Origin of the sequence: Paenarthrobacter sp. NCHU4564 (assembly GCF_052156435.1) — a bacterium.
GTDB lineage: Bacteria > Actinomycetota > Actinomycetes > Actinomycetales > Micrococcaceae > Arthrobacter.
The window spans coordinates 1-55641 of sequence record NZ_JBQLIS010000003.1 but is presented as its reverse complement, the minus strand read 5'-3'; the positions used below and the strand labels follow the sequence as shown (position 1 = coordinate 55641).

General features: G+C 64.1%; 55 protein-coding genes (1 of these 55 only partly in view). 33 read left to right on the top strand and 22 right to left on the bottom strand.

The genetic code is table 11. The features are described 5' to 3' along the window. Window positions 1-42, bottom strand: partial view of a nuclear transport factor 2 family protein gene (locus ACSVIE_RS04255; RefSeq protein ID WP_442423105.1) — the 5' portion only. Its footprint begins 336 nt before the window's first position; 42 of the gene's 378 nt are visible here — the first part of the coding sequence; its start codon is at window positions 40-42; its stop codon lies off the left edge, out of view. A 40-nt stretch (window positions 43-82) separates the two neighbouring features. After that, complete coding sequence (locus ACSVIE_RS04250; RefSeq protein ID WP_442423104.1) at window positions 83-703, bottom strand: hypothetical protein; 621 nt, start codon at window positions 701-703, stop codon at window positions 83-85. A gap of 262 nt (window positions 704-965) precedes the next feature. On the opposite strand from ACSVIE_RS04250, the gene ACSVIE_RS04245 reads away from it, so the two are divergent. Both ACSVIE_RS04245 and ACSVIE_RS04240 read left to right on the top strand, forming a co-directional pair. Then, window positions 966-2174: an aspartate transaminase gene (locus ACSVIE_RS04245; RefSeq protein ID WP_442423103.1), complete on the top strand. Its 1209-nt coding sequence runs from the start codon at window positions 966-968 to the stop codon at window positions 2172-2174. A 13-nt stretch (window positions 2175-2187) separates the two neighbouring features. Next, complete coding sequence (locus ACSVIE_RS04240; protein ID WP_442423102.1) at window positions 2188-2862, top strand: 4-carboxy-4-hydroxy-2-oxoadipate aldolase/oxaloacetate decarboxylase; 675 nt, start codon at window positions 2188-2190, stop codon at window positions 2860-2862. A 176-nt stretch (window positions 2863-3038) separates the two neighbouring features. Here ACSVIE_RS04240 and ACSVIE_RS04235 read toward each other — a convergent pair whose 3' ends face one another. Continuing rightward, complete coding sequence (locus ACSVIE_RS04235) at window positions 3039-3260, bottom strand: hypothetical protein (protein ID WP_442423101.1); 222 nt, start codon at window positions 3258-3260, stop codon at window positions 3039-3041. 126 nt (window positions 3261-3386) lie between these two features. After that, window positions 3387-4340: a LysR substrate-binding domain-containing protein gene (locus tag ACSVIE_RS04230; protein WP_442423100.1), complete on the bottom strand. Its 954-nt coding sequence runs from the start codon at window positions 4338-4340 to the stop codon at window positions 3387-3389. Window positions 4341-4619: 279 nt separating this feature from the next. Between ACSVIE_RS04230 and ACSVIE_RS04225 the strand changes: the two genes are divergently transcribed. The 5 genes from ACSVIE_RS04225 to ACSVIE_RS04205 all read left to right on the top strand — a co-directional run bounded on the left by ACSVIE_RS04225 (window position 4620) and on the right by ACSVIE_RS04205 (window position 9358). Beyond that, window positions 4620-5408 carry a LamB/YcsF family protein gene (locus ACSVIE_RS04225; protein WP_442423099.1) on the top strand — a complete coding sequence of 263 codons (789 nt, stop codon included), beginning with the start codon at window positions 4620-4622 and terminating at the stop codon, window positions 5406-5408. Between the two features lies 1 nt (window position 5409). Beyond that, window positions 5410-6138 (top strand): 5-oxoprolinase subunit B family protein, encoded by a 729-nt coding sequence (locus ACSVIE_RS04220; RefSeq protein ID WP_442423098.1) that lies wholly within the window; start codon window positions 5410-5412, stop codon window positions 6136-6138. After that, a complete protein-coding gene (locus ACSVIE_RS04215; RefSeq protein ID WP_426004707.1) occupies window positions 6135-7148 on the top strand; it encodes a biotin-dependent carboxyltransferase family protein in 1014 nt (337 codons plus the stop codon). The genes ACSVIE_RS04220 and ACSVIE_RS04215 overlap by 4 nt, the downstream gene beginning before the upstream one ends. Window positions 7149-7205: 57 nt before the next feature. Then, on the top strand, window positions 7206-8546 hold the full coding sequence (locus ACSVIE_RS04210; RefSeq protein ID WP_426004705.1) for an MFS transporter: 1341 nt from the start codon (window positions 7206-7208) through the stop codon (window positions 8544-8546). Between the two features lie 62 nt (window positions 8547-8608). After that, on the top strand, window positions 8609-9358 hold the full coding sequence (locus tag ACSVIE_RS04205; RefSeq protein ID WP_442423097.1) for an SDR family oxidoreductase: 750 nt from the start codon (window positions 8609-8611) through the stop codon (window positions 9356-9358). A gap of 153 nt (window positions 9359-9511) precedes the next feature. Here the strand turns inward: ACSVIE_RS04205 and ACSVIE_RS04200 are convergent, their stop codons facing one another. From ACSVIE_RS04200 to purB, 4 genes are all read right to left on the bottom strand, one after another. Further along, a complete protein-coding gene (locus ACSVIE_RS04200; protein ID WP_426004703.1) occupies window positions 9512-9946 on the bottom strand; it encodes an acyl-CoA thioesterase in 435 nt (144 codons plus the stop codon). Between the two features lie 33 nt (window positions 9947-9979). Next, a complete protein-coding gene (locus ACSVIE_RS04195; protein WP_442423096.1) occupies window positions 9980-10483 on the bottom strand; it encodes a GNAT family N-acetyltransferase in 504 nt (167 codons plus the stop codon). Window positions 10484-10637: 154 nt separating this feature from the next. Further along, window positions 10638-11294, bottom strand: coding sequence for a histidine phosphatase family protein (locus tag ACSVIE_RS04190; RefSeq protein WP_442423095.1), 657 nt, complete (start codon window positions 11292-11294; stop codon window positions 10638-10640). A gap of 530 nt (window positions 11295-11824) precedes the next feature. Beyond that, a complete protein-coding gene (gene purB, locus ACSVIE_RS04185; protein WP_442423094.1) occupies window positions 11825-13231 on the bottom strand; it encodes an adenylosuccinate lyase in 1407 nt (468 codons plus the stop codon). A 167-nt stretch (window positions 13232-13398) separates the two neighbouring features. On the opposite strand from purB, the gene ACSVIE_RS04180 reads away from it, so the two are divergent. Then, complete coding sequence (locus ACSVIE_RS04180) at window positions 13399-13716, top strand: hypothetical protein (protein ID WP_426004696.1); 318 nt, start codon at window positions 13399-13401, stop codon at window positions 13714-13716. Further along, window positions 13709-15049 carry a hypothetical protein gene (locus ACSVIE_RS04175; RefSeq protein WP_442423093.1) on the top strand — a complete coding sequence of 447 codons (1341 nt, stop codon included), beginning with the start codon at window positions 13709-13711 and terminating at the stop codon, window positions 15047-15049. Before ACSVIE_RS04180 ends, ACSVIE_RS04175 begins: the two co-directional genes overlap by 8 nt. A 140-nt stretch (window positions 15050-15189) precedes the next feature. Here ACSVIE_RS04175 and ACSVIE_RS04170 read toward each other — a convergent pair whose 3' ends face one another. Then, window positions 15190-15618: a phage holin family protein gene (locus tag ACSVIE_RS04170; RefSeq protein WP_426004692.1), complete on the bottom strand. Its 429-nt coding sequence runs from the start codon at window positions 15616-15618 to the stop codon at window positions 15190-15192. A gap of 72 nt (window positions 15619-15690) precedes the next feature. Between ACSVIE_RS04170 and ACSVIE_RS04165 the strand changes: the two genes are divergently transcribed. The 5 genes from ACSVIE_RS04165 to ACSVIE_RS04145 all read left to right on the top strand — a co-directional run bounded on the left by ACSVIE_RS04165 (window position 15691) and on the right by ACSVIE_RS04145 (window position 21496). Then, on the top strand, window positions 15691-16809 hold the full coding sequence (locus tag ACSVIE_RS04165) for a histidinol-phosphate transaminase (RefSeq protein WP_442423092.1): 1119 nt from the start codon (window positions 15691-15693) through the stop codon (window positions 16807-16809). A 150-nt stretch (window positions 16810-16959) separates the two neighbouring features. Continuing rightward, on the top strand, window positions 16960-18147 hold the full coding sequence (gene pdhA, locus ACSVIE_RS04160; RefSeq protein ID WP_442423091.1) for a pyruvate dehydrogenase (acetyl-transferring) E1 component subunit alpha: 1188 nt from the start codon (window positions 16960-16962) through the stop codon (window positions 18145-18147). Next, complete coding sequence (locus tag ACSVIE_RS04155) at window positions 18147-19127, top strand: alpha-ketoacid dehydrogenase subunit beta (RefSeq protein WP_426004687.1); 981 nt, start codon at window positions 18147-18149, stop codon at window positions 19125-19127. Before pdhA ends, ACSVIE_RS04155 begins: the two co-directional genes overlap by 1 nt. A 52-nt stretch (window positions 19128-19179) precedes the next feature. Beyond that, a complete protein-coding gene (locus tag ACSVIE_RS04150; RefSeq protein ID WP_426004686.1) occupies window positions 19180-20859 on the top strand; it encodes a 2-oxo acid dehydrogenase subunit E2 in 1680 nt (559 codons plus the stop codon). A 22-nt stretch (window positions 20860-20881) separates the two neighbouring features. After that, window positions 20882-21496 carry a phosphatase PAP2 family protein gene (locus tag ACSVIE_RS04145; protein ID WP_426007617.1) on the top strand — a complete coding sequence of 205 codons (615 nt, stop codon included), beginning with the start codon at window positions 20882-20884 and terminating at the stop codon, window positions 21494-21496. Between the two features lie 43 nt (window positions 21497-21539). Here the strand turns inward: ACSVIE_RS04145 and ACSVIE_RS04140 are convergent, their stop codons facing one another. The 3 genes from ACSVIE_RS04140 to ACSVIE_RS04130 form a co-directional block, all read right to left on the bottom strand. After that, the gene (locus tag ACSVIE_RS04140) at window positions 21540-21878 is read right to left on the bottom strand and encodes a hypothetical protein (RefSeq protein WP_426004685.1); all 339 of its coding nucleotides are present in this window, start codon (window positions 21876-21878) and stop codon (window positions 21540-21542) included. Between the two features lie 147 nt (window positions 21879-22025). Then, on the bottom strand, window positions 22026-22454 hold the full coding sequence (locus ACSVIE_RS04135; protein ID WP_426004684.1) for a universal stress protein: 429 nt from the start codon (window positions 22452-22454) through the stop codon (window positions 22026-22028). After that, the gene (locus ACSVIE_RS04130) at window positions 22451-23758 is read right to left on the bottom strand and encodes an aminotransferase-like domain-containing protein (protein WP_442423090.1); all 1308 of its coding nucleotides are present in this window, start codon (window positions 23756-23758) and stop codon (window positions 22451-22453) included. Before ACSVIE_RS04130 ends, ACSVIE_RS04135 begins: the two co-directional genes overlap by 4 nt. A gap of 96 nt (window positions 23759-23854) precedes the next feature. On the opposite strand from ACSVIE_RS04130, the gene ACSVIE_RS04125 reads away from it, so the two are divergent. The 3 genes from ACSVIE_RS04125 (at window position 23855) to ACSVIE_RS04115 (ending at window position 26460) form a co-directional block, all read left to right on the top strand. After that, window positions 23855-24703 carry an isocitrate lyase/PEP mutase family protein gene (locus tag ACSVIE_RS04125; protein WP_426004681.1) on the top strand — a complete coding sequence of 283 codons (849 nt, stop codon included), beginning with the start codon at window positions 23855-23857 and terminating at the stop codon, window positions 24701-24703. A gap of 145 nt (window positions 24704-24848) precedes the next feature. Continuing rightward, the gene (locus tag ACSVIE_RS04120; RefSeq protein ID WP_426004680.1) at window positions 24849-25940 is read left to right on the top strand and encodes a hypothetical protein; all 1092 of its coding nucleotides are present in this window, start codon (window positions 24849-24851) and stop codon (window positions 25938-25940) included. Continuing rightward, a complete protein-coding gene (locus ACSVIE_RS04115) occupies window positions 25921-26460 on the top strand; it encodes a hypothetical protein (RefSeq protein WP_426004678.1) in 540 nt (179 codons plus the stop codon). Before ACSVIE_RS04120 ends, ACSVIE_RS04115 begins: the two co-directional genes overlap by 20 nt. Window positions 26461-26477: 17 nt before the next feature. Here the strand turns inward: ACSVIE_RS04115 and ACSVIE_RS04110 are convergent, their stop codons facing one another. Together ACSVIE_RS04110 and ACSVIE_RS04105 are read right to left on the bottom strand one after the other, a co-directional pair. Continuing rightward, a complete protein-coding gene (locus ACSVIE_RS04110) occupies window positions 26478-27380 on the bottom strand; it encodes a GerMN domain-containing protein (protein WP_426004677.1) in 903 nt (300 codons plus the stop codon). A 179-nt stretch (window positions 27381-27559) separates the two neighbouring features. Beyond that, entirely contained in the window at window positions 27560-28123 is a 564-nt protein-coding gene (locus ACSVIE_RS04105) for an NAD(P)H-dependent oxidoreductase (protein WP_442423089.1), read from the bottom strand. A gap of 84 nt (window positions 28124-28207) precedes the next feature. Between ACSVIE_RS04105 and ACSVIE_RS04100 the strand changes: the two genes are divergently transcribed. From ACSVIE_RS04100 to ACSVIE_RS04075, 6 genes are all read left to right on the top strand, one after another. After that, complete coding sequence (locus ACSVIE_RS04100) at window positions 28208-28816, top strand: TetR/AcrR family transcriptional regulator (RefSeq protein ID WP_426004674.1); 609 nt, start codon at window positions 28208-28210, stop codon at window positions 28814-28816. Between the two features lie 303 nt (window positions 28817-29119). Then, the gene (locus tag ACSVIE_RS04095; RefSeq protein ID WP_426004673.1) at window positions 29120-30103 is read left to right on the top strand and encodes an ABC transporter permease; all 984 of its coding nucleotides are present in this window, start codon (window positions 29120-29122) and stop codon (window positions 30101-30103) included. Next, window positions 30103-31065: an ABC transporter permease gene (locus ACSVIE_RS04090; RefSeq protein WP_442423088.1), complete on the top strand. Its 963-nt coding sequence runs from the start codon at window positions 30103-30105 to the stop codon at window positions 31063-31065. Before ACSVIE_RS04095 ends, ACSVIE_RS04090 begins: the two co-directional genes overlap by 1 nt. Beyond that, window positions 31062-33245 carry a dipeptide ABC transporter ATP-binding protein gene (locus ACSVIE_RS04085; RefSeq protein ID WP_442423087.1) on the top strand — a complete coding sequence of 728 codons (2184 nt, stop codon included), beginning with the start codon at window positions 31062-31064 and terminating at the stop codon, window positions 33243-33245. Before ACSVIE_RS04090 ends, ACSVIE_RS04085 begins: the two co-directional genes overlap by 4 nt. A gap of 69 nt (window positions 33246-33314) precedes the next feature. Continuing rightward, window positions 33315-35042 carry an ABC transporter substrate-binding protein gene (locus ACSVIE_RS04080; protein WP_442423086.1) on the top strand — a complete coding sequence of 576 codons (1728 nt, stop codon included), beginning with the start codon at window positions 33315-33317 and terminating at the stop codon, window positions 35040-35042. Window positions 35043-35283: 241 nt separating this feature from the next. Continuing rightward, a complete protein-coding gene (locus ACSVIE_RS04075; protein WP_442423085.1) occupies window positions 35284-36342 on the top strand; it encodes a Gfo/Idh/MocA family protein in 1059 nt (352 codons plus the stop codon). On the opposite strand, the gene ACSVIE_RS04070 is transcribed toward ACSVIE_RS04075, so the two are convergent. Beyond that, window positions 36331-36846 carry a hypothetical protein gene (locus tag ACSVIE_RS04070; protein ID WP_442423084.1) on the bottom strand — a complete coding sequence of 172 codons (516 nt, stop codon included), beginning with the start codon at window positions 36844-36846 and terminating at the stop codon, window positions 36331-36333. The genes ACSVIE_RS04075 and ACSVIE_RS04070 overlap by 12 nt on opposite strands. A 44-nt stretch (window positions 36847-36890) precedes the next feature. Then, a complete protein-coding gene (locus ACSVIE_RS04065; protein ID WP_442423083.1) occupies window positions 36891-38171 on the bottom strand; it encodes a hypothetical protein in 1281 nt (426 codons plus the stop codon). 269 nt (window positions 38172-38440) lie between these two features. Here ACSVIE_RS04065 and ACSVIE_RS04060 point away from each other — a divergent pair, with 269 nt between their 5' ends. The 3 genes from ACSVIE_RS04060 to ACSVIE_RS04050 all read left to right on the top strand — a co-directional run bounded on the left by ACSVIE_RS04060 (window position 38441) and on the right by ACSVIE_RS04050 (window position 40632). Further along, window positions 38441-39145, top strand: coding sequence for a hypothetical protein (locus tag ACSVIE_RS04060; protein ID WP_442423082.1), 705 nt, complete (start codon window positions 38441-38443; stop codon window positions 39143-39145). A 144-nt stretch (window positions 39146-39289) separates the two neighbouring features. Then, window positions 39290-39832 (top strand): RNA polymerase sigma factor, encoded by a 543-nt coding sequence (locus ACSVIE_RS04055; protein WP_442423081.1) that lies wholly within the window; start codon window positions 39290-39292, stop codon window positions 39830-39832. Then, complete coding sequence (locus ACSVIE_RS04050) at window positions 39829-40632, top strand: hypothetical protein (protein ID WP_442423080.1); 804 nt, start codon at window positions 39829-39831, stop codon at window positions 40630-40632. Before ACSVIE_RS04055 ends, ACSVIE_RS04050 begins: the two co-directional genes overlap by 4 nt. A gap of 124 nt (window positions 40633-40756) precedes the next feature. On the opposite strand, the gene ald is transcribed toward ACSVIE_RS04050, so the two are convergent. After that, window positions 40757-41875, bottom strand: coding sequence for an alanine dehydrogenase (gene ald, locus ACSVIE_RS04045; RefSeq protein ID WP_426004659.1), 1119 nt, complete (start codon window positions 41873-41875; stop codon window positions 40757-40759). A 208-nt stretch (window positions 41876-42083) separates the two neighbouring features. Between ald and ACSVIE_RS04040 the strand changes: the two genes are divergently transcribed. Next, window positions 42084-43298, top strand: coding sequence for a PucR family transcriptional regulator (locus ACSVIE_RS04040; protein ID WP_426004658.1), 1215 nt, complete (start codon window positions 42084-42086; stop codon window positions 43296-43298). Here the strand turns inward: ACSVIE_RS04040 and ACSVIE_RS04035 are convergent. The 4 genes from ACSVIE_RS04035 to ACSVIE_RS04020 are packed head-to-tail and all read right to left on the bottom strand — an operon-like array spanning window position 43295 to window position 46829. Beyond that, on the bottom strand, window positions 43295-43699 hold the full coding sequence (locus ACSVIE_RS04035; protein WP_426004657.1) for a universal stress protein: 405 nt from the start codon (window positions 43697-43699) through the stop codon (window positions 43295-43297). The genes ACSVIE_RS04040 and ACSVIE_RS04035 overlap by 4 nt on opposite strands. Continuing rightward, window positions 43696-45249: a tripartite tricarboxylate transporter permease gene (locus ACSVIE_RS04030; protein WP_442423079.1), complete on the bottom strand. Its 1554-nt coding sequence runs from the start codon at window positions 45247-45249 to the stop codon at window positions 43696-43698. The genes ACSVIE_RS04035 and ACSVIE_RS04030 overlap by 4 nt, the downstream gene beginning before the upstream one ends. A gap of 9 nt (window positions 45250-45258) precedes the next feature. Continuing rightward, window positions 45259-45819 carry a tripartite tricarboxylate transporter TctB family protein gene (locus ACSVIE_RS04025; RefSeq protein WP_426004655.1) on the bottom strand — a complete coding sequence of 187 codons (561 nt, stop codon included), beginning with the start codon at window positions 45817-45819 and terminating at the stop codon, window positions 45259-45261. A gap of 5 nt (window positions 45820-45824) precedes the next feature. Continuing rightward, window positions 45825-46829 (bottom strand): tripartite tricarboxylate transporter substrate binding protein, encoded by a 1005-nt coding sequence (locus tag ACSVIE_RS04020; protein WP_442423078.1) that lies wholly within the window; start codon window positions 46827-46829, stop codon window positions 45825-45827. A 152-nt stretch (window positions 46830-46981) separates the two neighbouring features. Between ACSVIE_RS04020 and ACSVIE_RS04015 the strand changes: the two genes are divergently transcribed. The 6 genes from ACSVIE_RS04015 to ACSVIE_RS03990 all read left to right on the top strand — a co-directional run bounded on the left by ACSVIE_RS04015 (window position 46982) and on the right by ACSVIE_RS03990 (window position 54446). Then, the gene (locus tag ACSVIE_RS04015) at window positions 46982-47866 is read left to right on the top strand and encodes a LysR family transcriptional regulator (RefSeq protein ID WP_426004652.1); all 885 of its coding nucleotides are present in this window, start codon (window positions 46982-46984) and stop codon (window positions 47864-47866) included. A gap of 144 nt (window positions 47867-48010) precedes the next feature. Beyond that, window positions 48011-48925 carry a 5-dehydro-4-deoxyglucarate dehydratase gene (gene kdgD / locus ACSVIE_RS04010; protein ID WP_426004650.1) on the top strand — a complete coding sequence of 305 codons (915 nt, stop codon included), beginning with the start codon at window positions 48011-48013 and terminating at the stop codon, window positions 48923-48925. Window positions 48926-48955: 30 nt separating this feature from the next. Beyond that, window positions 48956-50569, top strand: coding sequence for an aldehyde dehydrogenase (NADP(+)) (locus ACSVIE_RS04005; protein ID WP_442423077.1), 1614 nt, complete (start codon window positions 48956-48958; stop codon window positions 50567-50569). Further along, window positions 50566-51894 carry an enolase C-terminal domain-like protein gene (locus ACSVIE_RS04000; protein ID WP_442423076.1) on the top strand — a complete coding sequence of 443 codons (1329 nt, stop codon included), beginning with the start codon at window positions 50566-50568 and terminating at the stop codon, window positions 51892-51894. Before ACSVIE_RS04005 ends, ACSVIE_RS04000 begins: the two co-directional genes overlap by 4 nt. A 79-nt stretch (window positions 51895-51973) precedes the next feature. Beyond that, window positions 51974-52894 carry an AEC family transporter gene (locus ACSVIE_RS03995; protein ID WP_426004647.1) on the top strand — a complete coding sequence of 307 codons (921 nt, stop codon included), beginning with the start codon at window positions 51974-51976 and terminating at the stop codon, window positions 52892-52894. A gap of 190 nt (window positions 52895-53084) precedes the next feature. Continuing rightward, complete coding sequence (locus ACSVIE_RS03990) at window positions 53085-54446, top strand: MFS transporter (RefSeq protein WP_426004645.1); 1362 nt, start codon at window positions 53085-53087, stop codon at window positions 54444-54446. Between the two features lie 192 nt (window positions 54447-54638). Here ACSVIE_RS03990 and ACSVIE_RS03985 read toward each other — a convergent pair. Then, window positions 54639-55641: hypothetical protein (locus ACSVIE_RS03985; RefSeq protein WP_442423075.1), on the bottom strand; the 1003-nt coding region annotated here is incomplete at its 5' end.

The window sequence follows — 55641 nt, the reverse complement described above, 5'->3', positions numbered from 1 at the left end:
CGCCCGCACGTACTGGTCCATCCACGAATTCACATCGCTCATCACTCTGTTCTACCGGTGAACCCGCCAGGGGACAACGGTGTCAGGCGGATCGGGTCAACCCCCGGATGGAGCGGCGGATGTGGTCCGGGGTCAGGCCGGTGAGGGACGCGAGTTCCAGATCGTCGCAGGTTTGTGCCCTCGCCGCCGCAACGATCAGTGCCTCCCGGCGTTCCGTTACCTGCCCGCGGTGCCTTTCGGCGGCCTTCAACTCCTCGCTTTTGGCCTTCAGCGCTTCCAGCAGGGCCTGGCGGGGGAGGCCACTGACCTGCAGGTCGTCATAAGCCAAAGCGATGGTCCGGATGGTGCGGAGGTTCTCGCCGGTCACGGCTGCGATGGTGGCCACGGTGAGCCCGTCTTCCACGGCTTGGGCGATCAAGTCATTCCTTGCAGCCGTCAAGGTCCTGATGGAGCTGGCTGCATGGGAGAGGAGTTGTCGGTGCACACCCAAGGCGTGGGCCAGTTTCGCGTGCTCGGCGTCCGCGGTCGAGGAAGAGCGCGCAGGAGCGCCGGCGCGGTAGGTGTAGCGCCCAGTGGCGGACCGGCCTTGGGCGGTAGCTGCTGGAGCCAAAGCTGGCATGAAATCCCTTTCGAACGCTCGACGGCGGTGGGCCGGGACAGCCGTCAACGTCGCCGCAGCGGCGCTGTAGTCAGCTGTTCCCACCACTCGAATCTAGGCAGCGTTCACCCGCCCTTGGAAATACCAATACCGCGTGAACCCATAAGCAAAGTGCATGGATCCGGCCTGATTCAGGCGCAGAGCCCCCTGTCTAAGCATGGAGCGCTGCGAAAGCAACCCGCGTCATAAGCGTCCCTTATGAATCCACGCACATTAGGTCTTATCCAGAGCCCTCCGCCAGTACCTAGTCTCGAACAAAGGGATCCGCGAATCCGCGCGTCCCGAGTTCCACATCCCTGGAGGAGACATGTCCGAGTTCCTGCCGGCGTCGAGGGTTACCCGCATCAAGGCCTCAGCCAGCGTCGCCGCGGCCGCCCGCGTGCGCGAACTGAAAGCCGAAGGCATTCCGATCATCGACCTGACTGTCGGCGAGCCGGACTTCGACACCCCGGACCACATCAAAGAAGCAGCTGTCGCCGCGATCAGAGACGGTGAGACCAAGTACACCTCGGTCACCGGAACTCCTGAACTGCAAAGTGCGATCCTCAACAAGGTCGAGCGGGACACCGGACACGGTTACGGAGCCAACCAGCTGACCATCGGCGGCGGCGCCAAGCAGGTCCTGTATGTGGCGCTCATGGCCTCGCTCAACGAAGGCGACGAAGTGATTGTCCCGGCGCCCTACTGGGTGTCCTACCCGGACATGGTCCTGGCTAACGACGGCACCCCGGTGATCGTCCCCTGCGGTGAGGAAACCGGCTTCAAGCTCACTCCCGAAGCCCTCAAGCAAGCCATCACCCCCAAAACCAAGTGGCTGATCCTCAACGCGCCGTCCAACCCGACCGGTGCCGTGTACTCCCGCGAGGAACTTCAGGCCCTCGGCGAGGTGCTGGAGGAAAACCCGCACGTCTTCGTCCTCACCGATGAGATTTACGACGAGGTGTACTTCGGCGAAGGCCGCGTCACCAGCTTGGTCACGGCCGCCCCGGCGTTGAAGGACCGGATCCTGCTGGTCAACGGTGTCTCCAAGGCCTACGCCATGACCGGTTGGCGCCTCGGATACGGCGTCGGACCGGCTCCGTTGATCGCAGCCATGAACAAGCTGCAGTCGCAGACCTCGTCCTGCCCGTCCTCAATCAGCCAGGCTGCCGCAGCTGCCGCACTGAACGGTGACCAGTCCTTCGTCCGCGACAGCGTGGAGGTGTACCGCAAGCGCCGCGATGCCGCCGTCGATGGTTTGAACACCATCGACGGCCTGTCCGTGGCCCCGGCCGAGGGCGCCTTCTACGCCTACGTGAACTGCTCCGGCGTGATCGGCAAGACCGCGCCGGACGGCCGGGTCATCAAAAACGACCAGGACTTCACGCTGTACCTGCTGGACGCCGCGCGCGTCGCTGTCATCCAGGGTTCGGCCTACGGCCTGGGCCCCTACTTCCGGATCTCCTTCGCCACCTCGCTGGAGACCATCAACGCCGGCGTGGACGCTGTCCGCGATGCCGTCAACGCACTCAACTAGAAGGAACCCGAAAATGATCCATGTCAAGACCAAATTTGAGCGCCCGGACGCCGACGTCGTCGCACGCCTCGCCAGGTTCTCCTCGGCCACGATCCACGAAGCACAAGGCCGCCGCGGCGCTCTGAGCTCCAAAATCAAGCCGATCGACCGCTCCATGTCCTTCTGTGGTCCGGCTGTCACCGTGGCTTGCGCTCCGCAGGACAACCTCATGCTCCAGGTCGCCATCCACTATGCACAGGCCGGCGACGTCGTCCTGGTCGGTGCGCAGGAAATGGCCGAGGCCGGAACGTTCGGCGACGTCCTGGGCAACGCCATGAAGGCCAAGGGCATCGCGGCCATGGTCACCGATTCCGGCGTCCGCGACACCCAGGACCTGATCGAACTCGGGCTGCCCGTCTTCTCCGGCAGCGTCAGCATCAAGGGCACGGTCAAGGAAACGCTCGGCCCGATCAACCATCCGATCGTTTTCGGCGACGAGATCATCTACCCGGGCGACATCCTGCGCGGCGACGCTGACGGCGTCGTAGTGGTCCGCCGCGAAGAAGCCGAGGAAGTCATCGCGCTCTCCCAGGCCCGCGACGACCACGAGCGCGAGCTCATCAAGCTCTACCACGACGGCGGCAACACCATCGAGCTGTGCGGCCTCACGGAGAAGCTCAAGCAGAAGGGCCTCCTTGTGGAGGACTAGTCTTTCCGCTGAGGGGCCGGCCACTGTTGTGGCCGGCCCTTTGGCGTGGGTCTCAGGGAGTCCGGGGCACAAGAAAGGCGCCGTGCCCGGGTCTTGGGGGCAGGGCGCCTTCAGCGCGGTGCAGCTGTGGTTGGCGTACGACGGCGGGTGGCTGGCGTCTGTGCCTGGCGTACTGGTCAGTCGAGGCCGGAATGGCCGGGCCGGGTGTCCACCAGGTGCCATTCGATGCTGTTCCCGGCGTGAGCCGGCATGAGGCTTCCTTCAAAGACGAACAACGGCTCGCCGATACCGCCAATGGGCCGCCAGAACCCATTCTTTGGGCAGTGAAATCCGGTTCGTGCTGTGACAGTTCCGCGGGTTGGATTCGAAACCCATCCGGAGGTGCTGATCTTTTTCACCGTTTTGTCCTTTGAACAGGCCCGCAGTCTTCCGTGGGCTGTATTTCGAATTTCTTCTTAATTCGATAATAGGAAACTAAAACGGCTTTGAATAAGACCAAAGCTGTCTGTCCGGATAAGACTTTGTTATGGATGTGCGGGCAGCTGCACGGGGTCTGTTCCGTACTTGGAGATCAGCTGCTGGTGGAGCATCTCCTTGACCACCAGAAGGACGGCGGAGGCTGCCTCGGACAGGGGCTCGTGGTCCGGTGTGCAGAGGGCGATCTTGCTTTGCAGGGCAGGCTCCACGATCCGCAGTACCTTGAATTCCTGGTCCGGGAAGAGGGCGTCCGCTGCCGACTTGGGCAGTACCGTCCCGCCAAGGTTCGCCCGGATCAGCCTGGTCAGGGAGGGGACAGATTCCACTTCACCCACGAGCTTGAGCGGAAGATCCTGGTCGTCCAAGCCCTTCTCGATCAGTTGCCGGAGCGTGTGGTTCTTCTCCGGGAGGAACAGGCCCGCGGTGCTCGCTTCGGCCAAGGTAATGGTGTCCCTGCCGGAGCTGAGGCGGGCCACCTCAGCTTCCGGGTGAACCACCAGGTGCAGATCTTCGACGATCATGGTGGTGAACTGCACGCCCCGGATTTTGCCGGGTTCATAGATCAACGCCATGTCCAGGCGCCCATTCTTGATGGCTTCGCTGAGGACGCCGCCGAAAATCTCGGTCAGATGGACCACGATGTCCGGGTAGCGCCTGCCCACTTCGCTGATGATCCTGGGGGTCAGGCTGGAAGCCATGCTGTAAGGGGCGATCGCGATGGATACCCGTCCTGACGGTGCAGCCCCGGAGGTTGCCACGTCCTGCCGGGCCTGTTCAACCAGGCGGAGGATCGACTGGGCGTGGCGGTACAGCGTGTGTCCGGCTGCGGTGGGTTCAACCCCCTGCTTGCTGCGGATCAGCAACCGCTGCTTGAGGTCGTTTTCCAGGGCGGACACCTGCTGGCTCAGGGCCGGCTGTGCAACGTGAAGGGCTGCAGCGGCCTTGGTGATGCTTCCTGAGTCGACGATTTGGACGAAGTAGGAGAGCTTTCGTGTGTCCATGGATCTACCTTTCTGGTTGTTCAAATATAGACGCACCCGCACGCGCTGGGAGCCGCGCCACAGCACCGGGTGGCGCAGGTCATAACGGAGAGCTATCACGGGATAGCGATTAGGTCTTTGTGCAAGGCAGTTGGCGGGTGCGAGACTTCTGGAAGAACCTTAGGCAAAGTTTTGAAGCATCAGGACAGCAGCCACTTTCCGGGAATTCCCATCATCAACCCTGATGGTCTGCGGCATTTTTCGGAATTTCATAAGAATTACCCACGGAAAGAGAACCACGTGAACCCGATGATTGATCTTGTAGCGGATCTCGGAGAGGGATTTGGCGCCTACACCATTGGTGACGATTCCGAACTCCTGGAGATCGTCTCAAGCGCCAATATCGCGTGCGGGTTCCACGCCGGTGACCCGGACATCATGGCAAACACTGTTGCTGAATGCGTCCGCCGCGGTGTGGGCATTGGAGCCCACCCAAGTTTCCCGGACCTCCGTGGCTTCGGACGCAGGGACATGGGTTTGAGCGCCGGCGAAGTCCAGAACGATGTCCTCTACCAGTTGGGCGCCTTGAACAGCTTCGCTGCCTTCCACGGCACCAAGGTCACGCACCTCGCACCCCATGGCCGGCTCGGTAACCTCGTGGCCGTTCGCGCCGACTACGCCAAGGCTGTGGCCGAGGCGGCAGCCCGCGTGGACAACGAACTCATCGTGGTGGCCCAGGAAGGCGAACTGGCTGCGGCCGCACGCACCGCAGGGCTGGACGTGGCCATCGTGGGGATTGTGGACCGCGCCTACCAGGAAGACGGCACGCTGGTTCCCCGCAGCCAGCCCGGCGCTGTCCTGCACGATCCTGCCGAGATCGTCGAGCGGACCCTTCGCATGGTGGTCGAGGGCAAGCTTCGCTGCGCCAACGGCGTGGACATTGTTATCGACGTTGACACGGTCCTCCTGCACGGAGACAACCCGGGCGCTGTCGAACTGGCCCGCCTGATCCGGTCCGAGCTGATCGCAGCCGGTGTCCGCATTGCACCCCTGGCCGAGGTCATGGACGCCAAGAGGAAGGCGGCCTGACATGACCGTCCTGACAGTGGCTCCCACCGAGATCTACGAATCGGGTGATTCGGCGCTCCGGGTGGTCGCAATCTCGGAAACCAGCGAAGACAACTGGCTGACCGTCCACCGCCTGGCCGGCTGGCTCGAAGAGTGCGGTGCCGAGGGCCTCCACGCCGCGGTTCCCACTTACGATTCCGTGCTCGTGGAGTTCGACCCCGTGATGGTTTCCGCGGGCCAGATGCGCGCGTTCGTGAAACTTGGCTTGGGCGAGCTCGGCCGTTCGGCTGGAAGCAGCTCAGCACCCCGTGAGTTCGACGTTCCCGTGGTCTACGGGGGCGAGTATGGGCCGGACCTGGAAAAGGTTGCCGCATTCCAGGGAATCTCCATGGAGGATGTGATCCGCCTCCACACGGAGAAGACCTACACCATCCGTTGCCTTGGCGCACCCGCGGGTTCCCCCATGATGGACGGTCCTGCATTTCCCAAGCCTGTACCGCGGTTGAAGGACCCCCGGCTGAGCGTACCGGCAGGTGCGGTATCCGTAGCTGGCCGCCAGGCTGTCATCGCTCCGGCCAAGGCTCCCGGTGGTTGGTGCGTCATTGGCCAGACTCCTCTGTCCGTCCTCAACATCCGCCGCGAACCGCTGGTCCCCTATCAGCCCGGAGATATCGTGCGCTTCCGGCAGATCGGCGCCGCCGACTTCCACACGTTGGCTGGACTGGAACTGGAAGCGCAGGCGCAGTCATGAACGGCCGGATCCTGATCCATCAGCCGGGAAACTCTGTCGTCACCGACCTGGGGCGCTTCCGGGGACCCCGGTTCGGGCTCCCCGTGAACGGCGCCCTGGACCAATACTCAGCCCGGGCAGCCAACATCCTTGCCGGAAACCTGGACAACGAACCCCTGATCGAAATCACTGCCCTGGACTTCCGCATGACGGCCACCCAGGACATCCTGATCGCGGTGACGGGCGCTCCCTTGACCCTCACGGTCGGTGGACGAACCGTCAGCCAATGGGAACCGGTATCGGTCCGGGCCGGCGAATCCGTTTCCCTCCGGGGCATCCACCGCGGACTGCGGGCCTACCTCGCCATCCACGGATCCGTGGAGGCGGATACGCTCCTGGACAGCGTTGCTCCGGACACCGTGGTCGGATTCGGACTGCAGCTCAAGGAAGGAACCACGCTCACCACCCGTCGCAGCGTGGGTCCCGTGCGGCAGCCGTACTTCGACCTTCCACTTTTCCGGCTGGGCCTCGAACGCCCCAGCATGGGTTCAGACCTGTCGGTCGACGTGACCGACGGACCGGACGTCGCTGAGTTTGGCGCATCCGGTGAATTGCTCTTCACCTCGGAGTACACCGTCAGCGGCCGCAGCAACCACATTGGCCTGCGGCTCGGCGGTGAACTTCCGGAAAGAACCTCAAGCAGTGAGGTCCTTTCCCGCGGAGTGCCAGTGGGCGCCGTCGAGGTTCCCTCCAGGGAAGAGTTGCTGGTACTGCACCGGGGACGCGGCGTCACCGCCGGGTATCCCGTGCTGGCAGTGGTCACCAGCACCGGACTGGATGTCCTGGCCCAGGCGCGGCCAGGGGACAAAGTCCGTTTTCGGAAAACCACAGTGGCAGAAGCAACTGCCGCCCACCGGCGCTCGCGGGCCCAACTTGAAACACTCCGCGAATCCGTCAACACCGTCTTCGGACTCCTCGGCATCGGATGCCGTCCCCAGTGGCAGGACCTACCAGTTGCGGCATGCAGCTAAAAAACCTGTCGTCATACCTAGTAGGCGTTGCTACGCTCATTTCAGTAAGGAAAAGTCATGACCGCAAGCACCAATGCTGCCCCGGAGCAGCATGAGCGGCTCACGAGCCGCCAAACCCGCAAGGTTGTCACCGCAGGTTGTGTTGGCATCTTCGTGGAGCTGTACGACAACGGCATCTTCGCCTTCATGGCGGGAACACTGGCCCTCGTCTTCCTGGCCCCCGGCAACCCGGACAACGCGCTCCTCTTTGTGTTCGCCGGTTACGCGGTCTCGTTCTTTGTCCGTCCCCTCGGCGCGATCGTCTGCGGTTACCTCGGCGATAAGATCGGCAGGCAAAAGCTACTGGTCTTCGTGATCATGCTGATCAGCGTCGCCACCGCCGGTATCGGCCTGCTTCCTCCGTATGCGGCCATTGGCATCGCCGCGCCGATCCTGCTGGTGCTCCTCCGCCTGGTCCAGGGCTTCTCCGTGGGCGGCGAAGCTGCCGGCGCCATGACCTTCCTGGCCGAACACGCCCCTGAGGGCAAGCGTGGTGTCATCACCTCTTTCGCGCAGATCGCGTCCTTCGCCGCACTCCTCACCGGTACCCTGGTTGCCTTCGCAATGTCGCCATGGCTCACCCAGGCTGCCATCGACGGCGGCGGTTTCGGTTCCTTCGCCTGGCGCATCCCGTTCCTCGTGGCCATCCCCATGGGCATCATCGGCTGGTACATCCGCAAAGCCATCAGCGACACCCCCAATTTCGAAAAGCTCAAGGAAGAGGGCGGACTCTCCAAGAACCCGCTCAAGGAAGCCCTCGCCAGCCCGGTCCACCGCCGCGCCATGCTGCTGGCCCTCTTCATCCCGCTGATGAACGGCTCCGGCTACTACGTCCTCTTCTCCTACATGCCCACGTTCCTCAAGGGCAAGCAGCTGAACTTCACCATCGGCGAGGCACTGCTGGTCACCGCCTGCAGCCTGGTGGTCATCTGCATCGCCATCCCATTCATGGGTGCACTCTCCGACCGCCTGGGCCGCAAGAAGGTGATCGCCGGATCAGCAATCGGAATGGCCGTTCTGGGCATCCCGTCGTACGCACTGATCGCTACCGGTGACATGGGTCTGGCCATCCTGGGTGCCTGCATCATGGCCGTGATCTTCGCCGGACACACCGCCGTCATCCACATCCTGCTCGTGGAACTGTTCCCCACCCGGGTCCGCTACTCCGCCTACGGCGTCGGCTACAACATCTCCTCGGCACTGTTTGGCGGCACCGCCCCGCTGCTCATGACCTGGCTCATCAGCAGCACCGGCAACATCTACATGCCGGCGTTCTACGCAGTCGTCACGGCCTTGGGCACCCTCATCGCCGTCAGCACCGTCAAGGACCGTGCCCACGAACCACTGCGCGACGCCTAGCAATAACCATCCGGCGGGCGCCGTCATCGATGGCGCCCGCCCCTCCCACTTTTGGAGAACCAATGTCCTTTTCTGACTACACCACAGCCCTGGTCACCGGAGCTTCCACCGGTATGGGAGCGGCCATCGCCGAACGCCTCGCCAAGCGCGGGTTGACCGTCCACGCCGTGGCCCGCAACGGCGAGCGCCTGGCCGAACTGGCCGACCGCACTGGAGCAGTCCCGCACGTGGTGGACCTGACCGACACGGCCGCACTGGCCGGCGTCGTGGGTGACCTCAAGGTGGACGTCCTGGTGAACTGTGCCGGTGTCTCGCGGCCAGGCAACATCCTGGACTCTTCGGAGCAGGACATCGACGAATTGGTGGACGTGAACCTCCGCGGCCTGCTGCAGCTGACGCGCCTGGTGATGCCCGGCATGGTGGAACGCGACCTCGGGCACGTCATTAACATCAGCTCGATCGCCGGCGTGTACAACTTCTACGGGCACACGGTTTACCACGCCACCAAGGCCGCCGTGCACCAGATCTCCCGCCAGTTGCGCAACGACACCGTGGGCAAGCGGATCCGCGTTACCGAAATCTGCCCCGGCCGCGTGGAGACTGAGATCTTCGGCCGTAACATGGGCGGCACGCCGGAAGCCATGGAAGAAGCGTGGAAGACCTACTACGAAGGCTACGAGTCCCTCACCACTGATGACATCGTCAACGCCCTCGATTACGCCATTGAAACCCCGCGCCACGTCAACGTGGGCATGCTCGAACTGATGCCGACCTTCCAGGTTCCCGGCGGACTGACGTTCGACCGGCGCTGACGCCCTTCCGGTTCAGCGCCCCACAGGTTCCGGCGGCACTCACTCCCGCTGCCGGAAAACATAGGCCGGCGGCCGCGGTTTCCGCGGCCGCCGGCACCCGTTTAAGCATGATTGCAGTGCTGCAGTTGCCGGAAACCCACGACGGCGGGTGGTTTAGTCGTCGTCGCGGGTTTTGGTCAGGTGGTGGGTGGGGATGCGGTCCCGGTCATACGTGATTTCTGTGTAGCCGTGGGGCTGCGGGCGCCCGTCGGGGCCCAGGTTCACGAACACGATCTCCTCAATCGTGAGGATGCTTTGGCGTGTGATCATGTTGCGGACTTCGGCCCGCATGGTGAGCGAGGTGCGCCCGAACTTCTTGGCGGTCAGGCCCATCTCGATCAAGTCGCCTTGCACAGCCGAGCTCACAAAGTTGATTTCGGAGATGTACTTGGTCACGGCGCGGCCATTGCCCAACTGCAGGATGGCGTAGATCGCGGCTTCCTCGTCAATCCACTTCAGCAGGCTGCCACCGAAGAGCGTGCCGTTGGCGTTGAGGTCTTCGGGCCGCACCCATTTGCGGGTGCGGAAGGTGATGTCTGCTTTTTCCATGATCCGAGATTATCGAACCGTCCCCCGTGCCGCCTAAGCCATGGCGGTATGCGAAGCACTGTGCGAGTCGATGCGCTTGGAGTAGCAGTACGAGCCGCTGGCGCCAACGTAAGGGCCAAAGTTGGGAATCTCGGAGAACCCGGCGCTGACGTAGAAACTCCGGCCGTCGGACTGGGCCGACCCGGCTTCTGCCGCAATCACGCTGAATCCCCGTGAATGAGCCTGCGCCTCGAGTGCAGCCAGGATGGAGCTGGCCACTCCCGACCCGCGGGCGTAGGGGACCACATAGAGGCGCTTGACCTCTGCGGTGTTCTCGTCGAGCATCCTCAGTCCACCGCACCCCAGAGGTTGTCCCGAGCACTTTTCGTAGGCCACGACGAACACTGCCGTGTCCGCTTCAGACGGCGGCGGACCGGGTTCGTGGTCGGTGGTGCCGAAACGCGAGTCCAGTTCCGCCTGCTGTGCGGCCCGAAGATCTGCGCCAACCGGGTTCGCCCAGGTGACCTGCCGGATATTGAGCCGTGGGTTGGTCTGCATCAATGCCTCGTTTCGCTTCCGTACCGCTGAGGTGTTTATGCCTCTTAAGCCTAGGAAACGGCGGTTACCGTGGTGTTTCCTGCTCGTAAGCGTCCGGAGAAATGCTGGCTACTGCCGTGTCTGCTGCATGTCTGCAGGGCTTGATGGCCCACACCTACAGGGCGTCGCCGGTCGGGTCCTCGGCCGTGCGGTCTGCAAGGGCCGGGCCACCCACGGGAACCTGGTCCCAGTGCACTACGTGCCAGCCGGAGGCAGGATCGCCTTCCAGGGCAACAACGCCCGTGTTGGGCAGCATGTGTGATTCCGCGAAACCGGTGCCGATGTCCGTTGCGCGCAGCCCGGCCCAGCACCGGATAGCGGCACCATGGCTCACTATTGCCGCAGTTGCATGTCCGGCGGCGGCTACCTTTTCCACCGAGGCATCGAACCGGGCAAAGAAGTCATGGCCGGTGAACCCGCCCGGCATCCGGGCTTCAAGGTCGCCTGCGGTCCAGGAGAACACGGTGTGCATGTAGCGGAGGTGTGATTCGTGGTCGGTCTTCTTCTCAAGAGTTCCGGCTTCGATCTCGTGGACACCATCCAGGATGACCGGTTCCAGCCCGGTGGCCTTTGCCAGCGGCAGGGCCGTGCGCTGTGTCCGCACCAGCGTGGACGCGTACAGAGCCTCGATGGTTTCTCCGGCCAACGCGCGGGGGAGGGCGTCAGCCTGGCGCTCACCGAGTTCCGTCAGTCCGGGGCCGGGGAATGCCGTATCCAGTTGGCCCGCGACGTTGCCCGGTGTTTGTCCATGCCTGATCAACAGGAGCCTCATAAACGCTCCGCTCCTTCTCTGGTAGCTGACGTGCCTCCAGGAACCGCGCCTGGCTTTAGGGCGGTTCCTTGGTTCTTTGGTTCCTTGGTCCAGCCTAGACGCAGCGACTGGGAATCTTCGCCAGAGCGCAGCCCTGGGCAGCAATGACGCGGTGGAGACGGGCGGGTGTTGGCTCCGGGGCGCGTGGCTGTGGCGCGGCTTGGTGGCGCGGCTGTGTGGCGCGGATGGCTAGCGCGGCTTGGTGGCGCGGCTGGGTAGCGCGGCTTGGTGGCGCGGCTGGATTGACAGACAACGACGGCGGGCCGTGTGGCGCGGCTGTGTGGCGCGGCTGGATTGATAGACAACGACGGCGGGCCGTGTGGCGGGGCTGTGTGGCGCGGCTGTGGCGCGGCTGTGTGGCGCGGCTGGATTGACAGACAACGACGGCGGACCGTGTGGCGAGGCTGTGGCGTGGCTCCGTGGTCAGACAACGACGGCGGGCTGGGTTTGCCCCGCCCGCCGCCGTGTGCGTTTGTGCTGCAGCTCTGAAATTACTGAAGGTGGTCTACGAGCTTTTCCGCAATGCCCGTGTACTTCCCGGGGGTGAGTGCCAGGAGGCGTGCTTCAGCTTCGGGGGACAGGCCCAGGCCTTGGACGAATTCCTGCATACGCGCGGCGTCTACGCGCTGTCCGCGGGTGAGGTCCTTCAGGCGTTCGTAGGGGTTCTCCATGCCTTCCACTCCGGCAATGGCCTCTGCCCGCATCACCATTTGGATGGCTTCACCCAGAACCTCCCAGTTGGTGTCCAGGTCGCCGGCCAGGACGTCCTCGGCAACGTCCAGAGCCTTCAGGCCCTTGGCGACGTTCGAGATGGCCAGCAGGGAGTGCCCGAAAGCCACGCCGATGTTGCGCTGCGATGAAGAGTCCGTGAGGTCGCGCTGCCAACGGGAAGTAACCAGAGTGGCGGCGAGCGTGTCCAGGAGGCCGTTGGAGATTTCGAGGTTGGCTTCGGCGTTCTCGAAGCGGATGGGGTTGACCTTGTGAGGCATGGTGGACGAACCGGTAGCGCCGGCCACAGGGATCTGCCGGAAGTAGCCAATCGAGATGTAGCTCCAGATGTCCGTGCAGACGTTGTGCAGGATGCGGTTGAAACGGGCGATGTCCGCGTAGAGCTCCGCCTGCCAGTCGTGGCTTTCGATCTGGGTGGTGAGCGGGTTCCAGGTAAGTCCGAGTCCCTCCACGAAGGACTTGGCCACGGACTCCCAATCCGCGCCGGGTACCGATGCCACGTGGGCGGCGTAGGTTCCGGTGGCGCCGTTGATCTTGCCGAGGTACTCGGTCTTGGCGATGCGGACCAGCTGGCGGTTCAGGCGGTGCGCGATGACCGCCAGTTCCTTGCCGAGCGTGGTGGGCGTAGCGGGCTGGCCGTGGGTGCGGGACAGCATGGGGACGGAACGGTTGGCCTCGGCCATCGCCTGGATCTGCTGGACCAATGCGGTGGCATTGGGAAGCCACACGTCCTCCACCGCGCCCTTGATGCCGACTGCGTAGGAAAGGTTGTTGATGTCCTCGGACGTGCAACCGAAGTGGACCATGGCCGTCAGGTTTTCGATGCCGATGGCCGGCAGTCGACGCCCGATGTAGTACTCCACGGCCTTGACGTCGTGGACGGTGACGGCCTCGATCTCGGCGAGCTCATTGACGGAAGCGGCGTCGAAGCCTGTGACGATGGCGCGCAGTTTGGCGACTTGGTCGTCGGTGAGGGGACCGGCGCCCGGAAGCACTGAGTGGCTGGTCAGGTGGATCAGCCACTCGACCTCGACATGAACACGATCGCGGTTAAGGGCAGCCTCGGACAAGTAGTCGACGAGGGGCGCGACGGCGGCACGGTAGCGGCCGTCGAGGGCGCCAAGGGCGAGAGGTTCAGAAGCGAGGGAAACGCGGGGGGATTCAGCCATGGTGCCTATTCTTTCATGTTCCAAGCGAGGCCCTGAGTCGGTGACAAGCCGTATGTGGAAACCCCTCCGCGTTTTCCACATAGGCGACGCGCTCGCTTCCACCCCGCTCCGCGGCTCCGTACCGTCGAACTCACCGATCCGAATAACAAACCACGGAGTACACAGACATGAGCGTCGGCTTGATGCCCGCAGCCAACCCGCCCACCTTCGACCCCCTTGAGTGCGCGTCCCGCAGCCACGAAGTCCAACGACTGGCCTGGCGCATCAAGCGCTGCGTGGATCAGACGGACCAAGTGCTTGCAACCCTGCGGCGGACGCAATTGGAAAGTTGGCAGTCCCCGGCCGGGCGCGCGTACCGGACCACCATTGCATTGCACGCTTCGGCGGTGATGCGCACCCGGGAGTCCTTGGACACGGCTGCAGGATTGATCCTCCGGCACTCGCACAATGTAGCTGTCTCGGGGCAAAAGGTGAGTAATGGCTGATTCGGCACCGGTGGGGGCCGGCTCCCCGCCCCTTCCCTCTCCGCCCCTTCCAGATGGTTCCTTGACGATCCGCGGAGGGCTCGGCGGGATTTCCTTCCAGTTCGAGGAACTGTTGCGTGGCGTAGCCCAGCTGGATGACCTGGTCCAGCAACTCAAAGGCGTAGAGGACGAAGCTCGTCGCGTCCAGGACGAACTGGCCGGGTCCCTTTATGAGTCTTATGCAACGGGGTGTGACGCTATCAATGCGGTAGCCGAAAGCGGAAAGGAAGCCGGCCGCGTCCGCAGGGAACTGGAAGCTGTAGCCGAGGGTGTAAGGCAGGGACACCGCGACTACGAGCGTGCCGAGGCCCGCAACGCAGCCCTGGGGGATTTCGGCCCGGAACAGTTCGGGCTGTCCGTGACGGCCCGGACCCTGAGCCGGGACATGACGGAGAACGTCATAGGAAGTGCTCTTCCGTCCGGCATGGGTGCCGGGGATATCTTGCGGAGTCTCGTGGGTTCGCCGTTCATGAAGGGAGTCCAACCGCGCCCAGTGCACGCTGAAAGCTTGGGCGAATCGGTGGAGCCGGTGGACCCGTCCATGGCTGCGAGCATGCGCCGGCTTCAATCCCTGCACGCCCGGGGTGACGGCGAAATCGAGGTCATTGAGTTCGATAACAATGGAACTGCAGCCTGGATGGTCCTCATTCCAGGCACGCAGCCCGATTCACCCAGCAGCAACCCGTTCGATATTGCCGGCATTGGAGAAGCTCTCGGTTACGACTCCGAGCAGGTAGTTCCCGCTGTTGCCCAGGCCCTGCGGCAGGCAGGGGCTGAAGCCGGTGATCCAGTGGTGGCAGTGGGCCATAGCCAGGGTGGAGCACATGCGATGAACCTCAGCCAGAACAAGGCCTTCCTCAGCGAGTTCGACCTCAAGTATGTACTGACTGCGGGAGCCCCGACAGGAGGCATCACACCGGGGCAAGGAATCAGCAGCATGCACCTGGAGCATGTCCAGGACTGGGTGCCAGGCAGCGATGGGCGTATCCCCGCGGATACCAAGGACAGGGTGACGGTCACGCTGACGAATCCTGTGCAGACACCCAAGGGGGAGGACCCGGGGTTGGGGCCAGGTCATGACCTTGAAAACTATGCTGAAGGCGCCGAATTGATCGCTGCCAGCCACGACCCATCGCTCGCGGCGTCCAGCGCTGCCTTCACTGCCGCTGTCGGATCCGGGGGTACCGCCAAGGTGACCCGCTTCAAGCTGGAGCGGGAACCATTGCGGGATCCCCGGGCGGCGCTGCGCGATCCGCACCTGCCGGATTCCAAGCCGGCCATCGGTGAACGATGAACCAGGTGAGTCCCTGCTCGGCAGCGGTCGTTCCCCCGGCGCGGGATTCCTTTCTTGCCCTCGGGAGTTTGCCTGTGTTGATATCGCGCGGGCTCGGCATCCACTCCACCCACGGACCCTACCCCCGGGCGAGCAGGTTATCAGCGTTTGCGGGCACCCGGGATCAGTCCGGCCACCAAGCTGATGATGCTGATGATGATCGAGGCAAGAATGGCAGTCCAGAAGAACGAGTCGATAGTCAGATGCACCGGGGTGAAACTGCTCAACCATGCCGTCAGGTACAGCATTCCGGCATTGATGACGATCGTGAAAAGACCCAGTGTCAGAATCGTCACGGGAAGGGACAGGAACTTCACCAATGGGCGGACGAAAGCGTTGACCACACCAAAAATCAAGCCGATGAAGAGGTATGCCAGCACAATGCCTGCGGTGTCAGCGCTTTCCGTCAGGCCGGCATTGGCAGCTACCTGCTCCGTGGCGGACGTTGTGATCTCCAGTCCATCCAGCAGCCAACTGGCAACCCACAGGGCCAGACCGTTGATGAGGACGCGAATGATGAATGAACCCATGGGCCAATGCTGTCATATGGACCTGTTAAACAGCCCGGGAACAACCCGATGCGGGCAAGTAGTCTTGAACCCATGACTACTACTGACAACGCACCGGAGGGCGTACTCCCTCGGCCGGTCGTGGACAGGCTCCCCAAGTATGCCGCCGGCAAACCTCCGGCAGCAATTGAGGGCCTCACCAGCTACAAACTGTCGTCGAATGAAAACCCCCTGCCGCCGATTCCTGCAGTGTTGCAGGCCATCGCCGACCAGTCGGACATCAACCGCTACCCCGACCCCCTGGCTACCAAGCTGCGCACTGCTCTGGCAGAATTCCTGGATGTTCCCGCTGACGATGTCGTCACCGGTGCCGGAAGCCTGGGCGCGCTTAACCAAATCCTCGCAACATTCGCCGGGCAGAATGACGACGGCAAGCAGGACGAGGTGATTTATGCCTGGCGTTCCTTCGAGGCCTATCCGATCTGCGTCGGACTTGCAGGGGCCGCGAGTGTGCAGGTCCCACTGCTCCCGGACGGGCGCCATGACCTGGAGGCCATGGCCGCTTCAGTGACGGCGCGTACCAAGGTCATCCTCCTGTGCACGCCGAACAACCCCACCGGCCCCATCCTCACTGCAGAGGAAACAGAACGTTTCATCCAGTCGGTGCCGCCCAATGTCGTGGTGGTGATCGACGAGGCCTACCAGGAATTCGTTCGTGACCAAGCTGCCGTGGACGGCATCAAGCTTTACCGCAAATACCCCAACGTGGTGGTGCTCAGGACCTTCTCCAAGGCCCACGGTTTGGCCGGACTCCGGGTCGGCTACAGTGTTTCGGGCCCGTTGCTCACCCAGCACCTTCGGGTAACCGCCACGCCTTTTGCTGTTTCCCAAATCGCGGAACGCGCCGCAATTACGTCTCTGGAGAATTTCGATCAAGTTGTCGAAAGGGTACAAAGCCTGGTTGACGAGCGGGACCGTGTGACTGCGGGCCTGCGAGGCCTCGGATGGTTCGTGCCGGAGGCGCAAGGGAACTTCGTCTGGTTGAATCTGGGCGAGAACAGTGGCGAATTCGCGGCCCTCGCGGCGGAACAGGCCTTGTCAGTCAGGGCCTTCGGGAATGAGGGTGTCCGGGTCAGCATCGGCGAGGTCGAAGCCAACACCCGGTTCCTCAAGTTATGTGCGGGTTATACAAAGGCACCCGCGGGTTCCTAGCGGTTAACAAATGCGCCTACGGTACTTACTACGGATAAAGTAAGGACCGAAAGCCAATGTATATGCCCATTCAGGAATGCATTCCTGAATGGGCATATATCCCAGCGACAGACATTGCACGGCATCCGCCGCGGCAAGCAAGGAGACGGAATGGGCTCGACACAACTGCCCCCTGGGGCCTATGACACTCTGGCGGCTACCTCAGCAGCGGTAGCTGCGTCCGGGGAATCCGTGGAGATGGTCCAGTTGCTCGGCCCCGACGGGACGCTGGGCAGCGACCCCGTGTTCTCCGACTACGCCAAGCGGATCGACCCTGAGAAGCTGCGGACCTTCTACGCTGACATGGCGCGGATCCGTCGCTTCGACCAGGAAGCCACTGCCCTGCAGCGGCAGGGTGAGCTGGCGCTCTGGGTACCCCTGACCGGCCAGGAAGCCGCACAGATTGGTTCCGGGCACGCGAGCCAGGCGCAGGACTACATCTTCCCCACCTACCGAGAGCACGGCGTCGCGTTGGTACGGAACGTGGACCTCGCGGAACTGCTGCGCCAGTTCCGGGGCATCTCCAACGGCGGATGGGATCCCCGCCAGAACAACTTCCACCTGTACACGCTGGTGCTTGCGGCCCAGACACTCCACGCGGTCGGGTACGCCATGGGGATCCAGCGTGACCAGAAAATGGCCCGGGACTCCACCGATCCCAAGGCGGCTGTCATCGCCTACTTCGGTGACGGCGCCAGTTCGGAGGGCGATGTCCATGAGTCCATGGTCTTCGCAGCCTCCTACGACGCCCCGGTGGTGTTCTTCTGCCAGAACAACCACTGGGCCATCTCTGTGCCCACTGAAGTACAGACGAAGGTGCCGCTGGCCAATCGTGCCAAAGGCTACGGTTTCCCCGGAATCCGGGTGGACGGCAACGATGTCATCGCCGTCCACGCCGTTACCGAGTGGGCGCTGGAGCATGCCCGCGAGGGTCGGGGCCCGGTCCTCATCGAGGCTTACACTTACCGGCTCGGGGCGCATACCACCGCCGACGACCCCACCAAGTACCGCGAATCGGCCGAGGAAGCCGCATGGCGTGCAAAGGACCCCCTGGATCGCCTTGAGAAGTACCTCCGGTCCGAGGGCCTCGCGGACGAGGCGTTCTTCGAGCAGGTCAAGGTGGACGGCGACGAGCTCGCGAAGTACGTCCGCGAAACCACGCATGGCCTCGAAGTGCCGGACATCCGGGACGCATTTGCCAATGTCTACGCCGAGCAGCACCCCCTGATCGCCGAAGAACTAGCGTGGTTCGAGGAATATTCCGCAGGATTTGAAGGCGAAGAGGAGGCATCCAACTGATGGCAACCATGACCATAGCCAAGGCCATCAACGAGGGCCTTCGCGCGTCACTGAAGAACAACCCCAAGTCGCTGCTCATGGGTGAGGACATCGGCCACCTTGGAGGTGTTTACCGGGTTACTGACGGCCTCATCAAGGAGTTCGGCGAAGACCGCGTGGTGGACAGCCCCCTGGCTGAGTCCGGCATTGTCGGTACCGCCATTGGCCTGGCCTTGCGGGGCTACTCGCCCGTCTGCGAGATCCAGTTCGACGGATTCGTGTTCCCGTCGTTCAACCAAATCACCACACAGCTCGCCAAGATCCATGCCCGCAGCCACGGCCAACTGACGGTACCCGTGGTCATCCGTATCCCGTACGGCGGCGGCATCGGTTCCGTGGAGCACCACTCGGAGTCGCCGGAAGCATTGTTCGCCCACACGGCCGGCCTCCGTATCATTTCGCCTTCCAATGCCCACGATGCCTACTGGATGATCCAGAAAGCCGTCGAGTGCACGGACCCGGTGATCTTCTTCGAACCCAAGCGCAGGTACTGGCTCAAGGGTGAGGTGGATGTGGAGAACGCGGGACTCTCCGAAGATCCTTTCAAGGCCCACGTGATCCGTCAGGGGACAGATGCAACCATCGTGGCCTACGGCCCGCTGGTTCCCGTCGCACTGGCTGCGGCCAACGCCGCCGCTGAAGACGGACGAAGCATCGAGGTCATTGACCTCCGTTCGATTTCGCCGCTGGACTTCGACACCGTGGAAGCCTCCGTCAAAAAGACCGGACGGCTGATCGTCGCCCATGAGGCTCCCACGTTCGGTGGTATCGGCGGCGAGATCGCTGCCCGTATCGGTGAGAGGGCCTTCCTGCACCTGGAAGCCCCGGTGATCCGCGTCGGTGGCTTCCATATGCCATACCCCGTGGCGAAGGTCGAGGAAGATTACTTGCCGGACATCGACAAGATCCTCGAAGCCCTCGACCGCTCCCTGGCCTACTAACCCGCCCTGATCCAGCCCGCTACTGCAGGGCGCACGGAAACCGAGGACCACTGTGACTGTAAAGAAATTCAACCTTCCGGACGTTGGCGAAGGCCTGACCGAAGCCGAGGTCGTGGCTTGGAAGGTCAAGCCCGGCGACACGGTCGCGATCAATGATGTCCTGTGCGAGATTGAGACGGCCAAGTCCCTCGTCGAGCTGCCTTCTCCGTTTGCGGGCACGGTAACCGAGTTGCTGGTTGAAGAAGGCATCACTGTGGAAGTGGGCACGCCCATCGTGGCGGTCTCCGATAACCAGCCAGGTGACTCCCCGGCGGTCGCCCCGGACAACACGGCCCAGCAGGCGCCAGCTGCCGACGCCGAGGAAAGCTTCACGCCGATCCACGGCACTTTGTCCGCTGACGACTCCGCGGCGCCGACCTACGGCAAGCTTCCCGCCGACTCAGGGGATGCCCTCGCCGGCGGACCCTTGGTGGGCTCCGGTCCAAAGGCCGACGCCGTGAAGCGCCGCCCGCGCAAACGTCCGGTTGCGTCGCCGGTCGCCCCGGTTCATGTCGACGAAAACGCTGAAGGGACAGTCCAGGACAACCAGGCTGTCCTCGAAGCCGAAGCAGCCCGGACGCCGGCGCCTCACCGACCGCACGGAACTCCCGCCGTCGTCCGTCCTGCGGCCCCGGCCGCTGCGACCCCCGCCGGTGCGACGGCCCCGGAAGGTGCGGCCACGGGGACAGCCCCGGCCAGGGTGACGGCCCCGGAAGGTGCCGCCACGGTAACCGCTCCCGTTCCCCCCGCCTCCAGGGGCGCTGCCATCAGCGGCACCATCAGCGGCCTGGTCAACAAGGTTTTGGCCAAGCCCCCGGTACGCAAGTTTGCCCGGGACCTGGGAATCGACCTGGCAGACGTCGTGGCTACCGGTGAACGTGGGGAAGTGACCCGCGAGGACCTGGTCAGCTACCAGGCGCAGCGCGACGCCGAACTGGACAAGGCAGACACCTTCTGGGGAGCTTCCAAGAAGCCGCAGGAGCAACGGATCGAGCGTGTGCCGGTCAAGGGCGTGCGGAAAGCGACGGCCAAAGCCATGGTCGATTCGGCGTTCACTGCACCGCACGTGAGCATCTTCGTGGACGTCGATGCCAGCCGCACCATGGAGTTCGTCAAGCGCCTCAAGGCCTCCCGTGATTTCGAAGGCATCAAGGTCTCCCCGCTGCTCATTCTGGCCAAAGCCGTGATTTGGGCGGCCGCCCGCAACCCCAGCGTTAACGCAACCTGGGTAGAGGACGCGGACGGCAAGGGTGGCGCAGAGATCCAGATCAAGCACTTCATGAACCTTGGGATAGCGGCCGCTACCCCGCGCGGGCTCATGGTTCCCAACATCAAGGACGCGCAGGACCTCTCGCTCAAAGAGCTTGCACTTGCCCTGAATGAGCTGGCTACCAAGGCCAGGGCCGGCAAAACCCAGCCGGCGGAGATGCAGGGCGGGAGCCTGACCATCACCAACATCGGTGCCCTGGGCATCGATACCGGGACGCCGATCATCAACCCCGGCGAGGTGGCCATCATTGCGTTTGGCACCATCAAGCAGAAGCCCTGGGTCCTTGACGGAGAGGTCATTCCGCGGTGGATCACCACGCTGGGCGGCTCTTTTGACCACCGGGTAGTGGACGGGGACCTGTCAGCCCGCTTCATGGCGGATGTCGCCGCGATTCTCGAAGAACCGGCGCTGTTGCTTGATTGATCCGCAGACGGCACCCCGGCCCCTGGCCGCACCACAGCTTCTCACCGGGCCGTGGCGCACCTTCGCCCGCGGGCTGACGGAGGTTTTTCAGCCTCCGGTGGTGGTGACGCTGCTGCTGCTGATCAGCCCCGCCATCGAGCCGGGTTTCCCGGGAACCGCCTGGTTTGGGGCGTTGGCTGCCTTCTTTACCTGCGTGCTGCCCTTGGGTTATGTGCTGGTGCTGGTCAAGCTGGGTCGGATTACTGACCACCATGTCAGCGACAGGCGCCAACGGACGCCGTTGCTCCTTTTGTCCCTGGTCTCTGTTCTGGCCGGACTGGCCGTGCTCCAGTGGCTGCATGGACCCGCCAGTGTATCGGTCATGATCATTGCCTTGATCGGCGGAATAGCGGTCCTGGCAGTCGTCAGCGCCTTTTGGAAGATGAGCGGCCACGGGTCTGCCATCTCCGCCGCTGCCGTCATTGTGGTCCTGATGTTCGGACCGGCGTGGAGTCCGGTGCTGCTGCTCATCCCGGCCGTTGGCTGGTCCCGCGTGGTGTTGCGGGCCCATACCCTGGGGCAGGTCATCGCGGGATCGCTGTTCGGTGGGGGCGTCATCGCCGGGCTGTGGTGGCTGCTGCGCGGCTGGATGGTGTGATCGTGCGGGCTACTGGAAAGCCAGGCTGCGGCTGCCAGCCCGCCTAGAAGGCCGGGTAGTTGACCAGCAGCGCCTGGAGTTCCGACGTGGACATGTGGTTGGCCATCTCCACGCTGATGCCCATGGCCACGGCAGCCACGGTGAGCATGCCCACCAAGGCTACGGAGAGGAAACGCCAGTCCTTGCGGAAGATGCTGCCCATGGTTTCGGGCATTTCCAGGCTGGGGGAGATCGTGTTGGGGGCGCTGTCCCAGGAGCCGTCATCCAGCAATGCGATCACACGGTCGTTGCCGCGATCCAAACGCATGGTGCTGATGTTGTTGCCGTGGCGGGCAAGCAGGATGTCGTGTCCGACGCGCTGGCGCGGCTGCAGAGTAAGCAAGAAAGATCCCCTGGAAGTTGAGGTGGGTGGAGGTGGCTCACGCCGTTGGGGGCATCTCAATTTTATAACGGTTCAGTTTCTCCACTTGCTCTGAAGACGCAAAAAGCCGGGTGAGTCTCCCCACCCGGCTGCGTGATTCAGCTCGCTTTACGGCTGATCGGTCTTGGCGATGTACACGTCGCAAGGAGCAGTATGGGCCACGGTATTGGCGACGCTGCCAAGGACCCTGCCCAGACCCTGCATGCGGCGGTTTCCCACCACAATGAGTTTCGCGTCCAGCATCTCCGCTTCCTTGACCAACGCCTCACCGGGCTTTCCGCGTGCGGCAGAGAAGGTGACGTTCAGGCGCTCGTCGGTCAGTTGTTCGGCGACAGCCTTTGCCACGGCCTCAGCCTCCGCGGCATCGGAGACGATCCATTTGTCCGTGCCGATTTCCACGACTTCGGTCCGGTTGCTGTCGAAGGCGCTGACCACGCGCAAGGTGGCGCCAAGTCCGATGGCCAGTTGCTGGGCTGCCCTCGCAGCCCTGAGTGCCGTTTCGCTGCCGTCTACTCCTACGATCACGACGTCGGTCATGATGCTGCTCCTTTGGTGGTGGCTTGGATGGCCTCTGCCAAAACAGGGGCCAGGCGGCGGACGCCTTCGGCAATCGTATCCGGAGGCACGGCGCTGAAGGCCAGCCTGAGCTTGTTGGACGGGCCGTCCGCGGGCGTGAACGCCGCCCCGGGGATGAAGACCACGCCGTCGTCGATGGCTTTGCCCAGCAACGGGTACGTATCCACCCCCTGCGGAAGGGTGACCCACACGAAGAAGCCCCCGTCGGGCCGGGTCCAGGTGACCCCGTCGGGCATGTATTCGTCGAGGGCCTTCAGCAACGCCCGGCACCGTTCTGCGTACAGTCCGCGGTAGGTTTCGATCTGGCCTTGCCAGTCGTAATCGCGGAGGTATGCCGAGATGAGCATCTGGTTCAGTGGCGGCGGACACAGCGTCACCGATTCGGAGGCCAGGTAGAACCGGCGCTGCAGATGTGCGGGAACCAGCGCCCAACCAATCCTCAGGCCCGGTGCGAAAATCTTGGAGAAGGAGCCAAGGTAGATGACGTCGTCAGGGTTGGCAGCGCGCATGGGGGCGATGGGATGGCCGTCGAACCTCAAGAGCCCGTAGGGATTGTCTTCGAGGACCAGAATATTCGCAGTGCGGCATATATCGACGATCTGCTGACGGCGTTCCTGCGCCAGCGTGATGCCTGACGGGTTGTTGAAATTGGGGATCGTGTAAAGGAACTTGATGCTTTTGCCTGCTGCCTGGAGCGCCGCGATCCTGGCCTCAAGGACCTCAGGTACCAGACCGTCGTCGTCCATATCGATTGGCTCCACCTCCACCTGGTAGGCCTCGAACGTGTTCAAGGCACCCACGTAAGTGGGGTTTTCCACCAGGACGACGTCCCCCGGGTTGCAGAAGACTTTGGTGGCGACATCCTGTGCTGACTGCGAACCGGCCGTGACCACGATGTTCTCCGGCGTCGCGTCGTTGATGCCTTCGGCGGCCATGATCCGGCAGATCTGCCGGCGCAACTCCTCGGTGCCCTGTCCGCCGCCGTACTGAAGCGCGGTCATGCCTTCTTCGGAGATGATCCGGGCGGCAGTCTGTCCCAGTTTCTCCAGAGGCAGGGACTGCAGGTAGGGATTTCCGCCGGCAAGGGACACGAGTCCGGGCTGCATGGAGATGTCAAAGACATCGCGTACCGCGGATTGTTTGATGTTCGCGGCCCGCGCTGAAAACAGTTCTTCATGCGGGTGCGCGGCTGTGGCGGCACGTTCGATGGCGTCGATGGCTTCAGCGGGCAGCGTGGTGCCGGCATCCAGTGTTTCGTGGGTCACAGTGACAGGATACCCCCGCTGGTTGCCAATAAGGCAACATCTGTTTCCAGACATTGGTGACTTTACGCCGATTGCGCCACGGGCTGGAATGTACCTATGACACCGCACAGAGCATTAGCAGCCAAAGCCGAACTGTTCACCAAGCTCCACGACGCGGGGCCCACGCCGCTGGTGCTCGTGAATGTTTGGGACGCGGCCTCCGCGCGAGTGGTCCAGGAGGCGGGGGCGACGGCGATCGCGACCTCAAGCTCGGCGGTTTCCTGGAGCCTGGGCTTCCGGGACGGAGACCATGTTCCCTGGGGTTTGGCCATGGCTGCGTTGGGCCGGATCGTCGGTGCCACCAAGCTCCCGGTTACCGCGGACATCGAGACCGGTTACGGCCGTACCGACGACGAACTGCGGGCTACGGTCCATGCGGTCCTGGACGCAGGGGCCGTGGGAATCAACATTGAGGACTCCGCCGAGGAGCCACTGACGGACGTGGCCGAACAATCACGCCGCATCGCCCTGATCCGGGCCGCGGCCGACGAACGCGGCGTCCCACTCTTCATCAATGCCAGGACGGACACATACCTCTCCGGCCACTACCCCGAAACAGCCTACGAGGAGACGCTGCTCCGCGCAGGGTCGTACCTCACCGCTGGTGCCAGCGGCATTTTCGTCCCCGGCGTCGTGGACCTGCACGTCCTCCACGAGCTGTGCAGCCACATCCAGGCTCCCGTGAACGCCCTGGCGGGAGTGGGGGCGCCGTCGCCCCTGGAACTGCACGACGCCGGAGTCCGCAGGGTCAGTATCGGTGGCAACACGGCGAAGGCTGCTTACGCCAAGGTCGCGAAGGTGGCCCACGAGATTCTGGGGGACGGCAACTGGTCCGGCCTTGCCGGAACACGCAGCCACGACGAGATGGACGCCTTGTTCGCGCACGGTCCCAAGTACTCGCTGTAACTGCCGCCACGCAAAGTACGACGGCGGCACCTGGCTTTATTGTCGGACCCCGCCGATAGCTTGGGATCAATCAGGCAGAAGGCCCGCAGGCCGGAGTCCCGCAGGCGCGGGAAGGCGACGGAACAGGGCAAGGAAGGGTGGCAGTATGGCCAGGCGCAGCGTCCAGTTCTGGCGCATCGACCAGCTCAACGGCTTCCCCCTCACCCGGCCGTTTCCTGCCCGCCGTGTGGCAGAGGTCCTGGCGAACGCCCGGCAGGCCGGAACGGACAGGCACTTCACCTGCGCTGACGGAACGGTCCTGCTGGCCCAGACTGCAGCCATGTCTCCGGCTCCGGTGCTTGTGCTGGACCGGGTCCGGTATTCCAACCTGCCCAGCGTCGGTGATGCCCTGGGCAGGCGGAAACCCTTGCCATTGGCGCCGGGGGACCACCTGCTGGAAACCACGTACTTCGCCTTCCTGAAGCGCAATGTCATGGCGGTGCTGACCAGCGGCAACGGCCCCAGGCCACCGCGGCTCGCTGAATACCTGGACGGAATGCTGGGACTGGACTTCGGCTTGCTTCCGGTGGTCAGGGAGGATGTGGAGGAGATCCTGGCCCGGCTCGAGGTGAGCCGCTTCGAGTTCGCCCTGCCCGCCGAGCGGCTGACGGGGAAGCTGATGGAGGGTGAGTGGGCCGATGTCCTCGACAGCGCATCACGCCTAATGACGGAAGGGACCTTCCGGCTTTCCCTCAGTGTGGGCCGCTCAGGCACCACGGAGGACAAGCAACGCATCCGGGAACGGATCCAGCGGCTGATCGACCTGTTCCGCAGGTCCGGCTCCGTGGAGCACTTCGATTACGTGGTTGCCGAGGGCAGGGACTCCGTCAATGGAGACCGTGAAATCGTTGATCTCCTCAAGGAGCGGTTTGTCTCGCACGTGGAGGTCGAGTCCGATGTCCTCAACGATCCCGCCAAGTCCACTGCCCAGGCCATCGCCATCCTCAATCGTCAGGCCAAGGACAACGAGGCCTTCTTGGCCAGGACGCTCCCGGAGGTCAGGGGCTCGGCGGAACCGGGGCTCGTCCCGGACCTGGTAGCCGGCGGAATGGCCGCTGCCCGGGAGCTGGCGGCGCGGGAGGAACAGGCGGCGCGGGAGGTGGCCGCGCGGGAGGAGCAGCCCGGAACGCCGGTCTCCGTCGGAGCTGATTCTGCGGGAACACAAGGTGGTGCGGGTCATGAGCTTGTACGAGGTTGATATCCAACGCAGCGGCCGCCGCCGAACACTCTGGCGGTGGTTCCTGTTGCATCCCAAAGCGGACTATGTCTGGGCGCTTCTGCTGGTCCTGGTGTGGTTGGGCCTGGCGGTGCTTGCACAGCGTCCTTTGATGCTGGAGAACGTCGGTACGGACGCCCGGCGCACCCTCTTCCAGACGCTCGCCACGCTGGCAGGTGCTACTGCGGGCCTGACCCTCACGAGCGTGTCCATGCTGATCAACGTTCTGGGCAAGAAAGCCGCTCCCGGACAGCAGGAACTTCCGCTGGAAAGGCTGACCGCCACGCATCGCCGGCAGATAGGCGAGGTCTTTCTGTTCGCCATTCCCGGGTTGGGGCTTCTTCTGGTTGCCGCCCTCACCACCGTGGTTCTGGAAGGTGACCACGCCACCGGCCTGTGGATTCCGGAAGCAGTGGTTTTCGTCATGGCTTTCGCGTCTGCTTTTGCTGTCCTTCGTATCGCCTGGGCATTGCGCCGTGTTCTGGCCATCGCCACTGCCTGATCACGGGGAGGCGGACCTCACCCCACACCAAGCACATCCGCCAGCGTCCGGCCGTTGATGTAGATCTCTGCCCTGGACGCGCCGCTCGCCGACACCACGGTGTGCGTCAGTTGGGCTTCGATCCGCGGAATGTCGCACACACCGCCGGGTTGCAGCGAGCCGCCAAGATTGACCACTACCGTTGACCCGCTGACGTAGCCGGAGAGGAAACGCAGCGACGATCCGGCCAGGGAGTCGTAGAGTCCGGCATCGCTGTCCACGGGCATGCCGGCGTCCAGCAGGCGGCTGAGGGCTACGGTCAGGGGGTCGCCGGGGATCGCCGCGCCGCGCACAGGCACGAGGCTGTCATTGCAACCGAACCGGACGCCCCGGGCGCCGCCGTCGTCCACCGCCACGTAGTAGACAGCCGGTCCCAGGTCGATCGCGTCGGGTGGCAGGGCCGCAGCCCTGGCGGCTGCTGCAGCATCGGACGGCGAAAGTGCTGTGGCGGTTGGCTTCGGTGAAGGCACGACGCCGGTACCTGGCGCCGGCGGGCTGGCCGCCCCGGGCGGGCTGGCCGACCCGGGCGGACTTGTGGGTTCGGACGAACCCGCGGAACCGGATGATCCGGCAGAACCTGAAGAGCCTGAACCCGTCGCAGGTGTATCAGTGGACGGGCTTCCGGGCGCCGGGGGCGCGGTGGTGGGAGATCCACCGGCAGCAGTGGGAGGCAACACCGGACCGTCATCAACGGAAGTGTCGCTGGATGGGGCTGCGCCCGACGCGCCGGGTGGCGTAGCCACTGCTGCGGAGGCCGGAGTGCCGGAAGCGGCCGGGCTCATCGAACCTTCGGGGGCCGTGCAGCCAGCCACCCACAAAGCCACCATGAGGCAGGCAGCCGCGATCGCCGTCGTACTTTCCGATCCCCGCCCGGCACGCATGACAGCCCCACGCTCCTGTCCGTCCACCCGTAGTTCAACGTTAGGCCGATGCCGGCGGCAGGAACATGCCGCTTCGGTGACGGTTAGGACAAGACTTGGTCACGCCGCGAGCGGACACGGCAGCGCCCCCGATCCGCAAGGGGCAAGCAAGCAGAACGGGGGCGCTGGGGGTGCAACGGCTAGGCTGCGGCTTCTTCCTGAACGGCCGTCAGGGGCTCGAAGATGCCCTTGATCTGCTCAACGACCTCTGCGTCGTCCTTCGGGTGCAGTTCAGCGAAGCGGACCATGGAACCGGGAACGGCCAGCTTGACGTCCTCCAGGACCTTGGCGCCGGCAATGCCAACGGCCTTGCGGGCTTCGTCCTGCGCCCAGACTCCGCCGTACTGGCCAAAGGCGGTTCCGACGACGGCGGTCGGCTTGCCTGCCAGGGCGCCGGCGCCGAAGGGGCGGGACAGCCAGTCGATGGCGTTCTTGAGGGAGGCGGGCACGGTGCCGTTGTGCTCGGGGGTGACCAGGAGGATGGTGTCTGCCTTGGAAGCGGCGTCGCGGAGGGCTGCGGCCTCGGCGGGGATCCGGCCCTCCACGTCGATGTCCTCGTTGTAGAACGGGATGTTGCCCAAGGACTCGTGGATCTGGACTTCGACGCCTTCAGGGGCGTTGAGCTGGATGGCTTCAGCCAGCTTCTTGTTGTGGGAATCGGCGCGGAGGCTGCCGACGAGGGTGAGGACGGTGCTGCTGGACATGATGTCTCCTTTGGAAGTTGGGGCCTTCACCGATACTAAACGGACTGCGGTCCGCTTTCTATTCCCGGGTCTAGAATATTTCTTGTGAGCTCGATCCCACTCCAGCCGGAAGTGCCCTTCGGGCCGCCGCACGAGCGCAGTGATGCTGCCCGGAACCGTGAGCGGCTGCTATGTGCTGCCCGGGAGCTGGTGGAGGAGTTCGGCGCAGAAGCACTCACCATGGATGCGCTGGCCTGCAAGGCCAAGGTGGGCAAGGGGACCGTGTTCCGGCGTTTCGGCAGCCGTGCGGGGCTGATGATGACACTGCTGAGCGACTCCGAATCCGAGTTCCAGCGTGGCTTCATGTTTGGGCCGCCGCCCCTGGGCCCCGGTGCGCCTCCAGCGGACCGGTTGGTGGCCTTCGGGGAAGGCCGGATCTACTTCGTCCTGGAGTACGGCGACCTGTGGAAGGCGGCGGGCGCTTCTACGCGGAACCGTTTTGAGGTGCCGGCCACGCTTCTGGCGCATCGACATATCGAGGTCCTGCTGCGCGAAGCCGGCATCGCGGATCCTTGGGTGATGGCGATGACGCTGATTTCCGCACTGGACCCCGAACGGATCGTGAACGACGTCCGGGTGCACGGCGTCTCACCCACCCGGCTTACTGATTCCTGGCGCGACCTCGTCAGCAGGCTGTTGGGCAGCGTCCGCTAGCTTGCCCGGTTGTTGCGGCGGTGACCTGCGCGCCTAAGTAGCTCCGGCGTCGTAAATATGACGCAGTCTGCACATAACAATCTGGCTGCAGGCGTGAAACTGGACTCGTTGAAGCAAAACGTGAAGCAGTTATTGTGGTAGTTTCCTCTTGAATGTGACCCATGCCATACCAGGCCGGTGATCACTGAAGGGGTTTGGGGGTACAAGTTCCCCTGCGCCAATTCGTTGCTGACACCGGCCACAGCCGGGAACCGCGGAAGGACGACCATTGAGCTTTGCCAAGATCGAGGGCAGCCGCCCGACATGCTGAAATACCTTGCAAAGCGATCGGGCATCTACCTGATCATGATCTTCCTGACCACCAGTGCGGGCTACTTCCTGGCCGTAACTTCCCTCAAGCCGGCATTGCTGGAGCAGGAAAAGATTCCCCGGCCAACACCTGAACAGGTGGCAGCGTCCTTCCGGGGACTCGGACTGGACCCTGAAAAGAATGCCTGGGAGCGGTACGTCGAATGGCTCGGCGGCATCATCACCCGCTGGGACTGGGGCCGCAGCCCCAACGGCGCGTACGTCAACGCCGAATTCGCCGACCGCGTGATGGTCTCAACGCGGCTGTTCATAGCCTCGATCATCCTGACCCTGATCATCGGCGTGGCCTTGGGCGTGTACTCAGCTGCGCGCCAGTACAAGTACCAGGACCGTGTCATCACGTCCTACAGCTACCTGGTCCACATCCTTCCCGCCCCCATCGCCTACTTCCTGGTTCAGTTGGGCGCCATCAGCATCAATGAGACGGTCGGCGAACGGATCTTCTTCGTCACCGGAATTTCGACGCCGGGAATCGACCCGGGCTGGCCGGCTTTCGTCGACCTTGTGGCCCACTACGCCGTGCCCACCTTCGCGATGACCATCTTCGGTTGGGCGGGCTACCAGATCGCCCAACGGCAATACCTCCTGGACAACGTGAACGCGGACTTCGTCCGCACAGCCCGCGCCAAGGGCCTGACGCGCAACCAGGCCATCCGGCGCCACGCACTCAGGGTCTCCTTCATCCCCGTTGCGCAGAGCATAGCCTTCACCATTCCAGCGATCTTCACGGGCGGCTTCTTCGCCGAAGCGATTTTCGCCTGGCCCGGCATCGGGCTGTGGAGCATCCAGGCAATCGGGCTCCAGGACGTCAACGTCGCCACAGCCACGCTGGCCTATGGTTCGGTGATCTTCGCCATCGGTGCCATCCTGGCCGACTTCGCCACCACGCTGGTTGATCCGCGAGTGAGGGTCCAGTAATGACCAACATCATCGATCCCATCGCCGAAATCGACGAGTCACGTGTCTCGGACCAGGACGTCGTGATCGGGAAGTCCCGCATCATCTTCCGGCGCTTCATGCGCAACAAGACCGCCGTCGCCGGACTCATCATCTTCCTGGCGCTGTTTCTCTTCTCCCTCTTCGGCGGCTTCCTGACGCCGTGGGACAAAGACACCATCGACCCCCTCAACATCGGCATGGGACCGTCCCCCGAGCATTTCTTTGGCACCACGCAGGCCGGGATCGACCTCTTCTCGCTGATCGTCGAGGGCACCCGCATTTCGATCTTCATCGGCCTGATCGTGGGTGGCATTTCGGTCCTCATCTCCGCCGTGTACGGCTGCACCATGGCGTTCTTCGGCGGCAAGGTGGATGCCACCATGCTGTTCATCCTCGAGGCCCTCATCATGATGCCGGCCATCCTGGTGGTGGCCGTGGCAACCAGCGGCGGCGGGGGACTCAAGGACCTGCCCAGCTGGCTTCTGCTGATCATCGTGCTGCTGTTCTTCAGCTGGATGGGCACGGCCCGCCTGGTGCGCTCGCTGTCCATGTCCCTCATGCAGCGCGACTACGTCAAAGCCGCAAAGTACATGGGCGTCCCGTCCCGCAGGATCGTGTGGCGGCACCTCGTACCGAACATCGGTTCCTTGCTGGTCCTCGACTTCACGCGCGGCATCACCGGCGCGGTCCTGGCCGAGGTGGCATTCTCCTTCATCGGTATAGGCATCAAGCTCCCCGACGTGAGCCTGGGTGTCCTGATCGGCCAGGCCACCGGCCAGGTGTCCTCGTTCCCGTGGATGTTCTGGGTTCCGCTGATTGTCATGTTCCTCCTGACCGGCTCACTGGCCATGATGAACGACGGCCTCCGTGACGCCTTCGACCCCAGCTCCAGTTCCATTGGCCGCGCAAAGTCAAAGACCGCAAAGAAGACCAGCAAATGAGCACCAACATCTCCCAGTCGGCCAGCTCCCCGGCACCAGCCGAGCGACTCCGCGACGCAGGGCTCTACGCCCCGGGCGACGCCGTCCTGAGCGTCCGCGACCTCAACGTCCGTTTCAACTCCGAAAACGGCGTGGTCCACGCTGTCCGCGGCGTCGATTTCGACCTCATGCCCGGAAAAACCCTGGGCATCGTCGGTGAATCCGGTTCCGGCAAGTCCGTCACGTCCATGGCCATCATGGGCCTGCTCCCGGAAACCGCAGACATCACCGGCTCGGTGCGCTTCAAAGGCAAGGAACTCCTGGGCCTCAGCGACAAAGCCATGTGCAAGCACCGCGGCAACGATATCGCGATGGTGTTCCAGGACCCGCTGTCCTCCCTGACCCCCGTGTACACCATCGGGAACCAGATCACGGAGGCGCTCACGGTGCACAACCCCACCATGAGCAAACAAGCCAAAGAAGCCCGCGCCGTCGAACTTTTGCGGATGGTTGGCATCCCGAGCCCGAAGGACCGGCTCAAAGCCTTCCCGCACGAATTTTCCGGCGGCATGCGCCAGCGCGTCATGATCGCCATTGCGATCGCCAACGATCCTCGGGTGCTGATCGCCGATGAACCCACGACGGCGTTGGACGTCACCATCCAGGCGCAGGTGCTGGAAGTCCTGCACACGGCGCAGGAGGAAACCGGTGCTGCGGTAGTCATGATTACGCACGACCTCGGCGTCGTGGCGGGCATGGCCGACGACATCATGGTCATGTACGCGGGCAAGCCTGTGGAAACCGGGACTGTGGAGGACATCTATTACAGCCCCCGCATGCCGTACACGCTGGGACTGTTGGGAGCGGTTCCCCGGGTGGATACGTCCACCAAGCAGTCGCTGGTTCCGATCGAGGGAACGCCGCCCAACCTCACCCTGCCTGTGACCGGCTGCTCCTTTGCGCCGCGGTGTCCGTTGGCCAGCCAGGAGTGCCTCGATGGTGAGCCCACACTCTGGCCGGTTACCGCTCCGGACGGCTCCGCCGTCGCCGGTCATCACGCCGCATGCATTAAGTCGGACAAACTGTCCGGCGACGCTGACGCGCACGAGATCTTCCACGCGCCGCCCCAGCCGGTGTCAAAGTTCGACGGCGTCACCCGCCTTGAGCGCCGGAAGGTCCTGGAACTCAAGGACGTCAAGAAGCACTTCCCGCTCCTCAAGGGGGCCCTCATCAAGCGGAGGATCGGCACGGTCAAGGCCGTGGACGGGCTGAGCTTCGACATCCGCGAGGGCGAGTGCCTGTCGATCGTAGGCGAGTCCGGTTGCGGCAAGACCACCACCCTGCTGGAAATCATGGAGTTCCACCCGGACCAGGTGGGTGAAGTGGTGATCGGCGGGGTCAGCAACAAAGCTGCCACGGACAACAAGACAAAGCTGGCCATGCGCAAGGAAATGCAGATGGTCTTCCAGGACCCAACGGGTGCCCTGGACCCGCGGTTCACGGTGTACGAGGTCCTTGCCGAGCCGCTGGAGAACCTGGGCATGCCCAAGGCGGCCATCCGGAAGCGCATCATGGAGCTTATGCGGCTGGTGGGCCTTCAGCCTGACCACGTCAACCGCTTCCCCAACCAGTTCTCCGGCGGCCAGCGGCAACGCATCGGCATCGCCCGGGCGCTTGCCGTCAACCCCAAGCTCGTAGTGCTGGACGAACCCGTTTCCGCCTTGGACGTCTCCGTCCAGGCAGGAGTCATCAACCTCCTGGACCAGCTCCGCGCCGAACTCGGGCTGAGCTACCTGATGGTGGCCCACGACCTCTCCGTGGTTCGTCACATTTCCGACCGTGTAGCGGTCATGTACCTGGGCAAGATCGTGGAAACCGGACATGTCGATGACGTGTTCGATAACCCCCGCCACCCCTACACCAGGGCGCTGCTGTCCGCGATCCCCGTGCCGGATCCCCGCCTTGAGCGGACGCGGGAACGCATCATCCTTCAGGGAGACCTTCCGAGCCCGTTGGATGCTCCCAAAGGCTGTAACTTCGCGACTCGTTGCCCTGTCTTCGCCGCGCTTCCCCCTGCCAAGCAGGAGAAGTGCCTTAATCTGGAGCCGCCCCTGGCTTCGGAAGCGGATCAGCGTCAGGAATTTGCATGCTTCTTCCCTGACGGAGAGATTGATGCCGACATGCTGGTGGTGCATGCCTGACGACACATGACTCAACTGAACCCTGTATTCAACTCGCAAAATCCTGTCGTAAAAAATGAAGGGTAAACCATGAAGAAGTACACGACGATTGGCGGCGTAGCAGTTGCAGCTGCACTGATGCTGACCGCTTGCGGCGGGGGAACGCCGTCGGGTCCTGCCTCCCAGAAGGCAGAAGAAAGTGGCGGCGACATCAGCAAGCTGATCAGCGTCAACGCCAAGGAAGCAAAAGACTTGGAGCAGGGCGGCACTGTCACCCTGGCTGTGGGCAGCATCGGCCCGGACTTCAATGGTTTCTCCAATGTGGGCAACAGCGCCGACACCTCGGCCCTGATGACCCCGGTTAACGTCGCCTCCATCAACAGTGGCGGAATCGGCGGCTGCTGGAAGCTCGACTTCGACGGCAAGGCCGAGCCGAACAAGGACTTCTGCGAAGAGGTCAAGAGCGAAGTCAAGGATGGCAAGCAGACCATCACCATCAAGGTGAACGACAAGGCGTCCTGGAACGACGGAACGCCGATCGACGTCAAGACGTTCGAGAACACCTGGAACATGCTCAAGGGCGAGGATACGTCCATCGATATCGTTTCCGCAGGTGCTTACGCGTTCGTTGATTCGGTCAAGGCCGGCGCCAATGACAAGGAAGTCATCGTCACCACCACCCAGCCGGTTTTCCCGCTGGAAGGCCTGTTCTTTGGCCTGATCCACCCCGCAGTGAACACCCCGGATATCTTCAACAAGGGCTTCGCGGGTGACATGCACCCCGAATGGATGGCTGGTCCGTTCAAGATCGACAACTACGACACCACCGCCAAGACGGTCACCATGGTTCCCAACGACAAGTGGTGGGGCCAGAAGCCGGTTCTGGAAAAGATCGTGTGGCGGCAGATGGAGCCCAGCGCAACGATCGCCGCGTTCAAGAACGGCGAAATTGATGCAGCCAACGGCCGCACCCTGGGCCGCTACAAGCAGCTCGAAGGCACCAAGGACGCCGACATCCGGCGTGGCCAGCGCCTGTTCGCCGGTGGCCTGAACCTGAACGCCAAGCGCCCGGCCCTGACCGACGTGGCCGTGCGCAAGGCGATCTTCACCGCCGTCGACCGCAAAGCCATCCGCGATGTCCGCTTCAACGGTCTGAACTGGTCCGAAGAGAGCTCGGGCTCAATGATGCTCATGCCGTTCTCCGAGTACTACCAGGACAACTACCCCGTCAAGGAATCGGGCGCCGAGGCAGCCAAGAAGGTCCTGACCGACGCCGGCTACACCGCCAATGACAAGGGCATCATGGCCAAGGACGGCGTTCCGGTTGCCTTCAAGATCACCAACTTCGGTGACGATCCCACCACGGCTGCCACCTCCCAGACCCTGCAGAAGCAGCTCCAGGCCGCCGGCATGGACGTGTCCATCGACCAGCGCGGTGACGCCGACTTCGGCAAGGTTGTTGGTACCCGCGACTTCGATGTGACCATTTCCGGCTACACCGTGGGTCCGGACGCCACGGACGCGGTCAAGCAGTACTACGACTCCGCAACCAACGAGAACGGCCTGGGCGACGCTGAGCTCGACGCCGAAATCAAGCGCCTGGCAACCATCGCCGATGACGCTGAGCGCAACAAGGCCGCCATGGAGGTCGAGAAGAAGCACATGGAGAAGTACTTCTCCATGGGTACCGTCCTGAACGGTCCGGAAATCCAGTTCGTCCGGACCGGCCTGGCCAACTACGGGCCGTCGCTGTTCAAGAGCCTGTCCAACGTTCCTGACTGGACCACCATCGGTTGGGAAAAGGGCGCCAAGAAGTAACGCCCGCAGCCTGATTCAAAGAAGGCCGGGACTCCCCGCGACCCATGGTTGATGCCAAGGTCCGCGGCAGGAGCCCCGGCCTTCCCCTTCCCGATCCTCTATCACCAAAACATCCCTTTCGCCCGATCCTCTCTCACCAAAACACCCCTTTCGCCCGATCCTCTATCGCTTTCCTCAGGGGAGTGAGAGAGCATCGGGGCAGAAGGGGCGTTAGGTGAGAGAGCATCGGTAGCCTAGGCACATGACTTCCTCGAGGATCCGTACTGCCGTTGCGGGCTTTGGTCTGTCCGGCAGCGTCTTCCATGCGCCGTTCATCGCCGCCAACCCTGCCTATGATCTGGCCATCATCGCCACGTCGGACCCCGACCGGCAGGCCAAGGCCGCGGCCACCTACCCCCAGGCAACGATCGTCAACACCCCGCAGGACATCCTGGCCCACGCGGACCAGCTTGACCTGGTGGTCCTTGGCACACCGCCCGCAACCCACTACCCGCTTGCGAAAGCGGCGCTGGAAGCCGGGCTCGACGTCGTCGTCGATAAGCCTTTCGTGGTCCACAGTGCGGACGGCGGGGAACTGATCGAACTCGCCGCGCGGCTTGGCCGCGTGCTCACCGTGTACCAAAACCGCCGCTGGGACGGTGACGCCCTCACCGTGAAGAAATTGCTCGACGCCGGGGCGCTGGGTACCGTGACCCGGTTCGAGTCCGGCATGGAACGGTGGGCGCCGGACATCGCCAAAGCATGGAAAGCCGGTGCCGCGGTGGACGACGGCGGTGGCGTCCTTTTCGATCTGGGCTCGCATGTGCTGGACCTTGCCCTCCGGTTCTTCGGGCCGGCGCAGGTCACGTACGCGGAGATCGCTGCCCGCCGACCCCAGGAACGCGCAGATGACGATGTCTTCATCGCCCTCAGCCATGACTCCGGCGTGGTGAGCCACGTGCGCCTGAACCTCACCAGCCATCTCCACGGACCCCGGTTCCGGGTGCTGGGCACCCACGGCGGCTTCGTGAAGTATGGCGTGGACCCGCAGGAGCCGTTTGTCCTGGGAGGTGGGCTGCCCACGGATCCGCAGTACGGCGTCGAGCCTTCCGAAAACCATGGCACTCTGGAAGCCGACGGGCGCCGCAGAACTGTTCCCACAGAACGCGGCGCCTACCCGGAGTTCTACCGTCTCCTCGCGGAAAAAATCAACGACGGCGGTACAGCCTCCGCGCTTCCGGCACCGGTGGATCCGGCGGACTCAGTGGCGGTGCTCCGGCTCATCGAGGAGGCAAGGGCCAAGGCTTCGTCAGCGGGCTGAGGGCCCGTGCCCCACCGCTGTTTGCGAGGGTGCGGCGCTAACCTCTGCGCTGGCCACCAACGAATAGATGGCCTTTTTGTGGTCGTCTTCCTGGAGGCGGCAGCTACCCGTGAGTTGAACGACGTCGGCGGCAACGCCTTGGTCCACCACTGTGACCGCTGTGAACTGCGTCAGGGATCCGGCCTCCGGATGTGTGTACCGGGCTTCCCGCACATGCCACTGACGGCCATTGATCACGGCTGGTTCAGTACCGAGCAGAACAGCATCCGGCAAGGTGGCCATGAAGGCATCCACCGAGGCAGCAATGTCCTGCAGCTGATAGCCGGGGGTGCGCCGGGACACGGAGATCACCACGTTCGCCGTGTACTCGCCGTCGATGACCGGGCCCTTCAGCGCACCGAGGGCGTCCGGGACCACATCCGGCGTCCACTCTGCAGGGGGAGTGAGGGAGATGGCGGGGTAGGCAGGGAACGTAGCGGACGGAAACACTTGCTGCGAGGTCATGGGGCCCTTTCGGCAGATTTTCGTGGAATGGGTGGCCGGTATGTCTACTTGGTGATGAAGTCCGCGAAGCCGCTCACGGATTCCATGAATCCTGAGGGGCTGATGGTGATTTCGGCGCCGGCGCCCAGGCCGATTTCAGCCGTGATCTTGGCCCCAACTCCGAGGGTGAAACCGTCCTCGTCCAAGGATGCAGTGAAGTTGTAGCCCTCACCCGCGCCGACAGCCGCAGTGGCTGACGTGGCGAGGCGCTGGCCCAGGACTTCAACATACTGGGATTGCGTCAGCTCGGCTCCGGCCCCCGCACTGGATGCTCCGCCCGTGACCTTGTCCGACTTGTCCACGCTCAGTTCGCCTTGTCCGGCACTGGCCCACGCGCCGCCGCGGAGCTCGGTGCCCTGGCCGGTGGTGAACAGGCCGCCGGCGAACTCGGTCTCTTGGGTGAGCGTGACCTTCTGGCCCGCGAAGGCCTCGCCGCCGGGGGAGAACAGGAAGCCGCTGCCCACGGCGTGTGCTTCTGCCTCGGCGCCGGTCATGAAACGGGCGGTGCTGGTGCTGTTGACCCAGCCATCGAAGAAGTCGCTCTTGGCTGTGGTGATGTTCTCGACGCCGACAAAGGCTTCGCCAGTGGCCTGAAACTCCGGCAAACCAAATCCGAAGGGGACGCTGGCATCTAGTCCGCCGTCGGCCCGTGCACCAATGAAGGTCTCGTTGGTGATGGACGAGCTGACCGGACCGTTTTCGCTGGTTGCGGTGAAGACTGCCCGACCCCCGGCTGACACCTCGCCCGTCGCCTCAACGTCTATGCCATGCGGACCCACGGAGCCGTTGACCTGCCCGGTGCCTTCCACGCCCACCGAGCCGTAACCCTCCACCGTGACCGGCCCGTAGGTCCGGGGGCCGGTGGTGAATCCGGGGAGCCCGCCGGAGCCGGACCCGCCGGAGCCGGACCCGCCCGCGCCGGAGCCGGACCCGCCCGCGCCGGAGCCGCCGGAACCGGACCCGCCCGCGCCGGAGCCGGAGCCGGACCCGCCCGCGCCGCCAGGACCCGCAGATCCCACCGATGCCTGCTCCTGCTGGTCAGCATTGAGCCGCAGAGTACGGGCATTCGTCTTCAGACACAGCGCGGCAGCCGCGAGGCGCGCGTGGAGGTCGCTGCGCCAGAGGCTGCGGAAGCGCTCGGCGTCGTTGCCCTTCCAATAGTGTCCGTTGTCGATCAGCGAGCCCAGCTGGCGCTGGAGCGTGGTGATCTTCTCCGCCTCGGAGTCCATCAGCTTGGACAACCGCCGCAGATCCGCGACGTCGGCGCCGACCAATCCCTGCCCCATGACGCATCCCCCTGCGCTAGTCGTGTCATGCCTGGCCGCAAGATGCTGCCTGGCTAAAAGTATGACCTGAGCTTAGCCGTCGGCGCGGCACAGCGGCGATGGGCAGAACTTCCCTTGTGGATGCAGGCGCGGAAAAAGTTTCAGCCCATGCGTAACCTCTGCACGGAAAGAAACGATGTAAGGGGAGTACGGGCCACGTCCGTACACTGATCATCCGGCAGCTGCACCTCGGTTGCCGGGGCAATCCCCAATGTTTGACGGAGGAATCCATGTCCTTGTTCACTGTCCTTGCCACCAGCAAAGTCGCCGCGGGCGTCCTGGCTGCCGGAGCTGTTGCGGCCGGCGGAACCGGCGTAGCCGCCTTCAACGGCGCCCTCCCCGCTGGACTTCAGCAGGCAGCCCACGATGCCGTTGGCGCCCCGGCTCCCGTGGCAGAGCAGGCAAACACTACAGCAGCCGAAGCCGTGGCGGCGGGCGGGGACAAGGCCGCTGACGCCGTCGACACCGCCCAGGCAAAAGCAGCCGACGCTGCCTCAGCGGGCCAGGCCAAGGCCGCAGACGCCGTCGGGACCGCCGCTGACGCCGTTGAAGACGCCACGTCCCCCGAGGCGTTCGGCCTGTGCACCGCGCTGCTGGGCGGCGGGCTCGCCGCGGACGCCAAAGTGCCCGGTTACGAGTCCCTGGTGATCGAAGCCGGCGGCGACGCCAACGTTGAAGCCCACTGCGCCGCCGTGGTCGAAGCCGGCAAGGCAGCAGGCCTGAAGGCCGACGGTGCAGCAGGAGCAAAGGTCGACGGCGGTGCCTCCGTCGCGGCGACGGTACCTGCTGTTCCGGCCACCCCGGCTGTCCCCGGTGCCCCTGACGCGCCGGCCGTGCCCGCGACCCCCGCTGTTCCGGCTGCTCCGGAACTGCCCACGCAGGTTCCCACCGACATTCCTTCGGCTCCCGGTGCGCCGCTGGATTCTGTCCGCTAAACCGCCAGCGGCTACGGTTAACAGCGGGGCTCCCCGAAATCGATCTGATGTCGATCACCGGGAGCCCCGCTACGTAACGGACGGCAGCGCAGTGGTTTACCCGCCCGGGACGTCGCTGCGCTGCGTGGATGGAGGCATCCGCGGGTGCTTGGGCCTTTAACTGACGAATATCTGCAGACGGACAATGATGATCCCGCTCTGCTCTTCACGGCTGCCTACAACAACTTCGCCGGGCAGGTGTGCGGGTACCTGCGTGCCCGCGGTGTGGACGATCCCGAGGCCATCACCCAGGACGTCTTCCTTGCCTTCCACCCCAAGCTCCAGGGCCTGCACGGAGGGCTCCAGGGAGCCCGCACCCTGCTGTTCACCATCGCCCATGCGCGCATGGTGGACCATTACCGCAGGAAGGAGCGGACGCCGGAGGCAGCCCCCTACCAGCCCGAGCTGGATGGCCGGCGGGCGCCATCGGCTGAAGAGCAGGCGGTAGGAGCCCTGGGCGTGACCGGGCTCCTGGAAGAATTGGCCACCGAGCATCGTGAGGTCCTCGCTTTGCGGGTGGTGGCAGACCTTTCCGTGGAAGAAACAGCGGCCATCATGGGCAGGTCCCAAGGTGCCGTGAAGCAGTTGCAACGCAGGGCGCTGGGTGCACTGAGGAAGCGTGTACTGAAAAGGAACGGCACATCATGAGCGAACAGACCAAGGCACGCGCAGTCGAACAGCTGCTGGCCGACGCCGGAATCGATGCTGCCCGTGACGGCTCCGGCGTCCGCGACGAACTGCTCCGCCTGCGCTCGCTGGCTGACACGGCGCCGTTGCCGTCGGAGGCCGTGCGCGCCTTGATGGCAGGGCAGGCGGGCGAGGCCGCCACTGCGTTGGTGCCTGTCGTTGAGGAAAACCCGACGGCGGTCCTTCCGTCCGTTGGCGGGTCCACCGCCCAGCCTCCGCGCCACGACGAACTCGCGGCCCGCCGTCGTAAGCGCCGGGCAGCCATTGCCGGATTGGCCCTGGCAGCCACGCTGGCAGGTGGTGCCTCGGCGGCGGCCGCGCAGGAAGGCGGGATCCCGGGGACGTTCCAGCATCTCGGCGCGGCCATCGGCTCCGTGGTGTCGCAGCTTGCCCCGGGGCCGGCGAAGGCTCCGCAGCCGGAGCGGCCGGCCGGGCCCGCTGAAGAACTCCCCACAAACGGCGCCCACCCGGCACCGACCGCCCCCAATCCAACGGACAGTGCCGGCGGAGCCACAGGAACCGGGCCTTCGACGGGCACGGACCACGGCAACTCCGCCAAGCACCAAGGCGGCGGAGTGTCCCAGGCACCCAAGGCCCCGGGGAACGCGGGCAATGTGCCCACTCCCGAACCCGGGATCACGCCGCCGTCCATCGGAACACCGGATCTTCCACCGAGCCTGGGTCCGTCCACCCTGCCGGTTCCTGTTCCCACGCAGGTGATCCCGGAGGTTCCCAAGGCCCCAGGCAACCCCGCGAAGTGACACTTAATGCCAATGTTTGCCGCGAACATTGGCATTAAGTGCCATCTCGTTGGGCAAGAGACAAACGACGGCGGGGTGCGGCCTCCGTGGAAGCCGCACCCCGCCGTCGTGCTCGCCTGGAAGCCTAGGCAGTGACCAGGCTGTGCCAGTCCTCAACCAGGGGCAGGTTGTGCGCCTCGGAGACGGAGTGGTGTGCCACCTGGCCGCCGGCGATGTTGAGGCCGGCTGCCAGTGCCGGATCGCGGTCGAAGGCGGCCTTGACGCCGAGGTTGGCCAGGGCGACGGCGTAGCGCAGGGTGACGTTGGTCAGGGCGTACGTGGAGGTGTTCGGAACAGCGCCGGGCATGTTGGCAACGCAGTAGAAGATCGAGTTGTGGACCTTGTACGTCGGTTCCTGGTGGGTGGTGGGGTGCGTGTCCTCGAAGCAGCCGCCCTGGTCCACGGCGATGTCCACCAGCACCGAGCCCGGCTTCATCCGGGACACGAGTTCGTTGGTGACCAGCTTCGGGGCCTTGGCGCCCGGGATCAGGACGGAACCGATCACGAGATCTGCGTCGACAACTGACTTCTCGATCTCGTAGGCGTTGGAGGCGACGGTCTTCAGGCGGCCCTGGTAAAGGGCATCGAGTTCGCGCAGCCGGTTGATGTTGATGTCCATGATGGTGACATCAGCACCGAGGCCCAGCGCCATGGCAGCGGCGTTGGTTCCCGCAACGCCGGCTCCGAGGACAACAACTTTGGCCGGGCGCACGCCCGGAACGCCGCCCAGCAGGATGCCCTTGCCGCCGGCGGGTGCCATGAGGGAGGACGCGCCGACCACCACGGAGAGCCGGCCCGCGACCTCGGACATGGGGGCGAGCAGCGGGAGGGCGCGGCCTTCCTGCACGGTTTCGTAGGCGATGGCCGTGACGCCGGAGTTGATGAGCTCGGTGGTGAGCTCGGGCTCGGCGGCCAGGTGCAGGTAGGTGAAGAGGATCAGGCCCTTGCGGAAGCGGTGGTATTCGGCCTTGATGGGTTCCTTGACCTTCATGACCATGTCGGCACGGGCCCAGACGTCGTCGGCTTCGTTGACAATTTCGGCGCCCGCGATCGAGTATTCCTCGTCGGTGATACCCGAGCCGAGGCCGGCACCGCGTTCAACGAGGACAGTGTGTCCGTGGGTGCGGAACTCGTGCACGCCGGCGGCCGTGATGGCTACGCGGAACTCGTTGTTCTTGATTTCCTTGGGGACACCGATGATCATCTGGGGCTCCATCGTTTGCGGCTTTTTTCGGCCGGATTTTGCTGCGGGCTGTGGTTCCAGAATAGATCCGGCTGTGAGGCAGGCGACACGATTACCTCAGCGCTTGAGGGGGAAGAACCGCGGAAAATCAGGGTTTTTGGAATATCTAGCTCGACATTTGTCGAGCCTTGGAACGTCAGGTGTCGCCTGATGTTGGTACGCTGTCCCCGTGCAGCAGGACGTCGAACAGATTGTTGAGAGGGTCGCTTCGAAACTCGGGCGGGGCCTGTCTTTGGAAGACCTCGACGGTGTCCTCCTGGCCTACAGCTCCAACCAGTCCCATGCGGACCGCGTGCGCGTGAATTTCCTCCTGAGCAAGAAGGTCCCCGGCGACGTCAGCGCGTGGCAGCTTTCGCATGGAATTTCGACGGCGGTCCGTCCCGTTGTGGTGCCCGCCAACGATGATCTGGGCATGCTTGGCCGGGTCTGCGTGCCGTTGCTGGTGCGCGGTTTCCGGGTGGGATACCTCTGGGTGCAACAGGATCTTGAGGAGCAGACCGCGACGGCGATCCTCGCCCAGTTGCCCGGCGTGCGGGACGAACTGGATCTGTTGGCAGGGGTGTTGCTGGATTCCAATACTGCCGAGTCGGAGTTCCGGAGGCGGCGGGAGCAGGAATTCATGGCTGCCTGCGGAGGCGAGTCGAATGCTGTGTCGGCTGTTGCCGGGTGGAAGGAAATCCAAGGCCGCGGACCATGGCAGGTGGTGACGGTGCTGGACGCCGGTGGTGCGGGATCCGCCGTCGATCCCATTGCCGCGACGCTGACGCACCGTTCCGCCGCACTGCAGTCCACCATTGGGGTGGACGCTGCCCTGTTCAGTGCCGGAACGGAAACCCATGCGGTGATGCTGTTCCGGGCTTCCGGCGGCCGGGCGGAGCATGCCCAGGTGCTGGTGCACTACCAGCTGGAACTGGCCAAGCGGGCCGGGCGGACCGTGGACCGCGTGATCCTGGGTATCAGCGAGCCCTTCCAGGTGATCCGCCAGTTGGCAGCGGCCTACCGGGAATCCAGGGTTGCCGCCCAGGCGGCTGCGGTGGACCCGCCGCTGGGAGAGTTGGTGGACGGACGCGCCGTGGGGATTTACCAGTTGTTCGACCGTCTGCAGGCCCCCGGGGGTTGGGACGACGCGGGGTCGGTCCACTTCAGGGCGCTGGAAGGCCACGACCGCAACGGCGAGCTGCTGCCGGTGCTGGAGTTGCTGTACGACAACGACGGATCGGTCCAGGATGTTGCCCGGAAGCTCCACCTGCACCGCAGCAGTATCTACAACCGGCTCGGCCGGATCCGCCAACTCATCGGAGCTGATCCGCTGAGCGGCGCGATCCGGCTCGAACTGCATGCGGCGCTGAAGGCCCGTCGTTGGGCGGGGAGGCCCAGGATTTAGAAAGCCGACGTTCCGGCCTTAACGGCCAGCACTGGGCGGTCGGCCTGCATGAGGATCCGTTGCGCGTGGCTGCCCATAATGAACTTGCCCACCTGGGTCCGGTGGCGGAGCCCGATGACGATCAGCGAAGCATCGATGTCCCGCGCGACGTCGAGGAATTCGTCGGCGAGGTCGTCCTTGTAGGGCGGCTGGATGACAGTGGCGTTCACGCCGGCTTCCGTTGCCCGCCGGAGCGCTTCTTCAAGGACGGAGGCTGGAGCGACCGACTTGTCCACTAGCGCGCCTTCCCGGGCGGAGTTCACAATCACCAGGTCCTGCCGGCGAAGTTGTGCCTCCGAGATCCCCGCGGCCAGGGCCGCTTCTCCTGCCGGGGTGGGAACGAAGCCGACGATGATTTTCATACCTTTTCCTTGATGTCGTTGGTGCCCTGGATAGTTGAACCGGAGTTGCGTGCCGCCTGGGAAGACCTGGACCGCCGGGCCAGGAGCGTGCGGAGCGCGGGCAGCAAGGCCACGAGCACGAAGACCAGAAGCAGGGTGGCCGAGATGGGCCGCGAGAAGAAGCCCATGGGATCGCCGCCGAACACCAGCAGTGAGCGGCGGAGGGAGCTTTCCAGGAGCGATCCCAGGACGAAGGCAAGCACCAGCGGGCCGGGCTCGAAGCCAAACTTCTTCATCAGGTAACCCACCACGCCGAAGACCACCACCAGCGTCACATCGAACATGCTGTTGTTGATGGTGTAGGCGCCCAGGAGGGTAATGAGTGCGGTGATCGGCGCCAGGATGGCGGCGCGTACGCGCAGGATCTTCACAAAGATTCCCACCAGCGGCAGGCTCATGATCAGCAGCAGGATGTTGCCGATGTACATCGAGTTCACCACGCCCCAGAACAGCTCCGGATCCTGGTCCACCAGCTGCGGGCCGGGGGTGACGCCCTGAATCAGCAACGCTCCGAACATGAGAGCCATGGTGGCGTTGGCAGGGATGCCGAGCGTGAGGAGCGGGATGAAGGAGGACGTGGCTGCGGCGTTGTTGGCTGTCTCGGGTCCGGCCACACCTTCCGGTGCGCCTTTGCCGAACCGCTCGGGCTGCTTGGCCCGCTTCTTTTCCATGGCATAGGACGCCATGGAGGCGATCGTGGCACCACCACCGGGCAAAATGCCCAGGAAGAATCCCAGGATGGAGCCGCGGCCGATTGCGCCCGACGCCTGCTTCAGGTCCTTCCGGGATGGCCAGACATTCGCGACGGCGGATGGTGCCTTCGCGGCGCGGTGGCGCTCCTCGAGGTTGTACAGGATTTCGCCGAGTCCGAAGATGCCCATGGCGATGGGGACGAAGTCGATGCCGTCTGCGAGTTCGAGGCTGCCAAAGGTGAATCGGTTCTCACCGGTGAAGACGTCCCGGCCTACGGTGGCCAGCAAAAGTCCAATGGCGGCGGCGATGAGCGCCTTGGCCTTTGCTCCGCTGCTGATGGTTGCCACCAGAAGGATGCCCAGGAGGGCCAATGCGGAGTATTCGGCGGGACCGAAGTCCAGTGCAAAGCTGGCCACCAGGGGTGCCAGGAAAGTCAGGCCGATGATGGCCGCCGTCCCGCCGGTGAACGAGCCAATGGCAGCGAGACCGAGGGCTGTTCCGGCTTTCCCTTGCTTGGCCAGTTGGTAACCGTCGAAGACCGTGACCACTGACGATGCTTCGCCGGGCAACCGGAGCAGCACGGAGGTGATGGTTCCACCGTACTGGGCACCGTAGAAGATTCCGGCCAGCATGATGATGGCCGTGACCGGTTCCACGCTGTAGGTCAGCGGGAGCAGGATCGCGATGGTCGCCGCCGGCCCCAATCCGGGCAGCACACCGATCAGCATGCCGATGAGGACACCGATCAGGCAGTAGAGCAGGTTCATGGGTTCCAGGACGACGCCGAAACCGTCGATCACGGGATTCAGGAAATCCACGGGTGTCTCCTAGAAAAGGTGGGGGATGGACGTATTGAGCGCCAGAACGAAGATGCCGTAGAAGGCGACGATCACCAAGGCGCTGACCAGCAGCGTGGACCGCCAGGTTTCACTGCCCAGGAACTTCATCCAGATGATGCAGAGCACCAGCCCGGGAATTTCGAATCCGATCAGGGGCATGAGCGCCACCATGGCGGCCAGGGAGACGAACCCGGTCACGGGTGCCAGGGAGAGCCGGGTGAATTTTTCCGCATCCAGGTTCCTCCGGCCGATGATCAGCTGGAAGAGGCCAAGGGCCACCATGACGCAGCTGATCATGAACGGCCACAGACCGGGTTCGGGTGCCGCCAGAGTCCCCAAGCCCATGGCCACGGACAGCGCAACGGCACCCGCTCCAACCCCGATCACCACCAGCGATGACGCCACGTTGGCCAGCGGGCCGGCGGCAGGGGGCTTTTCTTCCTCCCACTGGGCGGCCAGTTGTTCAGGGGTCAGTTCGTCGGGGCTCCCGACGGCGGCAGCTGCGTTTGCGCTGCTGCCTCCGCCGGGTGCCGGGTTGCCGGTGCTCACGGGAATCACTTGGTTCCGCTGAGGCTGATGTCGTACTTCTCTACCAGGGACTTGTATTTGGCTGCGTAGTCCTTCCATTCCTTGACTACTTCTTCGCCGGAGATCTCCTTGGGTGTGAGCATGTTTTTCTTATTGAACTCTTTGTAGGCGTCCGTCTTGAAGGTCTCCTGAAGCGCGGAGTAGAGCTTGTCCTTCACATCCTGCGGGGTCCCCTTGGGTGCGGCAAGTGCGCGGTACTGTGCCACGGGAACGTCGTAGCCGGCCTCCTTCGCGGACGGGACGTCCGGCAGGAAGGAGTTGCGCTCATTGGAGAACACCAGCAGCGGTGTCACTTTGCCGGCCTCGATTTGGGGCATGGCTTCGCCGAGCTGGATGGTGGCGAGTTCAACCTGGTTGCCCAGGACCGCCGTCAAGGCCGGTTTGCCGCTGTCGAAGGGGACATCGGTTCCCTGGACTCCGGCCTGCTTGAAGAGGACGGTTTGGGCGAGCTGGCTGCCGGTGCCCACGCCGGTGGTTCCAAAGGTGACGTTGCGCTTGGCGTCCGTGACGTCTTTGAAAGAGGAAAAGCCGGACTGCTTGCTGGCAACCAGCACGTAGTCGTCCTGGGAGAGTCCTGCGATGATGTCGAGATCGTCGATGTTCACGGCCTCGTCGGCGGATACTGCCAACGGGGTGATAGTGATGAGGGACGCCGTGAGGAGCACCAGGTTCTGGCCATCCGCGGGCTTGCCGGCCACTTCCTTGGTGGCCAAGGCGCCGTTGGCTCCGGGCTTGTTAACAACCGGCATGGGCGAGCCGAGGGTTTTGCCTGCGCCCTCGGCCACGGCCCTGGCGATGAGGTCGGTGCTGCCGCCTGCTGCCTGTCCTACGGTGAGGTTGACGGGCCCGTTCGGGTATTTGGCGTTGGTAGAGGAACTGCCTCCGGCGACGTTGCCGCAAGCTGTGAGGGCCAAAAGGGTGAGTGCTGAAGCCGCTCCGAGGACAGCGCGGCGGTTGGGGAAGTGCGTCATTGGGACTCCTGGTTGGCACGGGTGGTTCATGCGGAGGGTGAGTCCTCCAGCATGTGAACCGGGTCACGCCCGGTGCGCTCTGTCGAGTGTAGGGACCCGTTATGATGCATGTCTAAGCCCAAAAATGCATCATTTGATACCGGGAAGGCATCATGTTTACTTTCGATCAGTTGGCCGGATTTATAGCCGTTGCCGAGGAGCTCCACTTCGGCAGGGCTGCGGAGCGGCTGAACATGACCCAGCCGCCGCTGAGCCGCCAGATCCAGCGGCTGGAAAAGATCGTGGGTGCGGAACTGCTGGAGCGGGACAATCGCAAGGTGGAACTGACGCACGCCGGGCAGGCGTTCCTTGAGGAGGCCCGCCGGCTGATGGCACTGGCCGAACGCGCACCCGTGGCGGCCCGGCGCATCGCTTCAGGGCGCTCCGGCCTGCTGCGCATCGGCTTCACGGCGGCCAGCGGCTTTAGTATCCTCGGGCCGTTGCTGGAGGAAGTGGCCGGCATCATTCCGGACGTGGATGTTGACCTCCAAGAGTTGGTGACCGGCGAGCAGATCAACGGGCTGCTCACAGGCCAGTTGGACCTGGGTTTGGCCCGCCCGCCGTTCGACAAGGAGGCGTTCGATTCCCACCTCTTGTACAGGGAGTCCATCCTGCTTGCCGTTCCCGCGGGGCATCGGCTGGGCGGCCTCGGCAGGGACGTCACCCACCAGGATCTTATTGACGAGCCCCTGATCATGCACTCAGCCTCGGATGCCCGGTATTTCTATGACTTGGTGGTCCGCCTGATACCCATCCGCCATGAAAACGTGGTCCATACGGTCAGCCAGATTCTCACCATGGTTTCCCTGGTGGCTGCCAAGCGCGGGGTTGCTTTCGTGCCACACTCGGCCAAGGTGCTGGGTCTGCAGGGAGTGGAGTTCCTCAACCTGGCCGGCGGCGAGGCCGAGCCCGTGGAACTTCACGCAATCTGGCGCCGCAAGGTTGAGAACCCTGCCCTGCGACGCCTGTTGAAGGAACTGTCTTTCGGGCTTGAGTAGCCCCTGCCCAGACTCCATGATTGATGCAGCGAGGGTATCAATGGATACAAAAGAACACTTAGACAGGCATTAGTACCCCACCTAGTCTGGAAAGGAACCAACACACCCGCGCCAACGATGCGCATGCTTCCCGTAAGGACCACCGTGGCAACGTACTCACCCCAGGAACTGGCAAACGTCCTCAAGGACGGGCTCCTTTCCTTCCCCGTCACCTCTTTCGATGCCCAGCTTCAGTTCGATGAGGAGAACTACCGCAAGCACCTCGCCTGGCAGGCCAGCTTCCCGGTTGCCGGACTTTTCGCCGCGGGAGGCACAGGTGAAGGCTTCTCCCTCACTCCCGCGGAATCCGAGCGCGTGGTGCGTACCGCCGTCGAGGAAGTCGGATCCACTGTTCCGGTGCTCGCCTCCGCCGGCGGTTCCACCGCACAGGCTGTCGAGAACGCAAAGGCAGCTGAGGCGGCGGGCGCCGAAGGCCTCCTTCTCCTGCCGCCCTACCTCACCGAAGCGGACCAGGGTGGTCTGATCGAACACGTTAGCGCCGTGTGCAGCGCCACCAACCTGGGCGTCATCATCTACAACCGTGCCAACGCCATCTACAAGGACTCCACCGTGGCAACCCTGGCCGACCGCCACGCCAACCTGATCGGGTTCAAGGACGGTGTTGGCGACCTGGAGCACGATGCCCGGGTCTACGCCAAGCTCGGCGACCGGCTCTTCTACCTTGGCGGCCTGCCCACCGCCGAGACGTTCGCACTTCCGCTCCTGCAACTCGGCATGAGCACCTACTCCAGCGCCATGTACAACTTCGTTCCCCAATTCGCCCTGGACTTCTACGCGGATGTCCGTAACAACGACCGTGAGGCTGTGAACAAGAAGCTCAACGATTTCGTGATCCCGTACCTGGACATCCGCGACCGCGTGAAGGGCTACGCCGTGTCCATCGTCAAGGGCGGACTGGACGCGATCGGCCGCTCCGCAGGCGGCGTGCGCCCCCCGCTGCAGAACCTTGCAGAGCAGGACCTGGCAGACCTCAAAGCACTGATCGCCCGCGTTTCCTGACCGACTCTCTCCCCAGACCCAGGAGGAACCATGACCCTCACCGGACATTCCCTCATTGCCGGACAGGCCGTTGTTGGTGGCGGCAAGACCACCTGCGGCTTCAATCCCGCAACCAATGAAGCCCTGGAACCGGCCTACTCGCTGCTCACGGAAGAGCAGCTGAAGGCCGCTACCGCTGCCGCGAAGGAGGCCTATGCTTCCTTCAGCACGCTGGACCCCGAAACCCACGCTGCGTTCCTGGACGCCATTGCGGACAACATTGAGGCCATTGGCGACGAACTCATTGTCCGCGCCGGTCAGGAAACGGGACTCCCGGCTGCCCGGCTGCAGGGGGAACGCGCCCGCACCACCGGACAACTGCGCTTGTTCGCAAACGTTGTCCGCCAGGGCGACTTCCGCGGCGTGCGGATCGATCCCGCGATTCCGGACCGCGCACCCCTGCCGCGTGCGGACATCCGCCAGCGCCAGATCCCGCTTGGGCCCGTGGCCGTCTTTGGTGCCAGCAACTTCCCGCTGGCCTTCTCGACGGCGGGTGGAGACACCGCTTCAGCACTGGCCGCGGGTTGCCCAGTGGTTTTCAAGGCCCACAACGCCCACCCCGGCACCAGTGAACTGGTGGGGCAGGCAATCGCCAAGGCTGTCAAGGACACCGGACTCCACCCGGGCGTGTTTTCGCTCATTTACGGTCCCGGAGCCAGCATCGGCCAGGCCCTCGTGTCCGATCCCGCGATCAAGGCAGTGGGTTTCACCGGTTCCCAGAGTGCCGGTGTTGCTTTGATGCGTACCGCCGCAGCCCGCAGGGAACCCATCCCCGTCTACGCCGAAATGTCCTCCCTGAACCCGGTGTTCGTTTTCGAGGGCGCCCTCGCCGGCGACGCCGGTGAGATCGATGCGTTGGCCCGGCAGTACGTCGCGTCGGTGACGGGCAGTTCCGGGCAGCTGTGCACCTCACCCGGTCTGCTGTTTGCTCCGGAAGGTGAGGCAGGAGACCGGCTGGCTGCCGCCGTCGGACGCGCTGTTGCCGCTTGCAGCGGACAGACGATGCTGACCGAAGGCATTGCCGGTTCCTGGAATGCCGGTACGGAGGCACTCGGCAGGGCCGACGGTGTTGAGGTGATCGGCCAGGGCACTAAAGGTGCCACGGAGAACGCCCCGGCACCCACCATTTTCGGGACCGGTGTCCAGCAGTTCGTGGAAAACCACGTCCTCCACGAGGAAATCTTCGGCGCAGCATCCCTGGTGATCCGTTACTCCTCTGTGGATGACCTCCTCCAAGCCGCCTCGCGGATCGAAGGGCAACTCACCGCATCGCTGCAGCTCACCGAAGGGGACTACCCGACGGCGGCACGCCTCCTGCCGGTACTGGAGCAGAAAGTGGGCCGCATCATCGTCAACGGCTGGCCTACCGGGGTGGAAGTCGGCCATGCCATGGTTCACGGTGGACCGTTCCCCGCCACCTCGGACACGCGCACCACTTCCGTGGGCACCCTGGCCATCAACCGTTTCCTCCGCCCGGTGGCCTACCAGAACCTGCCCCAGGAACTCCTCCCGGCATCATTGCAGGACGCCAACCCATGGCACCTTAACCGTCGTATCGACGGAGAGATGGTGCCTGCGAACGAGAAAGCAGAGGTCGGCGCATGAGCACCCAACCCACCATTTCCCGGGTAGAGGTTGTGCCCGTTGCCGGCTACGACAGCATGCTGATGAACCTCAGCGGTGCCCACGGGCCGTTCTTCACACGCAACGTGGTGATCATTACGGACTCCGAAGGCCGCACAGGCTTGGGTGAGGTCCCCGGTGGCGAGAAGATCAAGAGCACCATTGAGGAAGCCGGCGCCCTGATCAACGGAAAGCCTGTGGCCCGCTACCGTTCGCTCCTGCGCGAAGTTGCTGCAGCGTTTGCGGACCGTGATGCCGGGGGACGCGGCCCGCAGACCTTCGATCTCCGCACTACCGTCCACGCCGTCACTGCCATCGAGTCAGCCCTGCTGGACCTGCACGGCCAGTTCCTGGGCGTCCCCGTGGCCGAGTTGCTAGGCGATGGCCAGCAGCGCACCTCCGTCCCCATGCTCGGGTACCTGTTCTTCGTGGGCGACCACAAGCGCACGGATCTTCCATACCTGGTGGAAGAGTCGCCGTCGGACCGCTGGGAAGAACTGCGCCGCCAGGAAGCCATGACCCCGGAAGCCGTGGTCGCACTGGCCGAAGCTGCGCAGGAGCGCTACGGCTTCAGCGACTTCAAGCTCAAGGGCGGCGTGCTGTCCGGCGACGCGGAAGTGGACGTTGTCACCGCACTGGCCAAGCGCTTCCCGGAAGCCCGCGTCACCCTGGACCCCAACGGCGGCTGGCTCCTGGAAGAAGCCATCCGCCTGGGCAAGCGCATGCAAGGAGCAGTGGCCTACGCAGAGGACCCCTGTGGCGCCGAGGGACGTTTCTCCGGCCGGGAAGTCATGGCCGAATTCCGCCGGGCCACAGGGCTGAAGACGGCTACCAACATGATTGCCACGGACTGGCGGGAGATGTCCCATGCCGTGCGCAGCAACGCTGTGGACATTCCTCTGGCAGACCCGCATTTCTGGACGATGCACGGTTCCGTCCGCGTCGCCCAGCTCTGCCACGAGTTCGGACTCACGTGGGGCTCGCACTCCAACAACCACTTTGATATCTCGCTGGCCATGTTCACGCACACCGGAGCAGCAGCCCCGGGTGAGATCACTGCACTGGACACACATTGGATCTGGCAGGACGGCCAAGGCCTGACCAAGGCACCGCTGCAGATCAAGGGCGGCGCAATCGAGGTTCCTGATGCGCCGGGCCTGGGCATCGACCTTGACCGGGACGCCCTGGACAAGGCGCACCAGCTGTACCTGGAGCACGGTCTGGATGCCCGTGATGACAGCATCGGCATGCAGTACTACATCGATGGCTGGCAGTTTGATCCCAAGCGCCCCTGCCTGGTCAGGTAGGTACTGACTTCCGCACGGCCGCTGCAGTCCTCGCAACAGGAAGCGGCCGTGCGGACACCAACTTCATGAAGGGAGCAGGGTGGGCGGCGTCGTTTCCGGCATCCTCATCATCAGCGCGGTCATCGCCGTGGGTTTCTGCGCGTCCAGGTTCAAACTCCTAGCTCCCGACGTCCAGGGTGCACTGACCAGGACTGCCTTCTACATCACCAATCCTGCACTCTTGTTCACCGTGGTTGCCTCAAGCGACATCCGGGCGGCCCTCGGCGTCGATGCCCCGCTTGCCCTGCTCTCGGCAGCGGCTGTGGGGCTGCTCTATTGCCTGCTCAGCGTCCTGTTCTTCCGGCGGCCCGTTGCCGAGACGGCCGTGGGTGCCATGGCCAGCAGCTACGCCAACGCCAACAACATCGGCATCCCGGTTTCCCTCTATGCCGTGGGAACCGCCCAGCACGTTGCGCCGGTGCTCCTGGTCCAACTGCTGGTCCTTGCCCCGTTCTATGTCACCGTCTTGGGGCTGGCCGGTGGTGCCAAAGTTTCGTGGAAGCGGGTGCTTCTCCAGCCGTTGGCCAACCCGATGATCATCGCTTCGGGCTTGGGCGTGCTGATGGCGCTGACCGGGTGGAAGGCGCCCGAACTGGTACAGAAACCCATCGACATGCTGGCCGGGGCCGCCGTTCCCATGGTGCTCCTGGCCTTTGGCATGTCCCTGTCAGGCAAGGCACCCCTGCAGAAGGGCGATGGCCGCGTTGAAACCGTGGTGGCAACCCTCCTCAAGGTTGCCGCAATGCCGGTGATCGTCTGGGCGCTGGGCAGGTTCGTCTTCGGGCTTGAAGGCCAGCACCTTCTGGCGAGCGTCATCATGGCAGCCCTTCCCACAGCCCAGAACGTGTTTCTTTTCGCCTCCCCATATGACCGGGGGACCGTGGTTGCCCGTGACGTCATTCTTTGCACCACTGTTTTGTGCGTCGGGGCGCTGCTGGTGGTCGCTGCCTTGCTCGGCTGACCGGCTGTAATGCTTTGAAGGTATTCATTGATGCAATTTCTGTGTTGGACGCGCATCACACCGAACCTCTAAAGTTGATGCAGGTCATATGACAGGCGCCACAAGTGCCATGCCCCAGCAGTGATCCAGGCCCGGTCCCAGTGCGCCTGCGGTCGCGAAAAGCTTTACCTAGTCAAAGAGGATTTACCCCATGCAATCTGTTGACGCTGCCGTCACGGATGTCGCCCACGCCACCAAGAAGTTTTTCAAGCGTGTGCTGCCCATCATGCTGGTCATGCTCGTCTGCAACCAGCTCAACCGGTCCAATATCGGCTATGCCCACGAACACCTTGAAGCCGACGTAGGAATCGGCGCCGCCGCCTACGGGTTCGGTGCCGGGCTGTTCTTTGTTGCCTACGCGATCTTCGAGCTTCCCAGCAACGTACTGATGGAAAAGTACGGCGCCAAGGTGTGGCTGACCCGCATCATGATCAGCTGGGGCCTGGTGTCCTTCCTCATGGCCTTCGTCCAGAACGAAATGATGTTCTACGTGCTGCGCTTCCTTCTGGGCGCCGCCGAGGCAGGCTTCTTCCCCGCCGTGATCTTCTACTTCGCCCGCTGGGTGCCCGCTGGACAACGCGGCAAAGCCACTGCAATCTTCATTGCCGGGTCCTCCGTCGCAGCAGCCCTCTCCGGCCCCATCGCGGGCCTGCTCCTCAGCCTCCACGATCTTCTGGGGATCCGCGGCTGGCAGTGGCTCTTCGGCTTTGAGGGCTTGCTCTCCGTGGCCGTTGGCTGCATTGTGTTCTTCCTGCTGGATGCCAAAATCGAGGATGCCAAATGGCTGACTCCCTCGGAAAAGTCGGCACTGACACAGGCAATCGCCGATGAAGACGCCCATCACACCAAGGGTTCCAAGGGCAAGGTCAATCGCTGGAAGATGCTCCTCAACCCGCAGATCCTCCTGCTCTGTGCCATCTATTTCTCCGTGCAGTTGTCCATCTACGCCAACACGTTCTGGCTGCCCACCATCGTCAAGCAGATTCCCGGCACCACCGACCTCAGCGTCGGATTCCTCTCCGCCATTCCGTGGGTCTGCGCAGTCTTCGCCATGTACTTCGCCGCCAAGCTGCAGGACAAAGCCAAGTCCAAGCGGCCGCTGCTGGTGGTCGCCCTGCTGGTTGCCGCCGTCGGGACCTTTGCGGCAGCCGTGGCCACACCCGTCCTGGCGCTGGTCTTCCTGGCTGTTGCTGCCATGGGCTTCAAGAGCGCGTCGCCGCTCTTCTGGACCATCCCGCAATCCGGGCTGCACCCGGCAGTCCTTGCCCCGGCCATCGCCATCATCAACTCGCTGGGAAACCTCGGCGGTTTCGTTGCGCCGTTCGGTTTCGGCATCATCAAGGAGCAGACAGGCAGCGTGGTTCCGGGCCTCTACGCCCTCGCCGCAGCGTCACTGCTCGCCGCGGGGCTGGTCTACTTCCTGCGCGAACGCAAGAAGGACATCACACCTCGCCCGGAATCCGGCACGGCCGAGAAGGTTAGGTCGGCTGACACGCTGCATACGGCAGTCTGATTTCATCAAAGAAGACAGAGGGCAGGCACCCGCAACGGGAGCCTGCCCTCTGTCTTTAGCGAAGCTATCTTGATCGCCGCAGCCGCTGGCAGCTCCAGCGGCCCATCCGCCGCCGGAACGTTGCCGTACGGCTGCTGCTGCAGTAGCGGCCGTGCCAGCCGACGTGCGTGGTGGTCCGGGGCATGCGGGTGCTCACTTAAGCGCCTCCTTGGCGAGGTCCAGCAGCCCGTCCACGTTCAGCGACGGGTCATTGGTGGCCGGGGCGCTGCCCGCTTTTGGGTCGTTGCTGGGCCTCGGCTTCTGGGTCTGGGTCGGTGTTGGCGTCTGCGTGGGAGTAGGCGTGACGGTGGGTGCCGGTGTCTGTGTGGGGGTGGGGGTCGGCGCAGTGACCGCATCCGACGGCGGCGCGGGCTGGCCCGGAGCCGGAGTGGTCACTCCTGGCACCGGCACCACGGCCGACGGGGTTGTGGACGGTACCCATTTCGGCGCTGCCAGCGATACCGACGGGACGGGAACGGACGACGGCGACACTGCGGCAGGTGCCTCCGGTGCCGACTGCGTGGGGTCGGCCGGCGGCTGATCCGCGCCGGTTGCCGTCTGGGATGCTGCCGAGGCCGTGGAGTACGACGGGCTCGGAGCAGGGGAAGCGGTGCCGGTGTGGCGTCCATTGCCGTCGCCGGATGCAGTACCGCCGGCCTCCTGTGCGGGTGTTTCCTGACCGATCAGCGGCAGCTCCCAGGCCTGGCTCACCGTGCCGACCGTCAGAACAAGTCCCAAGGCACCGGCAACCACCGCCATGCGCTGGCCCATGGTTTTCACGGAGGCGGCCTTGGTCAGGGCGTTGTGGGGCTCCCGGGTGAATGGTGACGCGCCCAGGGATCCAAAGGCGGATGCGCCGGCCGAGTGGGTGCTTTCGCTTCGACCTTGTGCGTGGCCTGCCGCTTCGGCGCGGGCAGCTCTGCGGCTGGACAGGCCGGCCGCGGCCGTAGCTGCTGCGGCTGTTTTTACCTGGCCTGCTGTTTTTGCCGTGCCTGCCGCCTTGGGCTGGGCGGGGACAGGTTCGACGCCGGGCTCGGCGCCGGCTGCGGCAATGACCGGGATCGCCGCGGTAGCGGGTTCGGGGACAGGTTCGACGCCGGGCTCGGCGCCGGCTGCGGCAATGACCGGGATCGCCGCGGTAGCGGGTTCGGGGACA

What these genes read in the sequence shown, in the direction of transcription:
- ACSVIE_RS04245 (WP_442423103.1), top strand. Translation starts at nt 966, where the DNA reads ATGTCCGAGTTCCTGCCGGCGTCGAGGGTTACCCGCATCAAGGCCTCA.
- ACSVIE_RS04240 (WP_442423102.1), top strand. Translation starts at nt 2,188, where the DNA reads ATGATCCATGTCAAGACCAAATTTGAGCGCCCGGACGCCGACGTCGTC.
- ACSVIE_RS04230 (WP_442423100.1), bottom strand. Translation starts at nt 4,340, where the DNA reads ATGGACACACGAAAGCTCTCCTACTTCGTCCAAATCGTCGACTCAGGA.
- ACSVIE_RS04220 (WP_442423098.1), top strand. Translation starts at nt 5,410, where the DNA reads ATGACCGTCCTGACAGTGGCTCCCACCGAGATCTACGAATCGGGTGAT.
- ACSVIE_RS04215 (WP_426004707.1), top strand. Translation starts at nt 6,135, where the DNA reads ATGAACGGCCGGATCCTGATCCATCAGCCGGGAAACTCTGTCGTCACC.
- ACSVIE_RS04210 (WP_426004705.1), top strand. Translation starts at nt 7,206, where the DNA reads ATGACCGCAAGCACCAATGCTGCCCCGGAGCAGCATGAGCGGCTCACG.
- ACSVIE_RS04205 (WP_442423097.1), top strand. Translation starts at nt 8,609, where the DNA reads ATGTCCTTTTCTGACTACACCACAGCCCTGGTCACCGGAGCTTCCACC.
- ACSVIE_RS04200 (WP_426004703.1), bottom strand. Translation starts at nt 9,946, where the DNA reads ATGGAAAAAGCAGACATCACCTTCCGCACCCGCAAATGGGTGCGGCCC.
- ACSVIE_RS04195 (WP_442423096.1), bottom strand. Translation starts at nt 10,483, where the DNA reads ATGCAGACCAACCCACGGCTCAATATCCGGCAGGTCACCTGGGCGAAC.
- ACSVIE_RS04190 (WP_442423095.1), bottom strand. Translation starts at nt 11,294, where the DNA reads ATGAGGCTCCTGTTGATCAGGCATGGACAAACACCGGGCAACGTCGCG.
- purB (WP_442423094.1), bottom strand. Translation starts at nt 13,231, where the DNA reads ATGGCTGAATCCCCCCGCGTTTCCCTCGCTTCTGAACCTCTCGCCCTT.
- ACSVIE_RS04180 (WP_426004696.1), top strand. Translation starts at nt 13,399, where the DNA reads ATGAGCGTCGGCTTGATGCCCGCAGCCAACCCGCCCACCTTCGACCCC.
- ACSVIE_RS04175 (WP_442423093.1), top strand. Translation starts at nt 13,709, where the DNA reads ATGGCTGATTCGGCACCGGTGGGGGCCGGCTCCCCGCCCCTTCCCTCT.
- ACSVIE_RS04170 (WP_426004692.1), bottom strand. Translation starts at nt 15,618, where the DNA reads ATGGGTTCATTCATCATTCGCGTCCTCATCAACGGTCTGGCCCTGTGG.
- ACSVIE_RS04165 (WP_442423092.1), top strand. Translation starts at nt 15,691, where the DNA reads ATGACTACTACTGACAACGCACCGGAGGGCGTACTCCCTCGGCCGGTC.
- pdhA (WP_442423091.1), top strand. Translation starts at nt 16,960, where the DNA reads ATGGGCTCGACACAACTGCCCCCTGGGGCCTATGACACTCTGGCGGCT.
- ACSVIE_RS04155 (WP_426004687.1), top strand. Translation starts at nt 18,147, where the DNA reads ATGGCAACCATGACCATAGCCAAGGCCATCAACGAGGGCCTTCGCGCG.
- ACSVIE_RS04135 (WP_426004684.1), bottom strand. Translation starts at nt 22,454, where the DNA reads ATGACCGACGTCGTGATCGTAGGAGTAGACGGCAGCGAAACGGCACTC.
- ACSVIE_RS04125 (WP_426004681.1), top strand. Translation starts at nt 23,855, where the DNA reads ATGACACCGCACAGAGCATTAGCAGCCAAAGCCGAACTGTTCACCAAG.
- ACSVIE_RS04120 (WP_426004680.1), top strand. Translation starts at nt 24,849, where the DNA reads ATGGCCAGGCGCAGCGTCCAGTTCTGGCGCATCGACCAGCTCAACGGC.
- ACSVIE_RS04115 (WP_426004678.1), top strand. Translation starts at nt 25,921, where the DNA reads ATGAGCTTGTACGAGGTTGATATCCAACGCAGCGGCCGCCGCCGAACA.
- ACSVIE_RS04110 (WP_426004677.1), bottom strand. Translation starts at nt 27,380, where the DNA reads ATGCGTGCCGGGCGGGGATCGGAAAGTACGACGGCGATCGCGGCTGCC.
- ACSVIE_RS04105 (WP_442423089.1), bottom strand. Translation starts at nt 28,123, where the DNA reads ATGTCCAGCAGCACCGTCCTCACCCTCGTCGGCAGCCTCCGCGCCGAT.
- ACSVIE_RS04095 (WP_426004673.1), top strand. Translation starts at nt 29,120, where the DNA reads ATGCTGAAATACCTTGCAAAGCGATCGGGCATCTACCTGATCATGATC.
- ACSVIE_RS04090 (WP_442423088.1), top strand. Translation starts at nt 30,103, where the DNA reads ATGACCAACATCATCGATCCCATCGCCGAAATCGACGAGTCACGTGTC.
- ACSVIE_RS04085 (WP_442423087.1), top strand. Translation starts at nt 31,062, where the DNA reads ATGAGCACCAACATCTCCCAGTCGGCCAGCTCCCCGGCACCAGCCGAG.
- ACSVIE_RS04080 (WP_442423086.1), top strand. Translation starts at nt 33,315, where the DNA reads ATGAAGAAGTACACGACGATTGGCGGCGTAGCAGTTGCAGCTGCACTG.
- ACSVIE_RS04075 (WP_442423085.1), top strand. Translation starts at nt 35,284, where the DNA reads ATGACTTCCTCGAGGATCCGTACTGCCGTTGCGGGCTTTGGTCTGTCC.
- ACSVIE_RS04070 (WP_442423084.1), bottom strand. Translation starts at nt 36,846, where the DNA reads ATGACCTCGCAGCAAGTGTTTCCGTCCGCTACGTTCCCTGCCTACCCC.
- ACSVIE_RS04065 (WP_442423083.1), bottom strand. Translation starts at nt 38,171, where the DNA reads ATGGGGCAGGGATTGGTCGGCGCCGACGTCGCGGATCTGCGGCGGTTG.
- ACSVIE_RS04060 (WP_442423082.1), top strand. Translation starts at nt 38,441, where the DNA reads ATGTCCTTGTTCACTGTCCTTGCCACCAGCAAAGTCGCCGCGGGCGTC.
- ACSVIE_RS04050 (WP_442423080.1), top strand. Translation starts at nt 39,829, where the DNA reads ATGAGCGAACAGACCAAGGCACGCGCAGTCGAACAGCTGCTGGCCGAC.
- ald (WP_426004659.1), bottom strand. Translation starts at nt 41,875, where the DNA reads ATGATCATCGGTGTCCCCAAGGAAATCAAGAACAACGAGTTCCGCGTA.
- ACSVIE_RS04035 (WP_426004657.1), bottom strand. Translation starts at nt 43,699, where the DNA reads ATGAAAATCATCGTCGGCTTCGTTCCCACCCCGGCAGGAGAAGCGGCC.
- ACSVIE_RS04020 (WP_442423078.1), bottom strand. Translation starts at nt 46,829, where the DNA reads ATGACGCACTTCCCCAACCGCCGCGCTGTCCTCGGAGCGGCTTCAGCA.
- ACSVIE_RS04015 (WP_426004652.1), top strand. Translation starts at nt 46,982, where the DNA reads ATGTTTACTTTCGATCAGTTGGCCGGATTTATAGCCGTTGCCGAGGAG.
- ACSVIE_RS04005 (WP_442423077.1), top strand. Translation starts at nt 48,956, where the DNA reads ATGACCCTCACCGGACATTCCCTCATTGCCGGACAGGCCGTTGTTGGT.
- ACSVIE_RS04000 (WP_442423076.1), top strand. Translation starts at nt 50,566, where the DNA reads ATGAGCACCCAACCCACCATTTCCCGGGTAGAGGTTGTGCCCGTTGCC.
- ACSVIE_RS03990 (WP_426004645.1), top strand. Translation starts at nt 53,085, where the DNA reads ATGCAATCTGTTGACGCTGCCGTCACGGATGTCGCCCACGCCACCAAG.